Source organism: Sporolituus thermophilus DSM 23256 (assembly GCF_900102435.1).
Lineage (GTDB): Bacteria > Bacillota > Negativicutes > Sporomusales > Thermosinaceae > Thermosinus > Thermosinus thermophilus.
Genome location: NZ_FNBU01000011.1, coordinates 1 through 57,671, shown reverse-complemented (window position 1 = coordinate 57,671; position 57,671 = coordinate 1). Strand labels below are relative to the sequence as shown.

Genomic DNA, 57,671 nt, shown 5'->3' with positions numbered 1-57,671 from the left:
AGAGTATTAGGGGTAATGTTTGCTTACTTGACCGTAAATGGATGGACCTCTGGAGAGTCCCTTTCAATAGGGCGCCGAAGGTGCAAGTCGGGATGCAAATAGACCGATGAAACTCTCAGGCAAAAGGACAGAGTGGTTAGTTTTACTGCATGCAATTTTATTTCGCAGTATTGCTATCTTTGGTCATGCTTGAGAGTCAAATCTAATGATTTGGCTCTTTTGTTTTATCGGTAAAATGGCGCCGGGTGCTTTACTTGGGCTGCTGGCTTGGGTACAGCTTCATAGGTTTCAAGGCACATTAAAAAATTTAAATTCACATGCGTAAAGGAAAGGAGAAGTGTCTGATGAAAAAAGCAGGGTTTACCCGAGTAGCGGTATTGCTGGCGGTGGTTTGGCTGACAGTTACTCTGGCAGGTTGCGGTGGCAATCCGGCTGCTAAGGACATTAAGATTGGTCTGCTTAATGAAATGACCGGCGGCAATGCGACTTTTGGCACTTCGGCGGCAAATGGCGCCAAGCTGGCCATTAAGGAGGCAAATGCCAAAGGCGGAGTACTAGGCAAACAAATTCAGGCCGTTATCGCAGATAATAAAAGTGAACCGGCGGAAGCGGCAAATGCTATGACCAAACTTGCAACCCAGGATAAAGTTGTGGCCGTAACCGGCGTGTTTGCCAGTTCAAATGCGATCGCCGCTTCAAATGTAGCAGAGGCGAACAAGTTGCCGTTTTTAGCGGTAGGCGCTACCAACCCTAAAGTAACCGTGGATGAAAAGACCGGTAAAGTGAAGGACTATACTTTCCGCGTTTGCTTTATCGACCCATTTCAAGGGACAGTTGGTGCAAACTTCGTACTAAATAATTTAAAACTCAAAAAGGCGGCAATATTGGTTGATAATAGCAGCGACTACAGCAAGGGGCTGTCCGCCTTTTTCAAAGATGCCTTTACTAAAGGCGGCGGCAGCGTTGTGGCGGAAGAAGCGTATTTGCAAAAAGACCAAGATTTTAAGACAATCTTGACAAAGGTTAAAGCGCTCAATCCTGAAATTCTTTATGTGCCGGGCTATTATGAAGAAGTCGGCAAAATTGTCAAGCAGGCGCGCGAACTCGGCATTACGGTGCCGATTGTCGGCGGGGATGGTTGGGATTCGCCGAAATTGGTTGAAATTGCCGGTGCCGCGGCGCTTAATAATACCTACTTTACCAATCATTACTCGGTTGAGGATACCAGTCCGGCATCAAAAGCATTTGTCGAAGCCTACCAGAAAGAGTATGGACAAATGCCGGATGCGATGGCTGTACTGGCTTATGACGCGGCCAATTTGTTGATTGATGCGATTAAACGCGCAAATAGCGCCGAGCCGGACAAAATTCGCCAAGCCTTGGCGGCGACCAAAGATTTCCCGGCGATAACGGGGGCAACCACTTTAAATGCTACACATGACGCGGTTAAAAGCGCCGTGATAATTGAAATGAAAGACGGCAAACAAGTCTTTAAAGCGAAAATCAATCCTTAGACAAGGGGAAATTGAGGCCTGAACGCTGGGGCCAATTTTGTTCGTTTTGAACTTAGGCAATGGCTAATTTTCGTCAGCGGCAATATTCCCCACAGCAAACAGGGTGTGCTAATGATGCACACCCTGTTATGCTTTTTAGGGCGTCGCTGATGAATTGCCGCGCCTGGCGCGTGACAGCGGCACTGATCTAAGACCATTGGTACAAGCCATTGCGCCGGCCTAACTATGCGCCATAACCGTCACGCGGTAATAATATTGGCGCGACCAATGATGCAATCTTTTGCAGAATCAATCATGAAATGAAATCTCGCAGTAAAAAAGAAAAACGCCTTTCATGTAGAAATTCAAGATAAATAAAACATAAAAGTGATCATGCCGTCATAATGGAGGCATCTGCCAGGGGTAACGCGCATCAGACCTTAAACCAAGCAAAAAATAGCGACCAGCAATAAGTGAAGCGAGGGAAGATGTATTGATAAGCGGCCAACGCTGATGCTGGCAATTTGGCCGGCAGTGCAGGAAGTTTCTGGGCGAGTTGTCTGCAAATTCCGTGAAAACGAAAAAAGGAGCTGTTGCGGAATGAACTGGACCTGTAAAAACGCGGTCATTCGGCACGCTAAAGGCATCCATGCCAGGGTTGCCGCGATGGTTGTGCAAAAGGCGCATGAACTGGAGAAGTTATACAAAACGGAACTATTGCTTATTTCTGCTGCTGGCAAACAGGCACCGGCTACTAACATTATGGCTGTTATTGCGCTTAAAATCAGACAGGGTGAAGAAGTTCGCGTAGCCGCCTGTGGCCAGCATGCCGACAAGGCGGCCAGTATTTTGGCGCAGCTGTTGGAAAGCGATTTTATGCTGGTCGATGCGGCAATAATGCAGCAAGTTGACGATGTTTTGCAAGACAACGCCTTTACTGCCAGCGAAATTTTTAACAGCATGGCCAATGGTCTTATTGCCATTAATGAAAAAAATATTATCACCATATTCAATCCGGCTGCCGAACGCATCACCGGCATTGCGGCAGAAGCGGCGCTTGGTCGGCATATTTGCGAGATTATTCCCAATTCTCGCCTGCCGGCCGTCAACCAGTCCATGGTCGCCGAACTGGGGCAGCGCCAGGAAATTGGCAATTCAGTGGTTATTACCAACCGTACGCCAATCATCGTCAATGGGCAAAGCAGGGGCGCCGTGGCAATTTTTGAAGACATTTCCATAATTGAAAAACTAAGTTTTGAACTCAAACAGGTCAAAGAACTGCAGCAGCAACTGCAGCTTGTTTTGGAAACAGTACAGGATGGAATTTGCGTAACCGACCACCAGGGCACTATAACTTATGTAAATCCGGCCTATACTCATATTATTGGCCAAAAAGCGGCTGAACTAGTCGGAATAAACGTCAACCAGCTGTCGCCGCAGGGAGCGCGCAGCCGTGTACTGTCTTCCGGCCAGCCCGTAGTCGGCAGTATTTCCGTTAAGCCTAACGGGGCCATGGTCGTCGCCAATGTAAATCCTATTATTGTCGACAATGAAGTCGTCGGCACGGTATCGGTTGTCAAAAACATGTCGGAAATTCAGGAAATCATGCATAAACTTAGTATGGCAACGGAAAAGGCAGAATACCTTGAACACGAGCTGCGCCGCGTAAAAAATGCCGGTTCCTTGTTTAAGCGCTTTATCGGCAAGAGCGGCCTGGTGCGGGATGTGCTGGCGCTAGCTGCTAAGGCTGCTTCATCCAATGCTACGGTGCTGATCCGCGGCGAAAGCGGCACTGGCAAAGAGTTGATCGCCGAAGGTATTCATTATGCCAGCCAGCGTGCTGGTGGCCCATTTATCAGGGTAAACTGCGCTGCCATTCCGGTCACCCTGCTGGAAAGCGAGCTGTTTGGTTATGAAAAAGGTGCGTTTACCGGTGCTGTCAGGCGCAAACTGGGGAAGTTCGAACTAGCGCACAAAGGGACCATTTTTTTGGATGAAATTGGCGACATGGATAAAGCTATGCAGGTTAAGCTGCTTCGCGTCTTGCAGCATAAAGAATTTGAGCGCGTCGGCGGTGAACGCACTATTAAGGCTGATGTGCGCATTATCGCTGCCACAAACTGCGATCTGGAAAAAAAGGTAGCTGCCGGCGAATTTCGTGAAGATCTTTATTACCGGCTTAATGTAATTCCGATTTTTTTGCCGCCGCTGCGCGAGCGGCGCGAAGACATTCCCCTGCTGGTTGAGCATTTTTTGCATAAGTTTGCTGCCCAGCTGGATAAACCGCTAAAAACCGTTGCTCCCAATGCGATGGAGGCGCTTATGCGCTATCGGTGGCCCGGCAATGTACGCGAGCTGGAAAACATCATAGAACGGCTGTGCTCATTGTCCGACAATGTTTTAATTGGCCTTGCCGACCTGCCGCCATATATTTCCCAACAGCAAACGGCGATAATATCGGCTACTGGCAATGCAGAAGACGTTCCGCCGCTGCTCACCTGGGCGGAATACGAAAAAGCAATTATCACCAAAGCACTAACAAAATACGGCAGTTACAATGCGGCCGGCAAAGCGCTTGGGCTGACGCACAGAACGGTAGCCGCTAAAGCGCGCAAATACGGTTTGACGCATCTTCATATTGATAAAAAGTATCATGATTGATAAAAAATACCAGACCTTACTTTAATACTTGATATTTTATAACAATTTTAGTTGTTGTTTCAGAATATTAGTACTTTTTGTGCTTGATTTATTCCGCTTTGGCAGCTTGGCACGCTTTTTGCTTGGTAAGGATATTAGCACATTGCAATAATCTTTTTACGCAAGGAGCGTGATATTGTGAAGAAAATTATTAACTCGCCCGATCAGGTTGTAGACGAAATGCTGCAAGGCATGGTCTGTGCCCACCCACAATATGTGCGTCGCCTGCCAGGCTTGAGCGTGCTTGTGCGGGCCAACGCGCCCCAGCCTAAGGTTGCCTTGGTTAGCGGCGGTGGCAGCGGGCATGAACCTTCTCATGGCGGCTATGTCGGCCGCGGTATGCTGGATGCCGCGGTTGCCGGTGCGGTGTTTACCTCGCCCACACCAGATCAGGTGTATGAGGCGATCAAGGCCGTAAATGGCGGCAAAGGTGTGCTGTTGGTTATCAAAAACTATACCGGCGACCTCCTTAACTTTGAAATGGCAGCGGAAATGGCGGCTGCTGACGGCATTGAAGTGGAAAAAGTAATTGTCAACGACGACGTGGCGGTGGAAAACAGCACCTGGACAACAGGCCGCCGCGGCATTGCCGGTACGGTGTTTGTGCACAAGATTGCCGGCGCTAAAGCGGAAAGCGGCGCGCAATTAGCCGAAGTTAAACAGATAGCGGAAAAAGTTATTGCCAATGCCCGCTCAATGGGTATAGCACTGTCGCCCTGCACAGTGCCGGCTGCTGGCAAACCCAGCTTTACTCTGGCTGAAAACGAAATGGAAATAGGCATGGGCATTCACGGCGAACCAGGAACGCACCGTGCCCCCATTGAGCCGGCGGATAAAATAGTCGAACACCTGCTGGATAAGGTGTTAGCCGATTTAAATCCTGCCAGCGGTGATGAAGTAGCGGTTATGGTTAACGGTTTGGGCGGCACGCCGCTGATGGAGCTGTATATTGTCAGCCGCAAAGTCTTTAACGTGCTGCAGGCGCACGGCTTGAACATTGTTAAAACATATGTCGGCAACTATATGACTTCGTTGGAAATGGCCGGCTTCTCGGTAACGCTGCTTAAGCTTGACGGCGAACTTAAAACGCTACTATTGGCCCCGGCGGACACGCCTGCGCTTGTGCAGTTTTAAAAGGAGGACAAAGTTATGACGCAAGCAACAGTTGTAGCCGCCATTCAGGCAGTCGGCGAAGCAATAATTGCCCAAAAACAGTTTTTGACCGACCTTGATGCCGCCATTGGTGATGCTGATCATGGCATCAATATGGCGCGCGGTTTTGAACAGGTCATTGCCAAATTGTCCGCTGCGACTAATGAAATAGGCGCTACGCTGAAATTGGTTGGCATGACGCTGATTTCTACTGTCGGCGGCGCATCAGGCCCTTTGTACGGTACGGCTTTTTTGCGTGCTGCCGCCGCCAGCCAAGGGAAAACAAACCTTGATCGGCACACGGCGCAGGCCATGTTCGCTGCCGCCGTCAACGGCATTAAAGAACGCGGCAAGGCAACCAGCGGCGATAAAACCATGCTTGATGCGCTTGAACCGGCGCTTGCGGCATTTGCCGACGCCATTGCTGCAGGCAAGTCTTTGCCTGCTTGCCTTGATGCGGCATGTACGGCTGCTTATGGCGGCGTGGAATATACTAAAACCATCCCCGCGGCCAAAGGGCGAGCCAGCTATCTGGGCGAACGCAGCATCGGGCATCAGGATCCGGGGGCGACGTCATCTTACTTGATGCTGAAAGCGCTGGCTGATTTTTGCCGGCAGACTAAACTGGACTGGGAGTAAAGAATGGTTGGCATTGTGATTGTATCTCATAGCGCCAAAGTTGCAGAAGGTATTGCCGAACTTGCCCGGCAGATGGCCGGCCCCTCGCTTAGTATAATTGCTGCTGGCGGATTGGCAAACGGCGAAATAGGGACTGATGCTGTAAAAATTGTTGATGCTGTTAAAGCTGCTCAGACCGGCGAGGGTGTCGCTGTCTTAGTCGACTTAGGCAGTGCCGTGCTCAGCAGCCAGACGGCGCTGGAACTTTTAGACGAACAGTTTAAGGCAAATGTCAGAATTATCGACGCTCCCATTCTGGAAGGCGCCATTGCCGCCGCTGTGCAAGCAGCTATCGGCGGGACGATTGATGAAGTCGCTGCTACGGCTGAAGGCGCGCGGGCAATGCGCAAACTTTAGCACCGCCCAAAAACCAACTTTTTCCTAAACTTAACGCATAAATATAACCAGCAGTAGGAGGTCAAAGTCAGTGCAGCGAATACAGCTTACCATCAATAATCCGGCAGGTCTTCACGCCAGGCCGGCAGCCGCTCTTGTCCAGCTGGCTGCCAAATTTAAAAGCAGAGTTACCATCAGTGCGCGCGATAAAACAGCTGATGCCAAAAGCATATTGTCCGTTATGGGCCTGGGCCTTAAGCAGGGCGACAGCTTCGTTCTTGCCGCGGACGGTCCGGACGAGGACGAATGCTTGCAAGCGCTTAACGAACTTGTCGCACAAGGTTTTAATAACTAACCAGGACGTGATATAAATGTGCGCAATGTTTGTCGGGCGGCCGGTTTCACCAGGCATATCCGCGCCGGCGCGGCTAAAAAGCGCTCCGGCCAATTTTGAACAGTATTTACGACAGTATCAAAGCGAACCGCCAGAAGGCGAGAAGTGCCGATTGGAGCAAGCGTTGTCTGAGGCGGCGGCAGAGCTTAGAGCTATGGCGAATGCGGCGCGCGGCGCCGGCAAGGCCGACCTAGCGGCTGTCCTTGACGTGCAGCTGGAAATCTTAAGCGACCCGGTTGTAAAAGATGAGATTATCGCCAAGATTCGGGCGCAATTGCCTGCGCCGCAGGCGGTGCTCGACACTTATGAACATTACGCCGCCGAGTTTGCCGCAATGGATGACGAGTATTTCCGCGCCCGCGCTGCCGATATCCGCGATGCAGGACGGCGCGTCGCCCGCCGCCTGCTCAATGCGCCTGCCGTTGCGCTAGAGGATAGTGCAGTGGTGCTGTTTGGCGGCGAAATCGAACCGTCGCTTTTGGCCGAAGCTGATAACGGTCAGCTGGCCGGGCTGATTCTTGGGCAGGCCGGTATCACTTCCCATGCGGCGATTATTGCTAAGTCCCGGTCTATCCCTGCCGTCGCCGTCGCTAAAGAAGTTTTTCCGGAGCTGGCTGACGGGCTGGAAGTCATTGTCGATGGCAATGCCGGCGCGATAATTATCAATCCGGACAAGCAGGAACGCGACCACTATCAGCGCCTGGCTAGCGATTATGCGCGGCGACAGCGCGAAGTGCAGGCCGCAGCAATGTTGCCGGCAACGACTGTCGACGGGGCAAAAATAACGGTTGCCGCTAATATTGCCCGCCCCCAAGATATGACTGTCGCGTTGAAGGCCGGCTGCGAAGGCGTTGGTCTGTTCCGTACCGAGTTTGTGTTTGCCGGACGGGCAACGCCGCCAACGGAGGAAGAACAATTTAAGCAGTACAGCCAGACAGTAAAACAATGCGGCGAGCATCTTTGCGTTATTCGTACGCTTGATGTCGGCGGCGACAAACCATTGCCTTACATAAATCACGAGCGGGAGCAAAATCCGTTTTTGGGCTGGCGGGGCATACGCATAAGTCTTTCCCTGCCCGAACTGTTTCTTGCGCAGTTGAAAGCAATCTTGCGGGCTGGCTGTTACGGCAAAGTAGCAGTTATGCTGCCTATGGTAGCCTGCATTGACGAGCTGCACCAAGCGAAGCAATTCATGGCAGAGGCTAAGCGGCAGCTGGCTGAGCAGGGACAGCCGTTTGCCAAAGATGTTCCGCTGGGCATAATGGTGGAAACGCCGGCATCAGCCCTTATGGCCGATGTTTGGGCCCAGGAGTGCGATTTTTTCAGCATTGGCACCAATGACCTTATTCAGTACACACTGGCGGCTGATCGCGGCAATCCGCGGGTCAGCAGCCTTTACTCCTGCTATCATCCTGCCGTGCTGCGTTTAATCAAAGCAGCAGCCGACGCTGCCCGCAAGCAGGGCATATGGGTCAGCGTATGCGGCGAAATGGCGGCCGACCCGCTCGCGGCAGCGCTGTTGGTCGGTTTCGGCGTTGACAAGCTGAGCGTAAATCCGGCGTCAGCGCCGGAAATCAAGGCGGCAATTCGGCGACTGTCAGTTGCTCAGGCAAAAGAAGTGGCCAATGAGGTTTTGGCCATGACTAGCGCTGATGAGGTTAAACAGCATGCTGCCGCCAAAATTTTCCCGGCTGCTTTGGCTTAACCGTTTTCGAAGCAGGCGGTGATGCCAAACCTTCTTGTAAGGCGCTACGTTACTAAAGAAACGGGACGGGTTATGCCTCCTATTAGGTCATAACCCGTCCCGTTTGCTATGGCGGGCTAGCTTTATTTTGCCGCGGCAGCTATAGCAACAATTGGTAGTTTAAGGGCTTTTCGCCGCTAATGCCGTGCCGGTTTTTCGACCTGGCGGCGCTAAGAGGCTAACCGGCGTGGGCAGGCAGGTCGCGGCTGGCGATAATGTCTACACCGAGACCGAGAATGTTGGCGCAGACAACATCGCCTGCACGGATAGGTGCTTTTACGGTTATATTTGTCAAACAGCGCACACAGTCGATAATTTTGTCTTTTGGCAGCGGCTGGCGGGAGACTACTGGAAGAAGCGGGAGTAGGCCGCCGCTGACCTGTACGGTGGTTGTTAACATACGTTTGGGCGCTGTTACCTCTTCGCGCGCATACTGTTGGCCGCGCAGACAGGTAAACCCAGTTACGGAGGTTATGTTACCACCTTCAAGTTCTATTTCCCCTACACAGCTCATAGGGCAAACTATGCAGCTTATTTGGCGTTTAGTTTTGCGCATGATGATTTCACCGCCTTGATTTCTATTTGTTCACAAATGGTTTGCAGTTTATCAGCAGGAAGCTCGATGACAATCATCTCGCTGGGTTTGGCGACTGGCAACCGGCGCTCTAGGAGGATTTTGCCGGCAGATATCATTTGGAGGGTGATTTCCTTAGCCGGTTTGGCGACGCGCAGAAATAAGCGCACAGGGTCGCTGGCAGTTTCCAATGTAAGGCGCTGCGGGACAACCGAGCGTATGCCGTCGCCGGGGAGCACACTTACCTGTTGCGCCGATGCGGCAAGCTCGCCACGGGCGTACCGCGCCGCATATTTGCCGGCGATGTCGCCTTCCTCGGATACAAAGTCCACTAAGTCATGAACATGTACAACATTACCGGCGGCAAAAAAGCCGCTTAATGATGTGTGGCGGAACTGGTCGACGATCGGACCGCCGGTGATGTTGTCGATGGCCACGCCGGCAGCGCGGGACAGCTCGTTTTCCGGGATGAGGCCAACTGACAAAAGGATGCAGTCGCAGGCAATGTCAAACTCGCTGCCGGGAATGGGGCTTAGCTGTTTGTCGACTTTAGCTACCGTTACACCAGTTACACGTTCGCGCCCGTGAATAAAGGTGATGGTATGGGACAAGTACAGCGGAATGCCATAATCTTCAAGACACTGGACAATGTTGCGCGTAAGGCCGTTAGAATAAGGCATGATCTCAATGACGGCTTCGACTTTGGCGCCCTCGAGCGTCATGCGGCGGGCCATAATTAGGCCAATATCGCCTGATCCTAAGATGACAACCCGTTTGCCTGGCAAGTACCCTTCCATATTTACCATGCGTTGGGCGGCACCGGCAGTAAACACGCCCGCTGGACGGTAGCCTGGGATGCGGATGGCACCCCGGGTGCGCTCCCGACAGCCCATGGCAAAAACAACCGCTTTGGCGTGGATAGCTACCAGTCCGGCCTGGGGGTTTACGGCCCAGACCGTTTTGTCCGGACTAACCTCAAGCGCCATGGTGTCGAGCATAACCGTGATTTTGGGGTCGTCAGCCACCATTTTTATAAACCGGTGGGCATAACCTGGGCCGGTAAGTTCTTCGTGAAACCGGTGGAGGCCAAAACCGTTGTGGATGCACTGCTGGAGGATGCCGCCAGGCTCGCGGTCACGTTCAATGATCAACACTTTTTCAGCGCCGGTTTGGCGTGCGCTTAAGGCTGCCGCCAGGCCGGCCGGGCCGCCGCCGATGATCGCCACGTCGTAACAAAGGGTGCTGCTACTTTTAGTCATGGTTGGTCACCTCGCAAGAGCTGCAATATCTATCAGCGGGCAGTTTAGCGTAAAACAGATAAGAGTGGGCGGTGTCCTTGCGTACCGCGGTCACGGGAATACCCAGCTCGCGGGCTAAAATGGCGACAACGCGCGGCCCGCAAAAACCTCCCTGGCACCGGCCCATACCCGCGCGGGTGCGCCGTTTTACGGCGTCAACTGTCCTGGCACCGCATGGCGCCTGAATAGCGTCAACAATCTCACCTTCAGTGATTGACTCGCAGCGACAGATAATCCGGCCGTAGAGTGGGTTTTGCGCGACCAGTCGGCGCTGCTCGTCACGCGGCAGCTGGTGAAATTTGGGCCGCCGTCGGCGGATAGGGTTAAAGTCAGCTTTGGGGCGCAGGTCAAGCCCCTGCTCGTGTAAGATGCCTGCTACCATTTCGGCGATGGCCGGTGCCGCCGTCAGGCCGGGAGACTGGATACCGGCCGCATGGATAAGCCCCTTGACAGTAGCTGACGCCCTGATGACAAAGTCGCCGTCGTCGGCGGCTGCGCGCAGGCCGGCAAACTGGGTAATGGTAGCGTGCAAGGGGAGGTTGGGCACCATCTTGCGGGCGCCGCTAATAATCTCTTCCATGCCCGCGGGCGTACTGGCCAAGTCAGTGCGGTCGTCAACTTCGTAAGCATTGGGGCCGATGAACAGGTTGCCATGGACGGTGGGGCTGACGAGAATGCCTTTCGAAACTTTGGTCGGTGTCGGAAAAATGACGGTGTTTACTAAATTGCCTGCTGTTTTGTCAAACAAGATGTATTCGCCTTTGCGCGCTCTTATGGCAAAACTACTGTCGCCGGCCGTCCGGCTAAGTTCGTCGGCGTGCACGCCGGCAGCATTGATGACAAAGGGCGCACTGATAAAACCCTTGTTAGTTTGCGCGCCGCATATGCGATGACTTGCGGTGACGATTTTTTCGACCGCGCACTCGGTCAAAACGCGCACGCCATTGTGCACGGCGTTTTCTATCATAGCGATGGCCGCGCCGAACGGACAAATCACGCCTGCTGTTGGCGCCCAGAGCGCACCGGTAATGTCCTTGTTTAAGTTGGGCTCGCGCGCTAGCGTCGCCTCGCGGTCTAACATGACCAAACCTGTTACACCGTTGGCCTTGCCGCGGGCCAATAGCTCTTCCAGTGTTTTCAGATCGCTCGTGTCGCGGGCGACGACCAGCGAGCCAGTCCACTTAATTTCTAGGTCAAGTTCACTGTGCAGCTGGCGATACAGCTCATTGCCGCGCACGTTCAGCCTGGTTTTGAGCGAACCGGTCGGCGCATCAAAACCGGCGTGCAATATGCCGCTGTTGGCCTTGGTAGTTTCCATGGCAACATCCGGATGGCGTTCGACAAGGATGACGTCAAGTGCATATTTGGCTAGCTCGCGGGCAATTGCTGCGCCGACGATGCCGCCGCCGACGATGACTACGTCTGCTTTCATGTCCAGCATCTCCCTTTGAAAAAATGTAAATATTCAGAAAAAGAGATGATCCATCTCTGCCCCGCTTTAACCGAGCAAAGTTTGGACCATCTCTTTATCTCCAAGTCCGAAGGCTATGATATATGCCGCTAATTTGCTAATCTTCCCAATCCATCGCGCGCTTTACGGCTTTTTGCCAGCCGCTGTACAGCTTCGCCCGCTTGGTATCATCCATGGCGGGGGTGAAGCGGCGATCAAGCTTCCAATTATTAATCAGATCCTCTTTGCTGCGCCAAACGCCTGCCGCTAGGCCGGCAAGATATGCGGCTCCCAGAGCGGTAGTCTCGGTAACTTGCGGGCGGTCAACAGGCACGTTGAGGATGTCGGCCTGAAACTGCATAAGCAAATTGTTGGCAACTGCGCCGCCGTCTACTTTAAGCGCTTGCAGTTTTATCCCCGAGTCGGCTTCCATGGCGCCGAGCACGTCTTTGGTCTGATAGGCAAGCGAATCGAGAGTGGCCCGGATGATATGCGCCTTGGTTGTGCCGCGGGTAAGGCCGAGGATGGCGCCGCGTGCCTTCATATCCCAGTAAGGTGCGCCTAGGCCGACAAACGCCGGTACGACATAGACGCCGTCGGTGCTTGCTACTTTGCGGGCAAAATATTCGGAGTCAGGTGCAGTTTCGATGATTTTCAGTCCGTCCCTTAGCCATTGAATTGCAGCGCCGGCAATAAAGATGCTGCCTTCCAGGGCATATTCGACTTTGCCGCCTAGCCCCCAAGCGATAGTGGTTAAGAGACCATTCTGCGAGTCGTACAATTTTTCGCCGGTGTTCATTAGCATGAAGCAACCGGTACCGTAAGTGTTTTTCGCCATACCGGGAGCAAAGCACGTCTGTCCGAATAGCGCTGCTTGCTGGTCGCCGGCGATGCCGGCAATAGGTACGGCCGCACCGAAGAAGACCTCCGGGGCGGTTTGGCCGTATATTTCGCTGGACGGGCGCACAGCTGGCAGCATGGCTTTGGGCACGTTGAGGATGGATAAGAGTTCGTCATCCCACTTGAGCTCGCGGATATTATACATAAGGGTGCGTGATGCGTTGGAGTAGTCGGTGACATGCACTTTGCCGCCGGTGAGCTTCCAAACAAGCCAGGTGTCGATAGTGCCGAAAAGAAGCTCGCCGCGGGCAGCGCGTTCTCTGGCGCCTTCCACGTTATCGAGGATCCATTTTACCTTGGTGCCGGAAAAATACGCGTCGACTACCAGGCCGGTTTTTTGGCGGAAGGTCGCTGCCAGCCCCTGGGCTTTTATTTCGTCGCAGATAGATGTAGTGCGGCGACATTGCCAGACGATGGCGTTATACACCGGCTTGCCAGTGGCTTTGTCCCACACGACGGTGGTTTCGCGCTGGTTGGTAATGCCGATGGCGGCGATATTCTCGGGTTTAAGGTCAGCTTTGGCCAGCGCTTCTGCCACTACGCCAATCTGGGTGCTCCAGATTTCTTCCGGGTTGTGTTCTACCCAGCCCGGTGCGGGATAGATTTGGGTAAACTCTTTTTGGGCAACAGCAACGATGTTAGCTTGGTCGTCAAAAATAATCGCCCGTGAGCTAGTTGTGCCTTGGTCAAGCGCCAATATATATTTTTTCGTCATGCCAATCACTCCCTAATAAAAATAGTACCTTAAATTAATCCGAACGTTTTGCCTATGAAGTAAGCAATGATTGCGCCGATAAACGGACCGACGATCGGTACCCAGGCGTAGCTCCAGTCAGAGCCGCCTTTACCGGGAATAGGCAGTACGGCATGAGCGAGGCGCGGGCCGAGGTCGCGGGCGGGGTTGATGGCGTAGCCTGTCGGTCCGCCGAGGCTAAGGCCGATACCCCACACCAATATGCCGACCAGGTAGGGGCCAAGGCCTTGGGCGATGCCGCCGACCGCTTTAGAGAAAATGGCAAAAATGGGGACAATGAGGATGACTGTGCCGATAATTTCGCATAGCAGGTTGGCAGAGTAATTTCTGATCGCTGGGCCGGTGCAGAAAATACCCAGTTTTGCTCCCTGATCTTCGGTAATTTCCCAGTGGGGTAAAAAGGCCAGCCATACGATTACGGCGCCGGTAAACGCGCCGGCAAGCTCGGCCAGCATGGTGGCTACGGCGTGGGGTACGGTATAGACGCCCATTAGCGTTTTGGCTAAAGTGACCGCAGGATTAAGATCAGCCTGCGGCGCGCCGGCGGCAATGGCGCAGAATACCCCCATAATAACACCGAAGGCCCAGCCGGCAGTAATGACAATCCACCCGGCGCCCTCGGCTTTGGATTTTTTCAACAGGACGTTGGCCACTACGCCACTGCCGAAAACAATGAGCACCGCTGTGCCAAAAAATTCTCCTAACAGATTTGTCATACCTAAACCCTCCTTTGCATTTGAAATTTTTTACAGAATTAGGGATTTTGGTTATAAATGCTAGAAATTGATACCGGCAAACCCTCCTTTTGTAAAAAAATAAGAGAAGTCCTATTGCACTTTACAGTTAAATAAAGTGCGTTAGGACTTCTCCTCATCTCCAGTCCAGCAGCGGTATTAAATTGTGGCCATATTACATTATATGAATATTCGATAAATTTCTTCTTATTACTTTTATTTTCTTTTCTCGGTTCTTTGGCCAATTCCTGCTATCCGAAAAAAATTATTTTTTTCACAAACTTCCAGGTAAAATGTGCTTGGCGGTAAATGGCAAACAGCAATGCAGCATGGAGCTATTGGCAAAACGAATAATGGATGGCTCCGGCTGACAAGCCGGAGCGGCAGCTACAATAAAAGGTCCTAACGGCATGAACTTTAGGACCAAAATGACCAAAAAGAGGCCGTGCCGGCATATTTATTTAATATTGAAAATATAAAAACGAATAGCGCAATTTTGCCAAAATCGCCAAGCCCCCACCGGGCAGCGCGCGAGGCAGGGAGGTGACAGTCAGCGGCAGGATGAAAGCTCCGGTTTTTGCTACAACTTACATAAAAAGGAGTGAAAGTCATGAGGATCAGAATGACCAGCCTGGTAGCCCTGTTACTCGTCTTGGTAATGGTCGTGGCCGGCTGTGGCAGCAGCAAGGAAAGCGCCAAACAGCAGCCCAAATATCCTAACGGGCCGATTACCATTATCGCGCCTGCCGGCCCGGGCAGCGGCTGGGACTTAACGGCCCGCAGCGTGGCCCAGGTGCTGACCGAGAAGAAGATCGTGCCGGTGGCCATGCCGGTGGAAAACCGTGCCGGTGGCGGCGGAGTGGTAGCCTCAAGCCACATCATCGAGAACAAAAAAGGCGACGCCCACACCCTTGTCGTCTATTCACCGCCGCTGCTCCTTACCAACCTGAACGGTCAGACCAAGAACAGCTATAAAGACCTGACGCCCATTGCCCGCCTGTTCTCCGACTATGAGTTTTTCGGAGTAAAGAAAGACTCTAAGTATAAGAGCCTGAAAGAAGTACTCGAAGCGCTGAAAGCCGACCCCAAGAGCGTTAAGGTCGGCGGCGCCTCCGCTCCCGGCAGCATGGACCACCTGGCCTTTATGATGGCCGCCAGCAAAGCGGGCGTAAATATAAAAGAAGTGCCGTATATCAGCTTCCAGGGCGGCGGCGAACTAATCGCGGCGCTGCTCGGCGGGTCGATCGACGTTATTTCAACCAGTGTGGGCGACGTCCTCGGCCAGGTTGAGGCCGGCAATATCCGCGGCCTGGCCGTCACTTCGCCCGAACGGTTGAAAGACCCCCGGGTGGCCAATATCCCGACGTTAAAAGAGCAGGGCATCGACGCTACTTTTGAGGTCTGGCGCGGTATTTTCGGTCCGCCTAACATGCCTGAACATGCGAAGAAGTACATGGTGGAAGCTATCGAGAAGATGAGCAAGACGGAAGAATGGGCCAATACCTGCAAGAAGTATAGCTGGGTGCCCACCTACGCGCCAGCTGATGAGTTTACCAAGTTCCTGGATGAGCAAAACAAAATGCTGGGTGACCTGCTGAGAAGCATGAACCTGATTAAGTAACCAAAGCCAGGCTAGCGGCCCCGTCAGGGGCCGTTCGGCCTGATAAGGAGGCGACAAAAGTGAAGCAATGGACGAGCGACCGCTGGATTGCCACCGGTTCAATCATCGTATCGGTCTTATACATGCTCGCGGCGTGGAAATTGCCGCGCTTTACCATGGCGGCCGTCGTGGACGCCCATGTTTTCCCTTTATTTATCGGCGTCTGTCAGCTGTTGTTATCGCTCTGGTTATGGATGATTTCCTCCTCGGATAAAAAACAGGACTCGCCCTGGCAGGGACTCGAGCTAAAGGGCGGCGCTTTTCTCCTGCTGCTGGCTGCCATGTATATTGAGGCGTTGGAAATGCTTGGCTTTATCATTACTACTTTTTTGTTCCTGGCCTTAGCCCCCCGCTGTCTGGGCTGGCAGAAATGGCGCGTCAGCGTGCCGTTGGCCGCAATCGTTGCCTTAGGCGTCTTTTATCTGTTCAACAACATTCTGATGGTGCCGCTGCCGGAAGGCATCTTTGCGCTCTAGGAGGTGAATGGCATGGATAGTACATTATCAATGTTTCTGGCCGGTTTGCAGTTGGCCTGCCAGCCGGAAAATTTGCTGGCGGTGGCCGTGGGCTGCATTGTAGGCACGATGATCGGCGTGCTGCCTGGCGTCGGCCCGGTCAGCGCCGTTGCCCTGCTGGTGCCGCTGTCGTTCGGTTTGCCGCCGGCCACCGCGCTGATTATGATGGCCGGCGTGTATTACGGCGCCATGTATGGAGGCTCCACTACATCCATTTTGCTCAACGCCCCGGGCGAATCGGCGTCGGTCGTAACCTGCATCGACGGCCATAAGCTGGCCTTAAAAGGCCGGGCCGGCAGCGCCCTCGGTGTCGCCGCCATCGGCTCGTTCATCGCCGGGACGCTGGGCGTTATTGTCCTCATGTTTCTGGCGCCGCCGCTTAGCCAACTGGCCATTGCCTTCCAGCCGCCCGAGTATTTCGCCCTGATGGTTTTAGCCCTGGTCGCATCGACCTCGCTGGGCGAAGGTTCGCTGGTCAAGGCGCTTATCAGCATGTGCGTCGGCCTGGCCATCGGCACTATCGGTCAGGACGTGCAGACCGGCACCCTCCGTTTTACCTTTGGCAGTTCCGAATTAGTCGACGGCATCGATTTCCTCGTCGCCGCCCTCGGCCTGTTTGCCCTTTCCGAAGTCCTGTCGGAAAGCGTGGAACCCCATGCCCTTGCCAAACGCATTCCCTTCAAAAGCCCCTATCCTACCTGGCAGGACCTTAAGCGGTCGTTCGGCGCCATGCTGCGTGGCAGCGGCCTGGGGATTTTCTTTGGCCTACTACCCGGGGCGGGCCTGATAACTTCGCCGTTTGTGTCGTACAGCGTGGAGAAGCAGCTGTCCAAACATCCGGAAGAGTTTGGCGAGGGTGCCATCGAAGGGGTCGCCGGCCCTGAGTCGGCCAATAACGGCGCTGCCGCCGCCGGCTTTGTGCCCCTTCTTACCCTGGGTCTGCCCGGCTCGGCGACAATGGCCCTCCTGCTCGGCATTTTCATGATGTGGGGTATCCAGCCGGGCCCGCTACTCATCCCGCAGCACCCGGAAATGTTCTGGAGTCTGGTAGCCAGTATGTATGTCGGCAATGTCATGCTGCTCATCCTCAATCTGCCGATGGTGCCGCTTTTCGCCAAAATCATTGACATCCCCAAACCGCTGCTGTTACCCATGATTTTGGTCTTCGCCTTTATCGGCGTTTACTCGGTCAACAGCAGTACCTTCGACCTGTGGCTGGTACTGGCCTTTGGCGTCATGGGCTTTTTGATGCGGCTGTACCGCTTCCCGGCGGCGCCGCTGGTTATGTCGCTCGTGCTCGGGCCGCTAATGGAAAAGGCTTTGCGGCAGGGGCTGACGATGTCCAACGGCAACCCGCTGATTTTCTTTGAACGGCCCATCGCGCTGGGCGTATTCATCCTCGCGGCCATTTTTCTCTGTATTCCCTTGGTGAAAGCCAGAAGGCGTGCAAAAGCGGCGGCTGCTGGCTAATTGCCGCCTGGCAGGGAGGTGGCGCTAATGGAGCGAATATTCCGGGCAGGGTGATTTATTTGTTCAAGTTGCCAAAACGCATGCCCCTCCAACTTAAGATCATGCTGCTCACTATATCGGTGGTGTTTTTAACACTGCTGACAGCTGGCATTTTGGTCATTAAAAATGTCGCCGAAGACGAGCAGGCCGACATCAGCAAGCGGGCGCTGGACATCGGCCGGATGGTGGCGACGGTGCCGGCGGTGCAGCGGGCCATTTTGTCCGATAACCCGTCGGCCGTGCTGCAGCCCTTTGCCGAGCGGTGGCGTGTTGCCACCGGCGCGGCCTTCATTGTCATCGCCAACATGGACCAGATCCGTCTGTCTCACCCCATAACCGCCAACGTGGGTACGCCGATGGCCGATTTGTACCGGGAGCCGGTGCTGCATGGCCAGGAGTACGTCTATGTGGGTAAGGGCAGTCTGGCGCCGTCGCTTAGGGCCAATGTGCCGATTTATGCGCCGGACGATCCGGCGCGCCAGATTGGTTTTGTGTCGGTAGGTTTTTATCTTGACGACCTCAATAAAACCATTGCCGCCGGGACCAAACAGGTGCTGTACGCCCTGCTGATCGCACTGGCCTTCAGCGTGGGCGGCGCCGTGTACGTGGCGCGGGATGTGAAGAAGGCCATTTTCGGGCTGGAGCCCCATGAGATTGCCGCCCTGCTGCGGGAGCGCACCGCCACGCTTGAGGCCATCCGCGAAGGGGTGGTAGCCGTCGACAAACAGGGCTGCATCCGCATGCTCAACAGCGAGGCCGCCAAGCTGCTTGGCCTCAGGCCGGACGAGGCGGTAGGCCGGCCGATCGACGCCGTTCTGCCGGAAAACCGGCTGGGGCAGGTTATTCAAACCGGCCAGGCGGTGTACGACCAGGAACAGCGGGTTGGCGACATCATCATTTTCGCCAATAGTGTCCCGATTGTCGTCGATGGGGAAGTGACGGGAGTGGTCATCAGTTTCCGCGACCGGACCGAGGTGTACCGCCTTGCCGAGGAGATTACCGGCGTCCACCGGTTCGTTGAGGTTATGCGGGCCCAGGCGCATGAATACAAAAATAAGTTGCATGCTATCGGCGGCTTGGTGCAGCTTGGCCGGTATGAGCAGGCGGTAGACTTCATTACCGAAAACAGCTCGCCGCACCAGGGCTTGTTTGACCAGCTGCGCGGCACGGTAAAAGAAACGGTGACCTTTGCCCTGCTGTTAGGCAAGAGCAGCCGGGCGCGGGAGCTGGGCGCCGAACTGACGGTGACGCCGGACAGCGCCCTTACCGCCCTGCCGCGCCATTTCAGCGGCGGCGACATGGTGCTGGTGCTCGGCAACTTGATCGAAAATGCGCTTGAAGCGGTGCGGGCGGCCCCGGTCAGGCAGGTGACGGTGCGGCTGAGCGAAACGGCGGAGGGGCTGACGATCGCGGTGCGCAACAGCGGCCCCTGGATTGACGATGCTTTGGGTAGCCGGATTTACCAGCGCGGCGTGACGACCAAAGGCAGCGGCCGCGGCTACGGGCTGGCCCTGGTGGCGGAAAAGGTGAAGGTCAGCGGCGGCTCGGTCAGTCACCGCAACCTGCCGGAAGGCGGGGTTGAGTTTACCGTTTTCATTCCAAACCGATAGAAGGTGAAGGTTATGGACCCGCTCAAAGTGTTGATTGTCGATGATGACCCCATGGTCGCCGAGATCAATAAGAGTTTTACCGAGGCGGTCGCGGGGTTCACGGTTGTAGGCGTGGCCAAGAACGGCCGGGAGGCGCTGGAGCTGTGCGCCGCCAGGAAGCCCGATCTGGTTATTTTGGATATTTACATGCCAGAGACGGACGGGCTGGAAGTGCTCGCCAGCCTGCGCCAGGGCAGCGCCCCGGTAGACGTCATCATGATTACGGCGGCCAATGACAGCGCCACCATCAGCAAAGTGCTCAGATGCGGCATCGCCGGTTATATCATCAAGCCCTTCAAGTTTGAACGCTACCGGGCCGTGCTGGAAGCTTACCGCGATTTCCGCTACAAGGCGGCGGTGCAGCCCAGCCTCTCGCAGGCTGACCTGGATGCCATCCTGGCCGTCAAGCTGGGCCATGATCCCAAGGATATACCCAAGAACTTCCATGTCAATACCTTTAACGCGATTATCGATTACCTCAGTCGCCAGACCGTTCCCCGGTCGGCGGAGGAGGTGGCCCAGGGCACCGGCGTGTCCCGCGTTACCGCCCGCCGCTACCTGGAATACCTTGTTACCCAGGGCCAGCTCCAGATGGTGCTGGAATACCTTTCCGTGGGACGGCCGCTCCACCGGTTCAAGCTAAAGACACGGGACGGTTTATGACTTAAGTTTAAGTCATAAACCGTCCCGTTTGACTATGGCGGCGCAGACGTATTTGACAGCGGTTGCGCTATATCTTTTCAAACAGACGCTGCAGCCGTGCGTTCAAATCGTGCCGGTTATTAAAGCAATCCTTTTTGCAGCGGTCGACGCCGGCAGCGATGTTGTCGGCTTCGTAGACGATGTAGGCGGGGTGAGCTTTGTCGGCCAGGCCACGCAGGTCGGTGGCGTGGTGTCTGGCGACGCATTCGAGCAGCAGCCGCCCAACGTCGCTATCGGCGAAGTCGCCCAGGCAGGTCGCTAAAAACGCGCGACCGCGCTGGCTGTGGCTGCCTTCGCCCAGCCCTGAGCGGTAGCAGATCTTGCCAGTGTCGTGCAGCAGTTCTGCCAGCGAAATAATGCGTAACCATCGCTCTATCTGCCAGTCCTCCTATTGGATTGCAGCCCACGGCTGCAGGAATATTTTGATTTTTATTTTAACAAGTGCTTCGCGCTGGTTTTGTTGGTTTATGTCGCTGATTAAATAAAACGGCAAAATTTTTGACTTGCTGGCGATAATTTTTTTGAAAATGCTGGCGCCGTTCAGAAACTAAATAATACTTTGTCGCCACGATTACATGTGGTGGCTCTTTTTTTGGGTCAGCCATTTTGCCAGATCTTGCGCCTTCCTTTCTTCCCGCCTAGCTGAAAGCTTGTCACCAATTGAATCATAATATTTGGCTAGTGTTATGCGGGCCTGAACAGAGTTAGGGTTGAGGGTAATTGCTTTTTTGGCAAGCTCGGCTGCTTCGCAAATTCGATCTAAATCCTCCGCTATAATGGAGTCCGTCCCCTTACGGGGATTTTGTTTTTAAACTTTCTACGATGCACTGGAGAATTTCCAAAATTCCCGGCGGGATACGTTTCCGTCCCCTTACGGGGTTTTTGTTTTTAAACCCTGCGCCCGCGAGGCCGCGCCGCTGCTGGGCTGAATCGGCAGTTTGCGGGAACTTCGTCAATTTTTACGTGAAAATTGTAGCAATCACCGTCCAAATGCCCGCCAAGCCTTGCTGCGCCTATAGCGGGAGGTTTTGTCAGTTTTTGTTAATTTTGGCTACATCTTCATGATATAACTGGCGCGGGAAGTTGTCAATATTTTTAGAATATGAGGTGTGAGGTATGAAGTATGAAGCGGAAAGCGGCAGAAAATAGAAAATTGTACGAATTGCATTCGCTTGTGCAGGAATGTTCTAGCTTTTATAGAAGTAAAGTCGTAGCTCAGATAAAATAATTTGGTTGTATTTGGCAATCCAAAAATGCAGATTTCGGCAATTAAGTAATTATTCATCCATCCGCATAAACTTGACAAGGAGCCTCTGCGGGTATGATATTTAGGCTGCGCGGCGTTGCTTAGGCAACACCGCTAGAACAGCCAATCATACCCGCCCCTCCATGCAAAGTTTATGCAAACTTTGTTCAATTTCGGCATTTTATACGTGCAGATTTCGGCAGCCAAACTATGCAAAATAAGTCTGCCATAAACATTTGGTAATGCGATAATTATTTTGATACCAACATGCATAATTATCTAAACATGGGGAAACAACTTAATGGCAAGAGCGTTTATTGGGTATCACGGAACATCCCAAAGAAGAGCGGCAAAAATCATAAGAGAGAGACGTTACAAGCTTTCCGTTGATACGGAAAAGCGTCCTCAGTGGTTAGGTGATGGTGTTTATTTCTTTGAAAAGCTTTCATGGGCGAATCGGTGGGCAAAGTACAGATATCGAGACGATTGTGCGGTAGTTAAAAGCCGGATTATCGCTCACTCTGTTTTCGATCTTGAAGAACCAGACGATTACGATGAATTTATGTATGTGGCGAAGCTTATCATCGATACGTGCAAGGAGCATGGTGAGGAATGTCGTTTAAAAAATGGCGTTGTATTGAATTTTATATATAATAAGATTAGAAAATTCGATGTAGCGCGGGGTATTTTTACCTGGGAAATAGATAATGCCCTGGAAGAATGGATAAATGTACCTGAAGCTCATATACAGCTATGTGTTAGAAATCCCGAATGTATAAAATCATTTAAATTACTGTAGGTGATAAATTGTGTTAAGAGCCGATCGCAAGAAAGAAATTGATATGATATTTGCCGCAATGTCATATGAAGAATTACGGGCGGAGTTAATAGTCGCTGGAGCCGAGTTTACCGCTACTAAAAACAAGATTGTAGAAAGTAGTAATGCATATTTTGAAATAAAATATTCAACGAGCTCTCTTAAGTACCAAATTGAGTTTAATGAAACAGACTTTGTTTTCGATCAGGGAGTTGCTGCCTAATGGACAAGCAGTCTTCTTGTATTTTAAAATTTCATGATTATATCATTCGCAAAATGAGTTTTCAAGTTCATCCAACATATTTCACGCCCGATCCAGACCAAGCATCTCTTGCCACTAGCGTTCGACATGATGTTAGTATCGATGAAAAAAACCAACAGGCATCGGTTACTCTTGAATTAAGTATTGGTTTACCAAACGAAGAAAAACCAAACCCGCCATTCACTATTCATGTAGTTTTGGAAGGCTTCTTTTCCTATCACGCAGACGGAAATGTAACACCTACCTTTGACCGTGTTTGTAACGTTAACGCTACTGCAATATTGTTCCCTTACTTACGAAGTATTGTAACAGATATAACAAAAATTGCTAATGTCAACCCACCATTAATAATACCTCCAGTTAATATTAACAAACTATTAAAACATGATGACAAAACCGCCGGTTGAGCGAACAACATTGGCGGTTAGCCGGTTGTAAATGGCGTTAAGCAGGTCGAGCGTGGGAAGTTATCCTGCGGCGGGTTGACCATAAGAATTAATTATGTGCTGGATGTCGGCATAAGTGAGATAACCGTCTTGGCGGCTGGCGATTGCTAATAAGGCGGATAAAATAGTGGAGAGCAAGGCTATATCCTTGCTTGGTATTACGAAAAGGCAGTCCTTGGAGTACAGGGATGCCTTTTGTGATTTTCCGTCCCCTTACGGGGTGAGGAGGTTAAAACCCAGTTGTCTATGGTTTTGGAGTATGCGGTATGAGTTGTAAAGTCGATTAAAAGAATGTTGCTCTTTTAGGTTTTAGGCAAATAGGCATAGAGTTCCGTGGTATCATATTTTAAATTGATTATTTCTTGATTATTTTTTGACTCAAAAGTTATAATAATTATAACAATCTGCGAAAAAAGGTGGTGCCGATATGAGGGTTAAAATTCGCCCGATGACCGACTTGGCAAAAAAAATGGATGAAATTGAGGACCTTTGCATTAATAAAAACCTACCGGTTTACATCACTAAAAAAGGTTCTGAGCGGTTAGTTGTTCTTAGTCATGAAAAATATGAAAGCCTGGTTGCGGATCTGGAGCGGTTAAAAGAGGAAAACGAGCTTTATCAGTCATTGATACAAGCTGCTGGAGAGAGCCGTAGAGGAGAGGGACGTGAAATTAACGATTTCATGAATGAACTGGATAACGAAATCAGGGAGTTGGCAGATGACGCAAAAAACACCCGGAAAATATCAAGTTAAAATCTTGCCCACAGCGCAAAAAGACCAATATACTTTAGCAAGTTTGCGCAAAAGCAAAAAGCTGTCGCAACCTGAGTTGGCACGGCTGCTAAAAATTTCAAATAATCATAAGTTGGCAATAACTGTTATATTATGGTATAATAAAATAAAAAACGAGGAGGGTTCTTATGAAGAGCCTCAAAGGGACCAAAACCGCCGAAAATCTTTTAAAGGCATTTGCCGGGGAGTCGCAGGCCCGCAACCGTTATACCTACTATGCCTCGGTGGCCGATAAGGAAGGTTATAAGCAGATTAAAAATATATTTATTGAAACAGCCGAGAATGAAAAAGAGCACGCCAAAAGGTTTTATAAGTTTCTACTCGAGGGTTTCCAAGGCGAACTGCCAACGATGATAGAAATTAATGCTGCTTACCCAGTTGCACAGGGAACCACCCTTGATAATCTGAAGGCAGCGGCAAGCGGTGAAAATGAGGAGTGGGCCGACCTTTATCCAGCATTTGCCAAGACCGCCGAAGAGGAAGGTTATCCGGAAATTGCTGCAGCCTTTAAAATGATTGCTTCCGCTGAAAAAAGGCATGAAACGAGATTTAACAAACTAGCCGCCAATATCGAAAATGGCAAGGTTTTCAAAAGAGATGAAAAGGTCTTGTGGAAATGCGGCAATTGCGGCTATGTCCACGAAGGGACAGAGGCGCCCGAAATATGTCCGGCCTGTGTTCATCCCCGAGCATATTTTGAACTGTTTGTAGAAACCTACTAAAGAACAATTTAAAACTTGATACAAATTAAACCCAGCGTGCAGTAATGCATCGCTGGGTTTTTCCGTCTCACGATAAAAATGCCTGCAAGACCTTGAGATTACTGCCGCGGGGCTGATTTTGCCGCAACCGCAAAAGATCGACAAAGGCTTCCAGCCGCGTTACTATGCCCGCTTCGCCCGACTGCTCGTCAAAGGCGAGGGACAGGACCGGGATGGCGGCGTCGCTCGCAGCCTTGGGGAGGATGTTTTTCGCCACTACCTCGGGCATGCAGGTAAAGGGAAAGACGTGGATGAGGCCGTCATAGCCGCTTTGTCCCATATGGAGGGTGTAGGCGACGCTTTTGAGGCCGTGACCGCCCACATAGTGGCCTAAATAGGGCTGGGCAAGAGTGGCCAGGCGGTGAAAAAGGTCGAGATATTCCCGGCGGCGGAAAAGGTGGCCATTAACATAATCGCTCAGGTACATGGTCTGGTGGACTTCCACATCCATGCTTCCCAGCCGCCGCACCAAGTCAAGGTTGACAAACGGCTCCAGCATGACGTAAATCTCGCCGACAATGCCGATGCGCAGCGGCGCCGGCCCGGCCCGGACGGAGACAGCCGCTAGGCGGGCGGTGCTATCTTGCCATATCCGCCTTACCGTGGCGAGGTCAGCCGCGGCATCGATTGCCTGCCGGGCATCCTGCCAAACGGCGTCGGCGCTGCCTGGGGCCGCTTCCCGGGCGCGGAGGCAAGAGACCTGCCGCTCAAGGTCGTCAAGGGCGTTCACCTTCGCCAGACCTAGGCGAAAGGCCTGGTAAACCTGCCGCAGGCCCAAGCGGGGGGCGAGCCGGCGGATGCTATGCAAGACATCGGGCAAATTGGGCTCAAATACCACCATGGTGAAGTCATAGCCAAGGGCACGCAGGATGCCTTGCTGCACTTCGGCATAGTAACCTAGCCGGCAGGGGCCGACGCCGCCGCAGGTGACGAGCGTGTCGGCGCCCAGTTCGAGGGCTTCGATAAAATTGCCGAGCGTAACTTTGAACGGCAAACATACCGTTTCCGGCGCGTGCTTGACGCCCAGCGCGAGCGTCCGCTTGGAAACGGGCGGCGGTGTAAGAACGGTACAGCCCAGGCCGGTAAAGATGGCCTTAAGGGCAATGCTTAAATGGCCCATATGGGGAAAAGTGACGATCATGACTGGTTCCTCCGTAGCAGCATATCGGTAAACGCCTCCAGCCGGGTGACAAAGCCCGCTTCGGCCGTGTGCTCGTCCAGGGTAAGCAGCATGCAGGGGACGCCCCGGTGGTAGGCCCGCTGGCTGATGAGCTCGCCGATTAAAGCGTCGGGGCCGCAGGCAAAGGAGCTCATGAAAATGATGCCGTCCACCGGTGGCGCCTCGTGCATCAGGCTAAGCGCGGCGCCGGCCATATGGGCGCTGCTTGACCAAAAAATCTTTTTGCCCAGCGTTTTGGCGGCGGCCGCCGCCCGGCAGGAAGTGACCGTTTCTGCGGTGACAACCGTCACGCCCAGGCGCTGGAGCCGTTCCACCACGCGCATACTGATTTGCCGGTCATGGATGAGGTAGGGATGGGCGATGAGGCCGACGCGTCGCGCCGCAGCCGGCAGGGTAGCAGCGGGAACGTTGAGGCGGGTATGCCGCCAGGCCCGGTACCAGGCGGCGAGGGTTGGCAGCGAACCCTTGCCCAGCAGGCGGCCTACGCCGGTAATGGCTTGATACAGGCTGTGGACGCCGCGCCGCAGACTGACCGAAAAGTCAATGAGCGGCGGAAGGTTGGGCAGGTTACTGCGTAACAGGTCGGGCATACCGATGATTTTGGGGCAGGTATATTGGCCGGCGGCCACGCTCACCAGCCTGGGGGTAAACAGGACGTCGACGCCCTGGCGGCACAGCTCGTAGACGTGGCCGAAATATACTTTAACCGGTAGGCATACCTCATCAAGGGCGCTGCCGTAATCAAGGGTGGCTTTGGTGGTCTCGCCGGTAACGATTACCTCGGCCCCCAGTTCGCTCAAAAAGCGCTCCCACAGGCTGCCGTACTGGTAGTAGAGCAGGGCGCGCGGGATGCCAATGCGCATGGCCATCAGTCCTTTCATCCTTGCTTGTTCACGCTGTTTGCCCATTTGCCGCACTGGTCGCCCCAGCGGGCCACTACCTGGCCGTTAAGGCCGATTTCGATTACTTCGCACAAATTTGGACAGCCGCCGCACTCGAAACTGCGCGGCTGGTAGACGAAATCGGCGACGCCGAAGCCGCGGAAGGCGGTATTTTTATTATCGGTCATGTGTTCCCTGGCCAGCAGCGCGGCGCCAATGGCCCCCATGACGCCAAAATGGGGCGGCACGATGACCTCAAGGCCCAGCGCCTCTTCAAAGGCCCGCTTCATGCCTTTGTTGGCCGCGACGCCGCCCTGGAACAGCACCGGCCCGAGAATTTGCTTGCCTTTGCCGACATTGTTTAAGTAGTTGCGCACCAACGCCTGGCACAGGCCGTTTAAGATATCGCTCATGAGGTGCCCGGTCTGCTGTTTGTGAATCATGTCCGACTCGGCGAACACGGCGCAGCGGCCGGCGATGCGCACCGGCGTATGGGACGAAAGGGCGATGTCGCCAAATTCTTCGATGGGGATGCTGAGCCGCGCGGCCTGCTGATCAAGAAACGAGCCGGTACCGGCCGCGCAGACTGTATTCATGGCGAAATCGGTAACCACCCCGTTGCGGATAATAATAATTTTCGAGTCCTGGCCGCCGATTTCCAGGACGGTCTGCACCTCCGGAACGATGTGCATGGCGGCGACGGCGTGCGCGGTGATTTCATTTTTGATGATGTCGGCCCCCACGACCACACCGGCAAGGTGGCGGCCGCTGCCGGTCGCGCCGACCCCTTTTACCTTCAGGTCGGGCCGCCGCGCGTAAATCTCGCGCAGCCCCCGCTGGACGGCGTCAATCGGCCGGCCCTGCGTGCGGATGTACAGCGTGTCCATCACCTCGCCCGCTTCGTTAAGAACGGCAATATTGGTACTGACCGAACCAACGTCAATTCCAAGATAGGCGTTCACTGGCATGCCTCCTTATTAAAACCGTTAACTTGCTTAGTTTGTCCCAAATATTCTCTTACCATTATTCCCAAATATGGCGGATATCAAGCGCGGGCGCCATGCGACATGCGTCGCGTTCGGTATACCTTTTGCGGTCTTAGTGCCGTTGCGCTTTTGTTCAAAAAATACAGAAAAAAGGCAAGGGAATATGGTTAATATAGAGAAATATGGAATAAATTCAGCGAGGCAGGGGGAGATAACCATGGCCGAACTGGCCCATCCGTCGCTTCTGGCCGCCCTCGACGCTTTCTGCGCCGACTGGCCGGGGTGTTGTGTCATCCTCGCGGACGACGCGGGCCGCGTTATTCATCTTGCCGGAAAAGTGCAACTGGCGCGGGAGCGGCCGGAGCCGGCCGCTGTGATGCCCATCGCAACCGCTAATAGATCCATTGGGCGGCTGAACCTTTTGACCGGTAGCGCCGCTTGCGGACCTGGACTGGAAAGCTCTTTCCGCCTGCTGGCCGCCCATGTGGCCCTGCTCGCCGGCGAGCATGAGCTCCGCCATGAACTGGCCAGGCAGCGGCAATATCAGGACGCTATCGCCGACTCGGTTTCCGACGGGCTGCTGCTGGTTGACCGGGACGGCCATATCCGGTTTATCAACAGTGTCGGCGCCCGGATCTTAGGCATTAACCGCGACTGGGCCATCGGCCGGCATGTGAGTGAAATCGTCGACTTTCGGCCGGTAGTGCTGGACGTTATCGCCAGCGGCCAGGGCTATACCGATAAGGAATTTTTGCTTAAAGGCAAGAGTGGCAAGATGTACCACTTCCTAAAGACGGCCGTGCCCATCCGCGATGAGTGCGGCGAGCTTGCCGCGGTCGTAGATACTTTCCGTGAAATCCGCAAGGTGCAGAAGATTGTCACGGCCATGAGCGGCTTGGCGGCCCGGTTTACCTTTGACGACATCGTCGGCCCGTCGCCGGCGATGCGCGAATGTATCCGTATGGCTCGCATTGCCGCGCAAAGCTCGTCGACCGTGCTCCTCCAGGGCGAGAGCGGTACCGGCAAGGAGTTGTTCGCCCAGGCCATTCACAACGCCAGCAGTTTTCGTAGCGGCCCGTTTGTGGCCGTCAACTGCGGCGCCATTCCCCGTGAGCTTATTGAAAGCGAACTGTTTGGCTACGAGGAAGGGGCGTTTACCGGTGCGGCGCGGGGCGGCCGGCCGGGCAAGTTTGAACTGGCTAACGACGGTACCATCTTTCTTGACGAAATCGGCGACATGCCGCTGGATATGCAGGTTAAACTGCTCAGGGTTATTCAGGAGCGCAAGGTAATGCGCATTGGCGGAACTCACCTGTTTAACTTCAACGGCCGCATCATCGCCGCTTCCAACCATGACCTGCAGCGGAAAGTGACTGAGGGTAGCTTCCGCCGGGACCTTTTTTACCGGCTCAACGTGTTGACCGTCCACATTCCACCGCTCCGTGAGCGTAAAGAGGACGTGCTGCCGACCGCTGAGCGCGTCCTGGCCAAAATCTGCAGTCGGCTGGGGCGCAGTGCGCCGATTATCGGCGAGGAAGTGGCAGCGCTCTTTCTGCGCTATGACTGGCCGGGCAATGTGCGGGAACTGGAGAATGTACTGGAACGGGCCGTCAATGTGGCACCCGGCGAGACTATCACCGCCCGCGACCTGCCGCGCCATTTCGCTGAACTGGGGCGGCGGGAGACGGCAACGCCAATCCGGACCCTGGAAGAAGTAGAGAAGGAGGCAATTGCGGCGGCGCTGGCCAGCGTGGAGCGCAATATTACCCGGGCGGCAGAGCTGCTCGGTATTTCCCGTAATACGCTGTACAATAAAATTAAAAAATATCAGCTGGACTAATGTGCAAAAAATGTGCAATGTTCAAAGATTGAGCACTTGCCCCAAACAGTGATACAAGCTGTCTGCCGGGCCAGGTGCTCATTTTTTGCGCGTACCGCAAATAAGAGGGCGTAGTTATTATTTTCACAATATTCATTCTATTTTACAGAAATATTACGCTTGTTGTTGACGATTTTAGTCCTGAAGGGAAATGCCCTGCATTATGTAAAACAATTCGTAATATTCCCACGATATGGCATTTATCTTGCTAAGGTATTTGGCTGACGGTTATCGTGCAGCAGGGCGGCGAAGCATTGCGTTGGGAGGTGTTTGGACTGCCATTCGAAACGTCAAGCGCTTTTTAATACCGGAAAGCAAGCTAAGCACAAAAGGAGGTGAAGCACCCGGACAAGGGTGCGCAGAGCATGAAAAAAAGTTGGCTTACCGTGCTGGCGGTGGCGCTGGTAATTACCCTAGTTGCCCTCATGGCGGGCTGCGGCGGCAAGCAGGCCCAGTCGGACAAAGGCAAGGCCGGCGATGTCAAGCTCAAGGAAGAGTACAAACTGACCATGAACGTGACCAAGGAAACCAAATGGGGCCAGGGCGCCGTGAAATTCGCCGAATTGGCGAAAGAGTATACCAATGGGAAGGTTAACATCAAGGTTTACCCTAGCGCCATGCTGACCGGCGGTGACCAAATGCGCCAGGTGGAAATGGTGCAGAACGGTTCTATCGACTTTATGGTGAATTCAACGATTAATATCGCACCGACCATACCGGAATTCGACGTATGGGGCCTGCCGTTCATGTTCCCTGATTATAAAGCCGTCGATGCGGCGATGAATTCGCCAGCGGCTGATAAGCTGTTCAAAGCGTTGGACAAATATAATATGGTTGGTTTGGCGTGGGGCGAAAACGGCTTCCGCGAAGTTACCAACAACAAGCGGCCAATTACGTCGCCGGACGATATGAAAGGCCTGAAGATGCGGGTTGTTACGCCGATGTATATCGATATCATGCGGGCGCTGGGCGCCAATGCTGTGTCGATGAACTGGGGCGAAGTGTTTACGTCGCTGCAGCAGGGCGTTATTGACGGCCAGGAGAACCCAATCGTCGGCGTGATTATTCCCACCAAAATTTATGAGGTGCAAAAATTTATTACTAACTGGCACTATTCATATGATGCCTTGGCCGTTGTCGTTAACAAAAATACCTGGAACAGTTTTCCGCCGGAAATCAGAGAACAGCTGAAAAAAGCCGCCGTGGACGCCATGAAGTGGCAAGTCGCCGAAAGCCGTAAGGGCCTTGGCGAAGGGATCGAGTTTCTCAAGTCCAAAGGCATGACCGTGACCGACTTGACGCCGCAGCAGCTGGCGGCCTTCAAACAGGCGACCAAACCGGTGTATGACAAATACGCGCAAAAAGTCGGGCCGGAAATCGTAAAGGCGTTTGAAGAAGCAGTAGCCAAGGCGGCGAAAAACTAATGCGAAAGGCGCCGCGGATTGGCTCGCGGCGCCCTCTTCCTTACATTACGAGGGGGAATGGAATATGCGATGGCTCGATAAAGTCGAAGAATATCTCTGCGCCGCTTTGATTTTTTTCATGGCCATCCTGGCCTTCGCCAATGTAATTGCCCGCTATCTAACCGAGCAGTCGTTGGCCTTTACCGAGGAGCTGGTCATCAACCTGTTTGTTTTCGCCACGCTGCTTGGTGCGTCGATCGCCTTCCGCAAAGGCGCCCATCTGGGGATGACGGTGTTGACCGATTTTCTGCCAAACAGGTATAAAAAAGGGATTGCCGTGCTGTCTGCGGTGTGCGGGGTGGCGCTGTTTGTAATGCTGCTATTTCATGGGGTCAACATGGTTATCCAGGAATATGAGAGCGAAATGACGACCTATTCTATGGGCCTGCCCATGTGGTGGTTCGGGATGGCCGTGCCGCTCGGCTCAGTGCTGGTCATCGGCCGCATCATTCAGGCGGCGCTTGCGGAACTGCGCGCTTTAGCCGGCAAATAACAAACAACTTTCGACGGAGGTGAGCACCGTGTTGTCTTTCATCGATCCGGGAGCGCTGCTATTAGGACTGTTTTTAATTTTAATCTGCCTGCGCGTCCCCATCGCCGTGGCGCTGGGGCTTACCGGGATGATCGTCATTTACCTGACCGACCTTGGCGCCCAAATGTTCGCCCCCGTGTTTTTCGCGAACATCTCTAAGTTCTCACTGCTGGCCATTCCGTTCTTTATCCTAGCCGGTGTGATCATGGGCCGGGCCGGCATATCCGACCGGATTATCCGGCTGGTGTCGCTTATTGCCGGCCCGTTCCGGGGCGGTCTGGCCATTGTTACCGTTATTACCGCCATTTTCTGGGGCGCCGTGTCCGGGTCGGGACCGGCGACGGTGGCTGCCCTTGGCACTATTCTCATTCCCGGCATGATTAGGGCCGGCTACGATAAAGGCTTCGCCGCCGCGCTTATGCCGGCGGCCAGCGGTATTGCCATTATTATTCCGCCCAGTATTGCCTTCATCGTCTATGGCGTCATTACCGGCGCGTCTATCAGCAAGCTGTTTGCTGCCGGCGTTATCCCGGGGATTTTGGTCGGTGTCGCGCTTATCGTCCCGACCTATATCATTTCCGTCATGCGCCATTATGGTGGCGAGCGCTGGGGGACGCTGCGGGAAGTGTGGGCGGCGTTCAAGGATGCTATTTGGGGACTATTGGCGCCGGTCATTATTCTTGGCGGCATCTACGGCGGCATTTTTACGCCCACGGAAGCGGCGGCGGTCGGCGTTTTTTACGGCCTGCTGGTAGGCGCCTTTATTTATAAGACGCTAAAATTTCAGGACCTGGTTGACCTGTTGGTCGAAACCGGGATTGCTTCGGCGGTGGTCATGCTGGTAGTTGCCTTTGCCGGGATTTTCGGCTGGGCGATGACCACGCTCGGCGTAGTGGAAAAAGTCTCCGCGCTGGCGTTAGCCCTAACTTCCAATGAAATGGTGCTGCTGCTGATTATCAACATTTTGCTTTTAATTGCCGGCATGCTGCTTGATGCCATTTCCATCATGTATCTTATTCTGCCGCTCTTAATGCCAGTGATGGCCTACTATCACTGGGATCCCGTTTGGTTTGGCGTCGTGATGACGGTCAACCTGGCGATTGGCCAGATTACACCGCCGGTGGCGGTCAATCTCTATGTGGGCGCCAATATTGCCAGAATTTCCATGGATACCATCAGCCGGGCGGTATGGCCCTTTGTGGCGGCGGCAATCGTAGCCTTGCTAGTCATCACCTATATTCCGGAGCTGTCGCTGTGGCTGCCGAGGCTGGTTTTGAAGTAGCGGGCGCGCCCGTTTGTTAAAGGGGGGATAAATATGCGGCTGCGCGTGGCCGCGGTACAAACCGGCGCGTATAAAGGTGATTATGACGCCCAGCTGGCTAATATCGCGCGGCTGGTACGGTCGGTCGCAGCGTCCGGGTTGGTTGATGTGATTTGCCTGCCGGAACTGATGACTACGCCTTATTTTGCCCGCTGCCGGGACGCTGCGTGGCGGGACAAGGCCGAACCGCTCGCCGACGGACCAACCTACCGCTATATTGCCGCCTTGGCGCGCGAGGTGCGGTGCGCCATCGTCGCCACCTGCTATGAGCGGTGCGGCGAGCGGCGGTATAATACGGCGTTTATCGTCAGGCCGGACGGCAGTCTCGCTGGCCGGTATGCCAAAACCCATATCCCGTACATCGAAGGTGTTTTGGCCTATGAGACGCTCTATTTTGACCCCGGCCCCGACCTTCCCGTCTTCGACGTGATGGGCATACCAATAGGCATCCTTATCTGCTATGACCGCTCCTTCCCCGAAGCGTGGCGCACGCTGGCGCTCAAAGGGGCGCAGGTGATTTTTGTGCCTACTTCGTCATCGGGGTACCGCGGCGAGCTGTATGCCGATGAGCTGAAAGTGGCCGCCGCCCAGCACCAGGTATTTGTCGTCGCGGCCAACAAGGCGGGCGCGGAGGTTATGGCCGGCGCCCCCGGAGCGATTACCTTTTACGGCAAATCGCGCATCATCAGTCCGTACGGGCAGATTATCGCGGCGCTGGAGAGGGAAGAAGACACGTTTATCGTGGCCAAGCTGGACCTCGCGCAGGTGGCGGCGGCCCGGCAGGCGCTTAATTACTATCGGGACCGCCGGCAAGATTTATACATGCTGTGAGAACAAAACAGGGGGGATACACCTTGCCATACGACGCCGAATTTTTGCGTCAGCTTTATCGCCGGATGATGACCATCCGGCTGTTTGAGGAAAAGGTAGGGGAACTCTTTTTGGCCGGAGAGCTGCCAGGATTTGTGCATTTGTACGTGGGTGAGGAGGCCATTGCCGTAGGGGTGTGCGCTAACTTGACCGATGCCGACTATATAACCAGCACGCACCGCGGCCACGGCCACTGCATCGCCAAAGGGGCGAAGATCAGGCCGATGATGGCCGAAATTTACGGCAAAAAAACCGGTTACTGCAAAGGCAAGGGCGGGTCGATGCATATCGCCGATTTCTCTATTGGTATGCTGGGGGCCAACGGGGTGGTCGGCGGTGGCTACACTCTGGCCGTAGGGGCGGCGTTGGCGGCCAAAATGAAAAAATCCGGTCAGGTGGCGGTCTGTTTCTTCGGTGACGGCGCGTCCAACCGCGGCACCTTCCATGAGGCGCTGAACATGGCCGCCGTGTGGAAACTGCCGGTCGTGTTTGTCTGCGAAAACAACCAGTGGGCTTCTACTACGCCGTACCGCACGACGACGGCGGTGGATAATATCGCCGACCGGGCAGTAGGCTACGGCATTCCCGGCCTGGTCGTCAACGGCAACGACGTGCTGGCCGTGTACGAGGCGGCCAGAGGGGCAATCGAACGGGCCCGCGAGGGCGGCGGACCTACGTTGCTTGAAGCTAAGACCTACCGGATTAAGGGGCATTTTGTCGGCGATCCTGAGCTATACCGGACCAAGGCGGAAGTGCAGGAACGGTTTGACAAGGACGATCCGCTCAAGAATTTTGCCATCCAGCTGCTGGCCGGGGGCGTGGTTACCGAACGCGACCTTGACGCTATCAAGGCCGAAGTGGCGGCTGAGATTGACGATGCCGTCGCCGCGGCCCGCGGTGACTCCTACCCGGACGAGTCCGAGCTGTATGACGATTTATATGTGGAAAACGAGGTGACCCAGCGTGCGTGAAATCACTTTTTCCGAGGCCACGCTTGAGGCGATGGCCGAAGAGATGAGCCGGGACGAACGCGTCTTTGTCATGGGCGAGGATATCGCCAGGCAGGGCGGCATTTTTGGGCAGTTCAAAGGCTTGCCGCAAAAGTTCGGCCTGGAGCGGGTGATTGATACCCCCATATCGGAAACGGCGATTGTCGGGGCCGGCGTCGGTGCCGCGCTGGCCGGGATGCGTCCGGTGGTGGATATGCACTTCGTCGATTTTATCGGTGTCTGCATGGACGAAGTCTTTAATCAGATGGCGAAAATCCGCTATATGTTCGGCGGGCAGTGCACCATTCCGCTGGTGCTCAGGGCGCCGGACGGCATTATCCGCTCGGCGGCGGCCCAGCATTCGCAGTCGCTTGAGGCCTGGTTCCTGCATGTACCGGGCCTCAAGGTGGTCATCCCGTCCAATCCGGCCGACGCCAAAGGTCTTTTAAAAGCGGCCATCCGCGACGACAACCCGGTACTGTATTTTGAGCATAAAGCCTTGTTCCCCATGAAAGGGCCGGTGCCGGACGGCGAGCACCTCACGCCGATCGGCAAGGCCAATGTGTCCCGGCCAGGGCGGGACGTGACGATCGTATCCTACTCCCTGATGCTGCACCGGGCGCTGGAGGCGGCGGAAAAATTGGCCGCCGACGGCATTGACGCCGAGGTGATTGATTTGCGCACCATTTCGCCGCTGGATAAAGAAACGATATTTAATTCTGTCGCCAAGACCAAGCGGCTGGTGATTGTCCATGAGGCGGTAAAAACCGGCGGCGTCGGCGCCGAGGTGGCCGCGCTGGTCGCGGAAGAGATGATTGATTATCTTGACGCGCCCATCCGGCGGCTGGGGGCGCCGTTTGTTCCCATTCCGTTCAGCCCGGCATTGGAGAAGCTGGTCAAGATTACCGCTGAGGACATTGCCCGCGCCGTGCGGGACGTGTGCCGGTAGGCGACCGTCAGGGGGGAAGACAATGGCGACCCAGTTTACGATGCCGCAGCTTGGGCTGACGATGACGGAAGGGACGGTTACCAAGTGGTATAAAAGGGTCGGCGAGACTGTTCGCGCCGGTGAAGTGCTGGCCGAGATTTCCACCGATAAAATTACCAACCAAATGGAAGCGCCGGTCGACGGCGTGCTGTTGTCCATTGTCGTGCCGGAAGGCCAGACCGTGCCGGTGCGCACGCTACTGGCCGTTATCGGCGCGCCGGGCGAGCAGGTGGCGGAAGAACCGCCGGCCGGCGGTTCGGCGGCGAAGGCGGCTGCTGCCAGTGAACCGGTACCAGGTGCCAGCCCGGCGGCAAGAATGACCGGGACCTGGGTAAAAGCGTCACCTCTGGCCCGAAAAATCGCCCGCCAAAACGGGATCGACCTGGCGCTCGTTACCGGGACCGGACCGGGCGGACGGGTGGTGGCGCGGGATGTTGTGAACTTTTTAGCGCAGCGCCGGCTGCCGGTCAAAGCGACGCCCCTGGCGGTCAAAGTGGCGGCCGAACATGGCATTGACCTCGCTGCCATGGCCAAGCCGTCCCGCCTTACCAAGGCAGACGTATTGGCGGCCCTGCCGGTGACTGAGCCGCGGCCGCCGGCTGCTCCGGCCGGGCAGCCGCTGGCCGGGATGCGCAAAATCATCGCCGAGCGCATGAGCCTGAGTTGGCAGACGGCGCCCCACGTCCACCTCACCGTAGAAGTGGATATGACGGCGGTGCTCGCGCTAAAAGCGCAGCTGGCCAAGGTTACGGGGGAAAAATTCTCGGTCACCGAATTTGTGATTAAGGCGGCGGCTCAAGGTTTGGCCGAATTCCCGGCGGTCAACGCCCGCCTTGAAGGCGGATGCGTCGTCATGCCGGCGGACGTCAATATCGGGGTAGCCGTGGCGTTGGACAACGGCCTCATCGTGCCGGTCATCCGGCAGGCCGATAAACAGTCGCTGCGCGCGCTGCGGGCGGCAGTGGCCGCTTTGAGCGATAAAGCGCGGCGGGGGGCGCTCACTGGTGACGAAATCGGCGGCGGCACTTTTACCGTCACTAACTTAGGGATGTACGGTGTCGATCATTTTACGCCCATAATAAACCCGCCGGAAAGCGCTATCCTTGGTGTCTGCCGGGTGGCCGACAGGCCGGTGGCGGCGGACGGCCAGGTCGTTGTACGGCCGATGGCCAATCTGTGCCTGGGTTTTGACCACCGCTTGATTGATGGCGCCGTGGCGGCGAAATTCATGGCCAGATTAAGACAATTGCTGGAACAACCCCTGCTACTATTGGTATGATATAAGTAAAAACAAGAAATAGTGGCGAACGAAGCGCGGAAAGGGGATTGTTTCAATGAATAAACGCATGGTGATTATCGGCGGCGGCCCTGGCGGCTATGTGGCCGCTATCCGGGCCGCCCAGCTGGGCGCCGAGGTGCACCTGGTGGAAGCCGACCGCTTAGGCGGCACGTGCCTGAACGTAGGCTGCATTCCTACGAAATCACTGCTCCACACGGCGCTTTTGTACCGGGAAGTGCAAAAAGGCGGTCTGATCGGGCTGAAAGCCGACAATGTCCGTGTCGACTGGCCGGTGCTGCAGTCGCGCAAACAGGCGACGGTGACGCGCCTGGTCAAAGGCGTGGAGTCGCTGCTTAAGGCGAACAAGGTAACGGTGCATAAAGGGCAGGCGGTGCTCAAGGACGCCCGGACGGTGGTGGTTAGCGGCGAAATGGAACGGCAGCTTGCGGCCGACGCCGTTATTCTGGCCGTCGGTTCCGAGCCGGTGAAACTGAATTTCCCCGGCGCCGAGCTGCCCGGCGTCATCGACAGCACGGCCGCCCTCAGCCTGCCCGGCGTACCAACGTCGCTGGTCATTGTCGGCGGCGGGGTTGTCGGCATCGAGTTTGCTGCTTTGTACAGCGCCCTCGGCGCCCGGGTGACGGTTGTCGAACTGCTAGCAGAAATTTTGCCGACCGTCGACGGCGAGATCGCGGCCAAGGTGCGGCAAGAACTCACCCGGCAGGGGGTAACTTTCCTGACCGGGGCCAGACTGACCGAGGTTCGCCAAGGTGACGGTGGGCTTACGGCATTGGTCGAAGCCGGCGATAAGGTCGAGGAGGTAGCAGGCGAGTATGTGCTGGTGGCGGTAGGACGGCGGCCTCGCACCCAGGATTTGGGCCTGGACGCGGCCGGGGTAGCTTACGACCGGGGCGGGATTAAGGTCGACGACCATTTTGCCACTACCGTGCCGGGCATTTATGCCGTCGGCGACTGCAACGGCCGGATGATGCTGGCCCATGCCGCCTCCGCGCAAGGCATTGCCGCCGTGGAGCACGCGCTCGGTCAGCAGAGCGCATATTATCCCCAGACCATCCCGTCCTGCATCTACATTCAGCCCGAAGTGGCCGGTGTGGGCCTGACGGAAGAAGAGGCCCAAAAACAGGGCATAGCTTATAAAACGGGGCTTTTCCCATTATCCGGCAATGGCAAGGCGGTCATCGACGGCGGCATGAGCGGCCTGATAAAAGTCATCGCCGGCGCCAAATACGGCGAAATTCTCGGGGTCCACATTTTTGGCCCCCGGGCAACCGACCTCATCGGCGAGGCCGCTCTCGCCATCCGCCTGGAGGCGACCGTTGACGAACTGGTGACGACCGTCCACGGCCATCCGACCATCAGCGAGGCCTTGGCCGAAGCGGCGCTGGCGGTAGACGGCAAGGCGATCCATTGGCCGCCGGGGATGAAGGTGCGTTGATGCGGCGCTGCCGCTTAAGCTACGGTGGCGTGGTCAGCTATGCCGGGGGGTTGGCTCTTCAGGCCGCGGCCCGGCAGGCAGTGGCGGCCGGCGAGTGGGACGGCGTTTTACTGCTTGTTGAGCATTTACCGGTCATCACGATCGGCCGGAGCGGCGGGGCGGAAAACCTGCTGGCCGACGCCGCCGTCCTGCGCGAGCGGGGAATTGCGGTGGTCGCCAGCGACCGGGGTGGCAATATCACTTGCCATAATCCCGGCCAATTGGTCGGCTATCCGGTGCTAAACTTGCGCCGGTGGCGGGAAGACGTCCATTGGTATGTCGAGGCGCTGGAAGAGGTCCTTATCCGCACCTTGGCCCGTTTGGGGCTTACGGCTGGCCGGAAAGCGAAATATACCGGGGTGTGGCTGGGCGATGCCAAGGTGGCGGCCATCGGCGTGGCGGTGCGGAGCTGGATTACCGCCCATGGGTTTGCCCTCAACGTGGCCAATGATTTGACTATTTTCGAGTGGGTGGTTCCCTGCGGCATCCGCCAATTTGGCGTTACCAGTCTGGCGGCCGCCGGTTTGGCTGTCAGTATTGACGAGGTGGCAGCCCTTTTGGCTACCGAATTTGCCGCTGTGTTTGAGTGTAAACTGGTGACCGTGCCGCCGAGCGGCGTAATTGACTCTTAGATGGTGGTAAATATGACGAGGCTGAAATTCGACTTGGCGCAGGAGGCAGTTTCCCGCCCGCCGTGGCTAACGCAACACATTGACACCGGGGCCTTTGCTCGGGTGGAAAGGCTGCTGGCCGGACTAAAACTGCACACCGTGTGCCAGAGCGCCAGTTGTCCCAATATCGGCGAGTGCTTCGGCCAGGGGACGGCCACCTTTCTCATTCTTGGCAGCGTCTGCACCCGGCGCTGCGCGTTCTGCGCGGTGCCCAAGGGGGCGCCGGCGGCGCCGGATACCGCCGAGCCTGAAAGGATCGCAAAGGCCGTGCAGGTATTGGGTTTGCGCCATGCCGTGATTACTTCGGTAACCCGCGATGACCTGGCTGATGGCGGGGCGAGCCAGTTTGCCGCCTGTATCGAACGGATCCGGGCCGTCTGTCCGAGCGTAACGGTGGAGGTGCTGACGCCCGACTTTGCGGGCAATTGGCGGGCGGCGGCACAGGTGTTGGCCGCCTGCCCTGATGTGTTTAACCATAACATCGAGACGGTGCCCCGCCTGTATGACAAGGTGCGGCCCAGCGCCGATTACCGGCGCTCGCTGGCTCTCCTCCGGCAGGCGGCGGCCGGCGGTGTCGGCCTGGTTAAGAGCGGCGTCATGGTCGGCCTCGGCGAAACCGAGACGGAAGTGCTCGCCGTTTTTGCCGATTTGGCGGCCGCCGGCGTGACGGCCGTGACAATAGGCCAGTATCTTAGGCCGTCGGCGGCCCACCTGCCCGTCGCTGAGTATATTCATCCCGACAAATTTGCCTGGTATGAGCAGCAGGCCCGGCGGGCCGGCTTTACTGCCGTTGCCGCCGGCCCGCTGGTACGCAGCTCTTATCACGCCGCTGCCATGGCGGGGCACGAAGGTAAATAGGTAATATAAAAAGGGTCTGGATAAAATCCAGGCCCTTTTTGTGCAGGCAGCAGTCCCGTGATCTTGCTCATAAATTATAACAGGAGCGGTTTTCTGGCGGTTTATAGCCGCAGGTTTTACCTACCTGGGCGGCGAAATGGAAAGCAGCAAGGAGGGAGGCAGCATGGACGGCCGCAAGCATAAGGCCAACTTGGCCCTGGGCATTGTGACGCTTGGTTTTTTTGCCGGTTTTCCGTTCCGCCATACCTTTTTCGGCGGCCTTATTACCAGTGCCTGCGAGGCGGCCATGGTGGGCGGACTGGCCGACTGGTTCGCGGTGACGGCGCTGTTTCGGCGGCCGCTGGGCATCCCCTTCCGCACCGAGCTTATTCCCCGCAACCGGGAAAAGATTTTCCGGGCCATCCGTGACCTGGTCGAGCAAGATTTGCTCACGGCGGAAAATGTCAAGACCGTTTTCGACGACTATGACCTGACGGCGGTGCTGCGCAAATACCTGGACGAACATGGCGGTCGGGAAAGCATCCAGGCCATCGCCCGCCGGCTGACGGCCGACGTAATCGCCAAAATGGACCCGCCCGAACTGGCCCGCGCTGCCGAGCTACTGCTAAGAATTGAAGCGGCACGGCTCGAGGTTGCGCCTTTGTTGGCGGAAGCGCTTGTGTGGGCGCTTAGTCATGGCTATGATGATGCGGTGGCCTGCTTTTTGATTGATGAGGGCATTCGCCTGGCCAACGCGGCGCCGGTACCGCGGTTTATTGCCAACCTGTTCTTGGAGGCTAAACATGCCTATGAGCGAGGCTCGCGGCGCCGCAAGCTCTTTCATCGCGCTTTGGAACGGATGGCGCGGCTGTCGCCGCTTAAGTTCGGTCTTACCGGCCAGCGCCGCCTTATAACCGCGCTTGAAGAGATGAAAGATCCCAACCACCCGCTGCGCCAAGAGCTTGCCGCCTGGCTGAGGCGGCTGGCGGAAAGGCTGCGGACCGATGCGGCGCTCAAACGCCAGGTCGAGGCCTGGAAGACGGCTCACGTGGTCGAGCCGCTGGCGGAGCGGGAAAGGCTCGCCCGGTATCTCGACGAATTCCGCCGCACCGGCAGTGCCAGGACCGACGAGTGGCAGGAAGCGGTGACCCGCTGGGTGGCGACCTGGCTTGACCGGTTTTTGGCCAATGCGCAGGTTACGGCGGCAGTCGACCGCCGGTTGAAGCAGGCTATCGTTGAGTGGCTGGAGGTCAATCACCGGGAAATCGGCGATCTGGTGGTAAGTGAGCTTACCCGGTTCAGCACCGAGGAACTGGTGGCCTTTATCGAGGAACGGGTGGGCGACGATCTGCAGGCCATCCGCATCAACGGGTCGCTGGTCGGCGGCGTCATTGGCATGCTGACCTATCTTTTGACGTTTTGGATTAGGTGATGGATATGGACTATCGTAAGCGGGCCGATCGCGTTTTGTTCGCCGTGTTTGTCCTCATGGTGGCAACGGTGGGGCTGAACTTTTATTTTCCGAAAATATTGTGGCTTGAGCTGGCGCAGGCGGCCGCTCAGGCCGCCTTTATCGGCGGACTGGCCGATTGGTTTGCCGTTACGGCGTTGTTTCGCCGGCCGCTGGGTATCCCCTGGCACACGGCCCTTATTCCCCGCAGCCGCGACCGCATCATTCGCGGGCTGGCGGTGGCGGTTGAGCAGGAACTCGTCAGTCTGGACGCCATTACCCGGCGGCTCGCGGGGGTACGGCTAACGCCGCTTCTTATTGCCTGGGCGGACACCAACCAGGGGCGCGCATTTTTTCGCGGCCTGGCGGCCCGGTGCCTACGGGCCGGCCTGGATAACGCCAGCCCTGCGGCCATAGCATGCTACCTGGAAGGCATAATACGCAACTACCTTACGACCAGGCCGCTGGCGCCCGAGCTTCAGAAAATAGCCCGGTGGGCCCTGGTGTCCGGCCATGCCCGGGCAGTAGCCGACATTATTCTGGACGAATTTATCCGGGGTGCACAAAAACCCGCCACCAGGCAGGCGATTTTATCCTTTCTCGAAAAGTATACCCGGCAGGCGACGTCCCCGTGGCAGCGCACCGTTCTTTGGCTGGCCGAGCGAACCGATGCCGTCAACTTGGCTGAACTGGCGGCGGTGCTGCAGCTTGATTTGGTGGAAACGCTGACTAAGGTCCGTCAGGGCGACCACCCGCTGCGGCAGTGGCTGAGGGAGCGGGCCGAAGCCTGGGTGGAGGCCTTAGGCACCGACCCTATCTTCGCGGCCAAGGTTGAGGCCTGGAAAGAGGAAGCGCTGGCGCGGTTGAACCTCAGCGAGCCGCTGCTTAAGATTGCTGCCGCTGCCCTGCAGGCAGTGCGGACCGGTCTGGCCGCCGGCGTCTACCATTCGCCGTTATTGGCGGCCACTCTCAGTCAGGCGGACGGATACTTACGCCGCTTCAAACAAGACCCCCACCTCCAGGCCTGGTTGGAAGGTTATCTGCAGGAGGCGCTCCACCACATTGTCCGGTCGGAACATTCCTTTATTGGCGCCGTGGTGGAAACGGCCCTGGCCCGCTTTGACGCCGAGGGCCTTAACCGGTTCGTGGAGGACAAGGTCGGTGAAGACCTGGCCTGGATCAGGATTAACGGCAGTGTCGTCGGCGCAGCGGTGGGGCTGCTTTTACAACTGTTTGTTCGGTTCATTTATGAGCCCTATGCCGTACCGATCATGCGGGCATGGTTTTCGTAAGGCGTAAAGTTCTTTTCTGAAGGACAAAAATTCGACTACTGTGTATTTATAAGAAGCATTTATGCTGAAATAAGTAAAAACTAATTGCTATATTGTAAACACAATGATAAAATAAAAACAAGAAAGGCAAAGGGGCCTTCGCACTAAAATGTGTGAAGACCCCTTTTCTTATAATTTTTTGTATAGCCGGAAAAGTCGGTCTCATGGGATAAGGCAATTATCACATATAATTGATACACAAGACTGAGGAGAGGAGAGTGGGAAGGGTTGGTATTTGCGGAAGAAGTCTGGCAAGAACTTCAGCAGTTTATGGTGGAAAAACGACGCGATTTTCACCGCTATCCGGAAACAAGCAATCAGGAAAGCCGGACAAGTCAGGCGGTGGCCGAGTATTTGCGCAGCCTGGGCGTAGAAGTGCAGACGTTTAGCGGCCATCACGGCGTCGTAGGCGTTGTCCGCGGCGCGGCGCCGGGCCCGGTTATTGCGCTCAGGGCCGACATGGACGCCCTGCCGGTGACCGAGGAAAACGATGTGCCGTATAGGTCCTTGGTTCCCGGGGTAATGCACGCCTGCGGCCATGACGCCCATACGGCCATGCTGATGGGAGTGGCCAAAATGCTGGCCGCGGCGCGGGAGGAGTTAGCGGGCGCGGTCAAGCTGGTGTTTCAGCCGGCGGAAGAAGCGGCGCCGGTCGGCGGTGCCCAACTCTTAATCGACGACGGCGTGCTGGAAAACCCTAAAGTGGACGCTATTTTTGGCCTCCATGTCTGGCCTGACGTTCCCCTGGGGCAGGTAGCCTTGCGGACCGGTCCGATGATGGCCGCGTCCGACCGTCTGACCATTAAAGTGCTGGGCCGGGGCGCGCATGCCGCCGAACCGCACAAAGGCGTTGACGCCATCGCCGTCGCCGTCGAAGTGTATCAGGGGCTAAGCAAGATCATGCACCGCTATATCAGTCCGCGCGATATGGCTACTATTTCGGTGGGCACCATCCGCGGCGGCGAGCGGTACAATGTCATCCCGCGCGAAGTGGTCATGGAAGGCACGGTGCGTACGCTCAGCGAGAATGTGCGCCAGGCCATCCCCAAGCTGGTGGAGCGCATGGTGCAAGGCGTGACGGCCGCCTACGGCGCCGGCTATGAGCTGGACTATCAGTTCGGCTATCCCGTGCTGGTGAACGATGCCAAAGCTGCCGGCATTGTCGCCGATGCCGCCGCCGAAGTGATCGGCCGTGCGGCGCTGCAGTCGGTAGAGCCCATCCTGGGGGCGGAGGACTTTGCCCGCTATCTTACCAAGGTTCCGGGCGCCTTTTTCCTGCTCGGCTGTCAACAGCCTGGCAACGCTTATCCGCTGCACAGCTCCCGGTTCGATGTGGATGAGCGGGCCCTGCTGCTTGGCGCCCGGATCATGTATAGCGTCGCCCGGAAGGCGCTGGCCGCTTATGCCGCTGACGCCGCGCTGCGGGCGTCATAACTAAAAATTTTAAGCTATTAAGGATAAGGAGGTTTTTGCATGGCGGAAATTTCGCGTCAAACCCCGCATGCACCGCCGCAAGTGGGTGCGTTCCAAAAGTTTCTTGATGTAATTGAATTCATCGGTAACAAGTTTCCCTCGCCTTTTATGCTTTTTGCCATTTTAGGCCTAATTGTTCTGGTATTATCTTGGGTCTTTGACGGGGCAACGGCGTCGTACATAGGCAAGGGCGGCAAGCCGGTAGTCGTAAAGGTGGTAAACCTGCTCAACGCCGACGGCTTCCGCTACATCCTGCAGGACATGGTGAAAAACTTCGTCAACTTCCCGCCCCTGGGGCTGGTCGTCGTTATGATGCTGGCCATGGGCCTGGCCGAAGCCACCGGTTTCGTGAGCGCCTTTGTCCGCCGGATCATGCTCGGCGTCCCGTCCTGGGCCGTTACCAGCACCATCTTTTTCCTTGGCATCAACGGTAACCTGGCCTCTGACGCCGCCACCGTCTTTATCCCCGCGGCGGCGGCCGCCGTATTCGCCAGCATGGGCCGCAACCCGCTGATGGGCATGTCGGTCGCCTTCGCCGCCACGCAGGCGGGCTTTAGCGCTAACGTACTGCCCGCCGGCACCGATGCGCTGCTGGCCGGTATTACCCAGTCGGCCATCGGTACTATTCCGCAGACGGCCAATTCGCCGGCCCACCCGCTGATTAACTATTATCTCATGAGTTCGTCCGTCATTATCCTGACGATTGTCGGGACGCTGATTGCCGAGAAAGTGGTGGGGCCGCGCCTTGACCGGCTACATCCCGTAACCGGTTTTGACATGAAGGCCAGCGACCATGCGCTTACCGCTGAAGAGAAAAAGGGCCTGCGCTACGCCGGTTGGGCCGCGCTGGGGTATGTGGCGCTGCTCCTCATCCTGCTGGTTCCGGAAAACGGCCTCTTGCGCGATCCCAAGACGCACGCCATTTTGCCTAAGTCGCCCTTCCTGGACGGCATTATTCCATTGCTCTTTTTCTTCTTCATGACCGTCGGCATCGCGTTCGGCATTGGCAAAGGCGTTATTAAAAAGGAAAGCGATGTTGCTAAATTTATGGGGCAAGGTCTGTCCGGCATTCTCAGCTTTATCGTCACCGCTTTTTCCGCCGCCCAGTTTATTGCCTGGTTCAATAAAAGCAACCTCGCCACCGTGCTGGCCATCAAGGGCGCCGATTTTCTGAAAGCACTCGACTTTACCGGCATATCCCTTATCCTCGCTTTTATCCTCTTTTCCGCATTCGTTGACCTATTCATTGTCAGCGGCTCGGCCAAATGGCTGATCTTAGCGCCGGTCTTTGTCCCCATGTTCGGCCTGTTAGGCTATGAGCCGGCGCTGACTCAGGCGGCGTACCGCATTGGCGAGAGCTCGGTCAACAGCATTACCCCGCTTAACTATTATTTGCCGGTGATGCTCGGCATTATGGCCAAGTACTCCAGTAACACCAAGGTCGGCATGGGCACTTTGGTCTCGATGCAGCTCCCCTTCGGCATCGGCTTTTTGGTTGCCTGGACCGCCTGGCTGATGGTGTTTATTCTGCTCGACTTGCCGCTCGGGCCGGGCGTTAAGATTTATCTGTAATTAAGTTTATCTGTAATTAAGCTTTTAACCGCCAAGTACGCAAAGGGCGCGAAGCTCTAAAAAGTATCCCTTTTTTGGCGCGACACGTGTCGCGCCCGCTACCCTTTGCGGCCTTGGTGGTTTTGCAGTTTTGTTAAAAATGCATGCGCCGATGCCGCTTATATTTACATAAAATTTTAACTAAAATAAATTATTAAAAAGTTATTGACATTCTGTTTACCAATATTATACAATTAACGCAAAAGTAATATACCGAACGTCCAAAGATAGAGGTGCGGGCAACATGAGTAGCTCCAGGGAGAAGGGCATCGCTGAACTGGAGGGAAAGGGTGACCGCCGAAGCATGGCCGGCTGCCGAACCGGTCATGCTGGTCCTGCGTCGAACAGGCGCCGGACTGTCACCAATTGCGTAATTGGTGGAGCGCTATCTCATCTGGCGTATATTCCAGCAAATATCTGCAGCAGTCTTTTGGCCCGGTGAGTAGCTTGCCGGGCCTTTACTTATGTCCGATCATATCTGGAGCGGTCATTTCATATGGTATATTGACTTTTCGCAGCAGGGAGGGGTTTGGGCGGCATAATAGCGACCCGGACGGAGTTAGGCATTGAAAAAGAGGAGGGGTGTACGTGTCCAAGTATATGAAATTATTATCCTTGGTGGTGGTACTCATTTTCCTGGTGGCGGCGGCCGGGTGCGGCGGCAGTTCCGGCACGTCGGCCGGCAAAGGCAATCTGGTGATTGCCATGGTTAACCCGCTGTCGGGTGACAGCGCTACTTACGGCGTGAGCCATAAGAACGGCATAGAACTGGCCCGGGAGGAGATTAACAAGGCCGGTGGCATTAAGGGGCAGCAAATCGAGATCCTCTTCCACGACGATGCCGGCGATCCCAAGCAGGCGGCGGCAGGGGCGCAGAAATTCGCCGACCAGAAAAACGTCATGGCCATCGTGGGGTCGTGCCTGAGTTCCAATACGCTGGCGATGGTGCCGATTACCGATAAAGCCAAACTGCCGCACTCGGTTGTTTCGTCCAGCACGCCCAAACTGAGCGGCATCAGCAAATACTTTTTCCGCATGGCCGTGCAGGACGCCCAGGTCGGCATCCTGATGGGCGACTTGATCGCCAAGAAGCTGGGGGCCAAAAAGGTCGCCATTTTGTACCCCAATAACGATTATGGCAAGGGTTTGACGGCGGCGATCGAAGACACGCTCAAACAGCATGGCGTAACGGTCGTGTCCAACCAGGCCTATCTGGCTACCGACAAAGATTACTCGGCCCTGCTCACCGGGATCAAGGCCCAGGGGGTTGACGCGCTGGCCGTGGCCGGCACCTATACTGACGGCGGCCTGATTACCAAGCAGGCCCGCGAACTCGGCCTCACCATACCAATCGTCGGCGGCACCGGTTTCTACAGCCCGAAATTCGTGGAAATCGCCGGCAAGGCGGCGGAAGGGGCCATTTTCCTGGGCGCCTTCGTGGCCTCCAATCCTGATCCGGCCGTGCAAAGTTTCGTGAAGAAGTATAAAGAAAAGTATAATATGGAGCCCGATACGTTCGCCGCCCTCGGTTACGACCAGATGTACGTCCTGGCCGAGGCAATGAAGAAGGCGGCGGAGAAAGGCGCCATCACCCGGGAAAACATCCGGGATGCCATGGCCCAGACTAGCTACAAGGGGATTACCGGCACGGTTACCTTTAACGATAAAGGCGACTGGGTCCGCCCGTACTTATATATCACCGTAAAAGACGGCAAGTTTGTTCTGTACCAGTAAAATGCAGCGCGGGAAGCGGTCGATAGCTGCTTCCCGCTTTTTGCTATACAATAATGGGGATCGCGCCTCTGCGCTCTCCGCGGTTAAAAGTTTGGGGGTGACAAGATGCTCTTGCTGCAGCAAATCATCAACGGTCTGGCCCTGGGCGGGATTTATTCCCTTATTGCCATCGGCTGGACGGTAGTATTCGGCATTATCGGTCTTATCAACTGGACCCACGGCGAGGTGTTCATGATTGGCGCCTTTGTGGGCTTTCTGCTCATTACGCACTTTAAGCTGAACCTCTTTGCCGCCCTCATTCTGGCCATGGTCGCCAGCGGCTTTACGGCCTTTCTGATTGACCGGCTGGCGTACCGTCCCCTGCGCAATGGCCCCCGCCTGGCGCTGTTTATTACGGCGCTGGGGGCGTCTACTTTCTTGCGCAATCTGGCGGCCATTATCTGGGAGCCCCATTCCCGGGCCTATCCCCCTACCCTGGACTTTTCCGTCATGACCTTGCAGTTTGGCGGCGCTTCGCTGACGGTTAACAGCCTTCAGGTGTTCATTTTTGTGGTTACCCTCGTGATAATGGCCTTTCTGCAGTGGTTCATCACCCGTACCATGATGGGCAAGGCCATGCTGGCCGCGTCGCAGGACATTGAGACCGTCAGCCTGATGGGGGTTGAGGTCAACCATTTGGTTACCATCACTTTCTGGGTAAGCGGCCTCTTAGGCGGCGCCGCCGGTGTCCTGGTCGGTGTTTTGTACGCAATCGACCCGATGATGGGCGCCATGGCCGGCCTGAAGGGCTGGGCGGTCGCCGTGCTCGGCGGGGTAGGCAGCATCACCGGGGCGATGGTGGCCGGGCTGATGCTCGGTGTGGCCGAAAATATCGCGTCCGTGTATATTTCCTCGGGCTATCGCGACGCCATTGCCTTTATTGTCATGATTTTGGTGCTGGTCATTAAGCCCACCGGCCTGATGGGTTTTAAATTCGAGGAAAAGGTATAGGGAGGTGGCGTCATGACAACTGCTCTCGCACCCGCATGGCGGCAGTCGCTTACAAGGTTTGTTCACAGTCCCCGCGCCGCTGTCGTTTTTAGCGCCGTGATTTTGCTTATCACCTTCCTGGACTCGCTTATTGACGCTCAGGACTATATTTTCAGCCCTTACTTCAAGCACATCGTTTTTGTCAGCCTGATTTACAGTATTGTTACGCTCAGCCTTAATTTTGTTTCCGGCTATGTGGGCCAGACCTCGCTTGGTCATGCCGCGTTCTTCGGCCTGGGCGGCTATGTATCGGCGCTACTTACCCAGCTTTACCACGTTCCCTATTGGCCGGCCTTTCTGGCCGCCGGTGTGGCCGCCGCCCTGGTGGGCATCCCGCTCGGGGCGCCGGCGCTGCGCGTCAAAGGGCCGTTTCTGGTTGTTGTGACTTATGCCTGTGGCGAGGTGTTTCGCTTTATCGCGCTCAACCTGGAAGTAACCGGCGGGCCGGCCGGGTTACCCGGACTGCTCACGCCGAGCATTGCCGGCGTGAGCTTTACCGACGTGGGCGCGACCGGTAAGGAACTTTTTATCGTTACAGCGCTGGTGTTCGCCCTGGCCTTGGCCTTCTTTATGTCCCGCCTGGAAGATTCGCGGATCGGCCATGCCTTTGCCGCCATTCGCGAAGACGAGATTGCCGCGGCGGCGATGGGGATCAATACGGCGTACTATAAGCTGCTCGCTTTCTGCCTGGGCGCGTTTTTCGCCGGTTTGGCGGGCAGCCTGTTCGTCCATTATCTGTCGTTTGTCAGTCCCGATATGCTGAGCTCCACCGAGTCGATCATGATGTTCACCATGGTGGTGGTGGGCGGCGCGCGCAGCATTCCCGGCTCATTTCTGGGGGCCTTTCTCCTTACTTTTATTCCCGAAGGGCTGCGCTACTTTAAAGATTTTGTCCACCTGCCCTTTGACCCCTGGCTGGTCTTCTTCGGCTTTGTGCTCATGGTCATGATGCGCGTGCGGCCCCAGGGCATCCTCGGCGCCGACACCGTGTTTCGCCGCTAAAGAAAGGAGGAAACGCCATGCTGCTGAAAACCGAAAAGCTGTGCAAGACCTTTGGCGGCCTGCGGGCAGTAAACAATGTCGATTTTCACATTGACACCGGCGAGGTGGTGGCCATCATCGGCCCCAATGGCTCGGGTAAAACCACTTTTTTCAATGTTGTCAGCGGCATTATGCCGGCTACGTCGGGGCGCATTATCTTTAAGGACGAAGACGTGACGAAGGTGGAGGCCCATGACATCACGCGGCGCGGCATGGCCCGTACGTTCCAGAATATCCGTTTGTTCCCCAACCTTACGGCCCGGGACAATCTTATTGTCGGCCGGTACAGCCGGGGCCGTTCGGGCCTTTGGGACGGCCTCATCCACTCGGCCCGCCTGAAAGAAGAAGAGCGGCGCAATGAGGAGATGGCCCGGGAGCTACTAGAGTTTGTCGGTCTCACGCCTTACCGCAATCTAATGGCTAAAAATCTGCCCTACGGCGCCCAGCGCCGGCTGGAAATCGCCCGGGCCCTAGCCAGCGAGCCAGAACTTATCCTGCTTGATGAGCCTGCCGCCGGCATGAACCCCAGGGAAGTGGACGAACTTTTAAAGCTAATCGCCCGGCTCAAAGAGCGGGGACTCACCATCCTGCTTATTGAACACCAAATGCGGCTGGTCATGAATATTGCCGAGCGGGTCGTCGTGTTCGACCATGGTGAAAAAATTGCCGAAGGCCGGCCGCACGAAGTGCGTCATAACCCCAAGGTTGTCGAAGCCTACATTGGACCGGAGGTGGATTCGCTTGTTAAGCATCGACGGCATTAATGTTTATTACGGCAATATCCATGCCATCCGCGACATCAGCCTGACGGTCGAAGAAGGCGAAATCGTCACCATTATCGGCGCCAACGGCGCCGGCAAAACCACCATTCTTAAGACCATTGTCGGGCTGCTGCGCAGCCGCACCGGCACCATCCGCTTTCAGGACGACGACATCACGAGTGCGTCCACGGCCGGCATCGTGCGGCGCGGGATCGCCCTCGTGCCTGAGGGGCGGCGGGTCTTTCCCCGCCTCAGCGTGGCCGACAACCTTATTCTCGGCGCGTACTCGCGCCAAGACAAGGATGTGCAGCGGGACCTGGCCAAAGTCTATGAGATGTTTCCCCGGCTGGCCGAGCGGCGGCATCAGGCGGCGGGAACGCTGTCCGGCGGCGAGCAGCAAATGCTGGCCATGGGCCGGGGCCTGATGAGCCGCCCCAAACTGCTGCTGCTAGACGAGCCGTCGATGGGCCTGGCGCCGCTTTTGGTGCGGCAAATTTTCCAGACCATTTTGGACATCAACAGTATGGGTACGACTATTTTACTGGTGGAACAAAACGCGCGGATGGCACTGTCGATAGCCGACCGCGGCTATGTGCTGGAAACCGGGAGCGTCGTTTTGACCGGCAGCGCCGCCGACCTGGCCGATAATGATGAGGTGCGCCGCGCCTATTTGGGGGAATAGCCAATGCGCATAGATCATCATCCGGTACTGGGCGACCGTCAGGCCGGCCGCCTGGTGACAATCACCGTAGACGGCGAGCAGCTGCTGGCGGTGGAAGGCGAGCCCATCGCCGCCGCCCTTTTGGCCCATGGCCGCCGCTTTTTCCGCCGGACGCCGAAACGGCACGAGCCGCGGGGCTTGTTTTGCGGGATCGGCCGCTGCACCGACTGCATCATGACGGTGGACGGGGTGCCGAACGTCCGCACCTGCGTCACACCGGTGCGGGCCGGCATGGTTATTACTTCGAACTGTAGGGAGGAGGGCGGCGATGGCCCAATTTGATGTCGTGGTAGTCGGCGCCGGGCCGGCGGGGCTGGCCGCCGGCATTGAGGCGGCCAAACGGGGCGCCCGCACCTTGGTGATTGATGAAAACAGCCGCCCCGGCGGGCAGCTGTTTAAGCAGATCCACAAATTTTTTGGCTCCCATGAGCATAAAGCCGGTGTACGCGGCTACGTTATCGGCGAAACGCTGCTGGCCGAGGCGGCGGCATGCGGCGTCGAAGTGTGGCTGGACAGCGTGGTCTGGGGCCTGTTTGACCGGCAGGCGGCCGTTTTGCGCCGCGGGGAACGGGTGGTAGTTTCGGCAGCGAAAATCATCCTCGCCACCGGGGCGTCGGAAAACGCCGTGGCCTTTCCCGGCTCGACGCTGCCTGGCGTCATGGGCGCCGGCGCCATTCAGACCATGATCAATGTCCATCGCGTGCTGCCCGGCAGGCGAGTGATCATGCTCGGCTCCGGCAATGTGGGCCTGATTGTCGCCTACCAACTGCTGCAGGCCGGCGCCCAAGTAGTCGCCGTGGTGGAGGCCATGCCCCAGATTGGCGGCTACGGGGTTCATGCCGCCAAAATCCGCCGAGCCGGGGTGCCGATCCTGGTCGGGACGACCATTACCCGCGCCTTTGGGGACGAGGAGGTCGCCGGCGTCGCGCTGGGCCGGCTGGACGAACAAGGCCGCATTATCCCCGGCAGTGAGAGAGTCTTGGCCGTGGACACGGTCGGGCTGGCGGTAGGGCTGACCCCGCTGGCCGAGCTGGCCTGGATGGCCGGCTGTCAATTCCATTTTTCACCCCGCCTGGGCGGACATGTGCCGCTCCATGATGACAACATGCGGACCTCGCTCGACTGGCTCTATGTCGCCGGCGATATTACCGGCGTGGAGGAAGCCAGCACGGCGATGGAGGAAGGGCGCCTGGCCGGCATCGCCGTGGCCCAGGCGCTGGGCCTGACCGACGAAACGGCAGCCGAAGCCGCCAAGGATGCGGTGCGCCGGCGCATTGACGCGCTGCGCTTAGGTCCGTTCGGGCTGGCACGGCGGACGGCGAAAGCCGAGATTATCGCCCGGTGGAAGGAGGCGGCCGTGGCATGGACGGAGTAAAATATACGGGGATGCTGAGCGCCGCGGAGCTGAAGCGGGTGCTGCCTGCCGCCGACCGCCTGGCGCGTGGTCCGGTGGCGGTCATCGAGTGCGTGCAGGAAATTCCCTGCAACCCTTGTGAGAAGGCCTGTCCGTTCGGGGCGATTACCGTCGGCGGCGATATTACCGCTTTGCCGGTCCTCGATCAGGAAAAATGCAAGGGCTGCGGCGTGTGCGTCAGCCGCTGCCCCGGCCTGGCCATCTTTGTCGTCAATGCCGCCTATAGCGCGGACGAGGCGCTGATTACCATGCCTTATGAATATCTGCCCCTGCCGGACGAGGGTGAGTTGGTACGCGGCCTTGACCGGAGCGGCAGACCGGTTTGCCAGGGGCGGGTGGTGAAGGTCGACCGGTCGCCCCGTAATGACGGCACGACGGTGATTACCCTGGCCGTGCCGAAGGCGTATGTGCATGATGTGCGCAATTTGCGCCGGATGGAAAAAGACGAGGTGTTGGTGTGCCGCTGCAACGAGGTGACCGAACAGGAAGTGCGCCAGGCGGTGCGGGACGGCGCCCGCACGGTAGCGGCGGTCAAACTCCGCACGCGCACCGGTATGGGCCTGTGTCAGGGGCGGACGTGCCGGCGGCTGGTCAGCCGCATCATCGCCGAAGAGACGGGGCAAACGGTAGCCGACATTCTGCCGGCTACGACGCGGCCGCCGGTGCGGACGCTGCCGCTCGGCGCGCTCACGGGAGGTGAGGCTGATGACTAGCCGCGCAAATGTTGTCGTGATTGGCGGCGGCGTAATCGGCACGGCCTGCGCTTATTATGCCGCCAAAGCGGGCCACAAGGTGACGCTCCTGGAACGGGAAACGATCGCCGGCGGCACTTCGGGGGCGTGCGACGGCTTTATCATCATGCAGTCGAAAACAGTCGGGCCGCACCTGGCGCTGGCGCTGGAAAGCGCCGCCTTGTACCGCACGTTGAGTGAAGAATTAGAATTTGATTTGGAATATCGGCCCTGCGGCGGCATGATTGTTATTGAGGATGAGATCCAGGCCGGACTGATGGCCGAGGTTGTCGCCAAACAGCGCACCGCCGGCCTGGCCGTGGAGATGTTGCCTATTGGCGAGGCCCGCCGGCGCGAGCCGCTCCTAGCCGCCGATTTGTGGGGGGCGACTTTTTCGCCGGTTGATGCCCAGGTCAATCCCATCCTGGTGGCCCAGGGCTTCAGCCAGGCGGCGCGGCGGTTGGGGGCGGCGATTCATAGCGGCGTGGAAGCGGCCGGGCTTATCGTTGAGCAGGGGCGGGTGCGCGGCGTGATAACGGCCAAGGGAGAACGATTGTCCGCCGATGTGGTGGTTAACGCGGCCGGGGTGTGGGCGCCGGCGCTGGTAAAGCCCTACGGCGTGGATCTGCCCATCACGCCGCGGCGCGGCCAAATCCTGGTCAGCGAGCCGCTGCCGCCCATGCTTAGCCATGTGCTCTTGTGCGCCTGCTACCTCACGGCCAAATACCGGCCCCAGGATCTTGACCAGAGAAGCCGCCACCACCGGCTGGGCGTGGGGCTGGCGGTGGAGCAGGCGGCTACCGGCGGCCTGCTGCTCGGCAGCACGCGCGAGTTTGTCGGCTTTGACCGCCGGACAACGCTTGAGGGCTTAGCAGCGGTGGCCAGCCATGTGACCCGGATTTTGCCCGCGCTTGCGGGGGTTAATATCATCCGCTCCTTTGCCGGTCTTCGTCCCCATACGCCTACCGGGCTGCCGATTTTAGGGCCGCTGCCCGAACTTCCCGGTCTCATCATGGCCGCCGGGCACGAAGGCGACGGCATCGCCCTGGCCCCTGTCACCGGCAAGCGCGTTGCCGAATATATTAAAGCGTCGGGGTAGGGGGAGGGAAAAACCGCGAAGTGCGCGAAGAACGCGAAGGGATACGCGCGCGACTATTGTCGCGGAAGGTTATATATTGAACCGCTGAGGACGCGGAGAAATTATTTAAAAATCTAAAGTGCGATGTATATCGCACGCTCCGTGTTCTCCGCGGTTCAATACCGGTTTTCCTGGGTTTGCGATGCCGATTTATTGGCATGAATATCTCTACGGTTAAACATCAGTGGTTAAACCCAGGTTAAAAAAGCTGTCGTAGGTGGTGAAAACGTGCGGATTGGGTTAGTCGGCGTAGGTAGGATGGGCAAGGTGCTGGCCGCCAGATTGGCCAAGCATGTGGAGCTGCGCCTTTTTGACCATAACACCGAGCGGCTGCAGGCCGTGCGGGCCGAACTCGGCGTCGCGACGGTGGATGAGATGGGCGAACTGGCCGATCTGGGAACGGTTATTTTGGCGGTGCCCGATCGGGAGGTCATCAGCTGCATCAAGGAATTTAACAGCATAAAGAAAGACCTCAACGTCATCAATATAGCCACCAATGTAGCCCAGCACGTGCTGGAGGAAACGGCGGCCAAACACATTCGCTGCATCGGCGTCAAGTTTGTCGGCCATGCCGGTGAAATGGCCCTGGGCCAAGATCCGGTGATCATCATCAATGATCGGCCGCCGGAACTGGTGCCGCTGGCGCGGCAGATTTTTGAACCGGTAGGGACGCTGTTGGTCGGCAAAGCCGATTTGGTGACCTTCATCAATACCGCGGCCGGCGAAAGAGCCCTCGAAGCGGGAGTTATGCTGGAAGAACAGCTCCGCCAGAAAGGCATTACCGATCCAGTGATTATCAAAAGCGCCGTTCGCCAGGTGGCCGCCGGCATTCTCAAGGCCTACGCCGACGATGACCTGGGGCCGTTCGCCCGGGAAATCGTGCGGGCAGTGCGGGCAAGATTGAAAAAGACAGGGGGTCATGCTTGACTTATTTAAAAAATTGACTTATTTAATGTAGGAAAGCGATATTTTTTACAATAACCGTTCTTGTGACGAACTGTGAAAAAAAGGGCACTAAGCCTATGTGGCAACGTGCCCTTTGCATATGTTGGCAAATTAGCCGATGCCTCAGACGGCAAGGTTTTCGATAATCACGGCGCTGCCCTGGCCGCCGGCTATGCACAACGTAGCTAAGCCATAGCGGGCTGCGCGCCGCCGCAACATGATACCGCTAGATTCAGAGCAGAAAGGATAAGGTGATTCATCTGACGAATTAACATTATGTTTAATATTATGTCAAAAATTGACGCATGGCGGCGAGGTCGGCGAGAGTGTACAGGCTTCTTACAACAGTGGTTTTCATATTGGCCGCGACCGATATTGCACTACTCATGGTTCACGAATTTAACGAACATCAGACTCTTCCTTACTTTACCCTGCTGGCGGGCTTGATTTTCCTCCCATGAGAGCCAACAAAAACATTAGCCCTCTATTTTTTTATGCAATTTTTTTACTTCCTTTCTGGCCTTTCAATAAATGAAAGGTCTTTTTTCATCACCCGTTGAAAAATCCGTTATGATTGAATGTTACGTTACGAGATTAGATTTCGGGCGGTGATGAACGTGCGTCATTGGCTGATCCAACTTCGCAAAAAAAGCGGACTGTCGCAGAAACAAGTCGCTATCCAGGCTTCCATTTCTCAAAATCATTATTGCAACATTGAAACTGGTTTTCGCAATCCAAGTATCGCTGTAGCCAAAAGAATTGCTAACGCTTTAAATTTTCATTGGACTGCGTTTTATGACATTAAAGACTAAGGCTAAGGTGTGTTAAGGTGTGTTTATGCTGCCATTTAGTACGCTAAATGGCGGAAATAAGCGCATCTTAAGATGAGCTTATCAGACCACGGCGTTTTCCATGGCGCCTTGAGCGCCCTGTAGGAGGTTGGTGGCTGGGACAAGACGATAACGTCATGTAGTTTTTAGCACGAATGGGAGAGTTGTTCAATATTGTCCCTTTGACAATATTAGTACAGTAATAGGCTTTAGCCGCTATTTTATGTTAGGTGCAGTGCTACGTGGACGGTTTTAATGCTGGATTTGAGTGCACACAAGTTTTGTGTGTATTGAAACCCAGTATTAATCATGCCTAATTTCAGCAGAAAGGTTGGGATATTATGCTGACTGAAAGCATCATTGACAGCGAATGGGGTAACAGAGAACCAATTCAAGCTTTAAAGGATTACGGTGTGGGTATTGACACTCATTCTAAATTTATAGCCGTATGCGTTTTAGTAAAAGAAGGTTATAACGTAATTAAGTACGAACGTGATTTTCCCACATCATGGAAGGCATTAAAAGAGGCCAGAAACTGGGTTGTAGATGTCATCCGCACAAAATCAGTTCCTACTGTCTTAAATATTGAGCCACTGCACTACAGTATCGAAAGTACAGGTACTTATCATCTTCCTGTTCTTAAAGCCTTTGGCGGTACACCTTCGGTAGTTAACCCGCTTCTAGCTAGCCCAAGTCGCCGCAAGACTGACAAGCTTGATGCAAAACTTCTTGCTTATCAAAACATGACAGGACTATGGCCAGAAAGCTTTGTCATCAGCGACAAGATACAGGAATTGCGCATTATAATGCGTCAACGACAGTTTCACCAGCAAATGGCAACATCTATTGCCAATCGCATTAATAACTATATCCTTCGTTTCGGCCATACACTGGGAAGCATCGATAGCGTAACCAGTATCAAAAGCCGAGCGTTAATTGAGGATATGTGCGACGGCCACTTTATCCCCAGTGATTATATCTGCCCTGATGGTTTTCCTGATGAGGTCAAAAGCGTCATCAAGAGCATGTATGCTGACTATGATACCCATAAGGAAAAAGCACACGAATATACCAAACAGGCTTTAAAGCTTGCAAAAGCAATTAACTGGGAAATTGGAAAAGGGCGGACTATTTCCGGCAAAAAGCTGTTTGCACATTTTTTAACCATCCCTGGTATCGGCGAAATAACTACACTTATTTGGCTTTCCCAAATTGTTACGCCTACCAGATTTAAAACTGCCAAACAAGTTGCCGCTTATTGCGGATGTGACCCTTCTTTAAAGGTATCTGCCGGTAAGGTCACAGCCCAAACCAGACGAAAGGGAAATCAAGAAATCCATTATGCCTTGGTTAAATGTGCCAGTGCCCTAATTCAAAAGCACAATGAGCCACTCGGTCAGTGGGGTTACGGCATATATCGTCGCAATTTGAAAGGCGGTTGGAAAAAAGCCTGTTCGGCAGTAGCAAGACGATTAGCCGTGGCAATGTTTTATGTTCACAAACTTGGGGTTGACTTCTCTTACG

General features: G+C 55.7%; 54 protein-coding genes and 2 riboswitches. Of the genes, 46 read left to right on the top strand and 8 right to left on the bottom strand.

Features of this window, described 5'->3' with window-relative positions; all coding sequences use genetic code 11:
* Nucleotides 1–39 precede the first annotated feature (39 nt).
* Nucleotides 40–141, top strand: a riboswitch (glycine riboswitch).
* A 203-nt stretch (nt 142–344) separates the two neighbouring features.
* From BLQ99_RS08110 to ptsP, 7 genes are all read left to right on the top strand, one after another.
* The gene (locus BLQ99_RS08110) at nt 345–1,514 is read left to right on the top strand and encodes an ABC transporter substrate-binding protein (protein WP_093689892.1); all 1,170 of its coding nucleotides are present in this window, start codon (nt 345–347) and stop codon (nt 1,512–1,514) included.
* A gap of 579 nt (nt 1,515–2,093) precedes the next feature.
* Entirely contained in the window at nt 2,094–4,154 is a 2,061-nt protein-coding gene (locus tag BLQ99_RS08105) for a sigma 54-interacting transcriptional regulator (protein ID WP_093689890.1), read from the top strand.
* Nucleotides 4,155–4,331: 177 nt separating this feature from the next.
* Entirely contained in the window at nt 4,332–5,327 is a 996-nt protein-coding gene (gene dhaK, locus BLQ99_RS08100; protein WP_093689888.1) for a dihydroxyacetone kinase subunit DhaK, read from the top strand.
* 15 nt (nt 5,328–5,342) lie between these two features.
* Nucleotides 5,343–5,984: a dihydroxyacetone kinase subunit DhaL gene (gene dhaL, locus BLQ99_RS08095; RefSeq protein WP_093689886.1), complete on the top strand. Its 642-nt coding sequence runs from the start codon at nt 5,343–5,345 to the stop codon at nt 5,982–5,984.
* Between the two features lie 3 nt (nt 5,985–5,987).
* On the top strand, nt 5,988–6,380 hold the full coding sequence (dhaM, locus tag BLQ99_RS08090; protein WP_093689884.1) for a dihydroxyacetone kinase phosphoryl donor subunit DhaM: 393 nt from the start codon (nt 5,988–5,990) through the stop codon (nt 6,378–6,380).
* 70 nt (nt 6,381–6,450) lie between these two features.
* Nucleotides 6,451–6,714 carry an HPr family phosphocarrier protein gene (locus tag BLQ99_RS08085; protein WP_093689882.1) on the top strand — a complete coding sequence of 88 codons (264 nt, stop codon included), beginning with the start codon at nt 6,451–6,453 and terminating at the stop codon, nt 6,712–6,714.
* A 16-nt stretch (nt 6,715–6,730) separates the two neighbouring features.
* Nucleotides 6,731–8,458, top strand: coding sequence for a phosphoenolpyruvate--protein phosphotransferase (gene ptsP / locus BLQ99_RS08080; RefSeq protein WP_216093644.1), 1,728 nt, complete (start codon nt 6,731–6,733; stop codon nt 8,456–8,458).
* A 217-nt stretch (nt 8,459–8,675) separates the two neighbouring features.
* Here the strand turns inward: ptsP and BLQ99_RS08075 are convergent, their stop codons facing one another.
* The 5 genes from BLQ99_RS08075 to BLQ99_RS08055 all read right to left on the bottom strand — a co-directional run bounded on the left by BLQ99_RS08075 (nt 8,676) and on the right by BLQ99_RS08055 (nt 14,189).
* A complete protein-coding gene (locus tag BLQ99_RS08075) occupies nt 8,676–9,053 on the bottom strand; it encodes a DUF1667 domain-containing protein (protein WP_093689880.1) in 378 nt (125 codons plus the stop codon).
* Nucleotides 9,029–10,330 (bottom strand): NAD(P)/FAD-dependent oxidoreductase, encoded by a 1,302-nt coding sequence (locus BLQ99_RS08070; RefSeq protein ID WP_093689878.1) that lies wholly within the window; start codon nt 10,328–10,330, stop codon nt 9,029–9,031. Before BLQ99_RS08070 ends, BLQ99_RS08075 begins: the two co-directional genes overlap by 25 nt.
* On the bottom strand, nt 10,323–11,801 hold the full coding sequence (locus tag BLQ99_RS08065; RefSeq protein WP_245690364.1) for an NAD(P)/FAD-dependent oxidoreductase: 1,479 nt from the start codon (nt 11,799–11,801) through the stop codon (nt 10,323–10,325). The genes BLQ99_RS08070 and BLQ99_RS08065 overlap by 8 nt, the downstream gene beginning before the upstream one ends.
* Before the next feature lie 136 nt (nt 11,802–11,937).
* Nucleotides 11,938–13,434: a glycerol kinase GlpK gene (gene glpK, locus BLQ99_RS08060; protein WP_093689876.1), complete on the bottom strand. Its 1,497-nt coding sequence runs from the start codon at nt 13,432–13,434 to the stop codon at nt 11,938–11,940.
* Between the two features lie 29 nt (nt 13,435–13,463).
* On the bottom strand, nt 13,464–14,189 hold the full coding sequence (locus BLQ99_RS08055; RefSeq protein ID WP_093689874.1) for an MIP/aquaporin family protein: 726 nt from the start codon (nt 14,187–14,189) through the stop codon (nt 13,464–13,466).
* 628 nt (nt 14,190–14,817) lie between these two features.
* On the opposite strand from BLQ99_RS08055, the gene BLQ99_RS08050 reads away from it, so the two are divergent.
* The 12 genes from BLQ99_RS08050 (at nt 14,818) to rbr (ending at nt 24,528) form a co-directional block, all read left to right on the top strand.
* On the top strand, nt 14,818–15,828 hold the full coding sequence (locus BLQ99_RS08050; RefSeq protein ID WP_093689872.1) for a tripartite tricarboxylate transporter substrate binding protein: 1,011 nt from the start codon (nt 14,818–14,820) through the stop codon (nt 15,826–15,828).
* Between the two features lie 59 nt (nt 15,829–15,887).
* Nucleotides 15,888–16,343, top strand: coding sequence for a tripartite tricarboxylate transporter TctB family protein (locus BLQ99_RS08045; protein WP_093689870.1), 456 nt, complete (start codon nt 15,888–15,890; stop codon nt 16,341–16,343).
* Nucleotides 16,344–16,355: 12 nt separating this feature from the next.
* Nucleotides 16,356–17,852: a tripartite tricarboxylate transporter permease gene (locus BLQ99_RS08040; protein WP_093689868.1), complete on the top strand. Its 1,497-nt coding sequence runs from the start codon at nt 16,356–16,358 to the stop codon at nt 17,850–17,852.
* Between the two features lie 59 nt (nt 17,853–17,911).
* Entirely contained in the window at nt 17,912–19,501 is a 1,590-nt protein-coding gene (locus BLQ99_RS08035) for an ATP-binding protein (RefSeq protein WP_425440874.1), read from the top strand.
* 12 nt (nt 19,502–19,513) lie between these two features.
* The gene (locus BLQ99_RS08030; protein WP_093689866.1) at nt 19,514–20,203 is read left to right on the top strand and encodes a response regulator; all 690 of its coding nucleotides are present in this window, start codon (nt 19,514–19,516) and stop codon (nt 20,201–20,203) included.
* Between the two features lie 52 nt (nt 20,204–20,255).
* Nucleotides 20,256–20,504 carry a hypothetical protein gene (locus BLQ99_RS08025; protein WP_093689864.1) on the top strand — a complete coding sequence of 83 codons (249 nt, stop codon included), beginning with the start codon at nt 20,256–20,258 and terminating at the stop codon, nt 20,502–20,504.
* A 1,285-nt stretch (nt 20,505–21,789) separates the two neighbouring features.
* On the top strand, nt 21,790–22,287 hold the full coding sequence (locus tag BLQ99_RS08020; RefSeq protein ID WP_093689862.1) for a hypothetical protein: 498 nt from the start codon (nt 21,790–21,792) through the stop codon (nt 22,285–22,287).
* A 10-nt stretch (nt 22,288–22,297) separates the two neighbouring features.
* Complete coding sequence (locus BLQ99_RS08015; RefSeq protein WP_093689860.1) at nt 22,298–22,528, top strand: hypothetical protein; 231 nt, start codon at nt 22,298–22,300, stop codon at nt 22,526–22,528.
* Nucleotides 22,528–22,974: a protein-export chaperone SecB gene (locus tag BLQ99_RS08010; protein ID WP_093689858.1), complete on the top strand. Its 447-nt coding sequence runs from the start codon at nt 22,528–22,530 to the stop codon at nt 22,972–22,974. Before BLQ99_RS08015 ends, BLQ99_RS08010 begins: the two co-directional genes overlap by 1 nt.
* A 466-nt stretch (nt 22,975–23,440) precedes the next feature.
* Nucleotides 23,441–23,767, top strand: a complete 327-nt coding sequence (locus BLQ99_RS08005) for a type II toxin-antitoxin system Phd/YefM family antitoxin (RefSeq protein ID WP_093689856.1) — start codon at nt 23,441–23,443, stop codon at nt 23,765–23,767.
* Nucleotides 23,733–24,041: a hypothetical protein gene (locus tag BLQ99_RS14930; RefSeq protein WP_171904630.1), complete on the top strand. Its 309-nt coding sequence runs from the start codon at nt 23,733–23,735 to the stop codon at nt 24,039–24,041. Before BLQ99_RS08005 ends, BLQ99_RS14930 begins: the two co-directional genes overlap by 35 nt.
* Complete coding sequence (rbr, locus tag BLQ99_RS08000) at nt 23,935–24,528, top strand: rubrerythrin (protein ID WP_093689854.1); 594 nt, start codon at nt 23,935–23,937, stop codon at nt 24,526–24,528. The genes BLQ99_RS14930 and rbr overlap by 107 nt, the downstream gene beginning before the upstream one ends.
* 67 nt (nt 24,529–24,595) lie before the next feature.
* Here rbr and BLQ99_RS07995 read toward each other — a convergent pair whose 3' ends face one another.
* The 3 genes from BLQ99_RS07995 to BLQ99_RS07985 are packed head-to-tail and all read right to left on the bottom strand — an operon-like array spanning nt 24,596 to nt 27,596.
* Nucleotides 24,596–25,708: a hypothetical protein gene (locus BLQ99_RS07995; RefSeq protein WP_093689852.1), complete on the bottom strand. Its 1,113-nt coding sequence runs from the start codon at nt 25,706–25,708 to the stop codon at nt 24,596–24,598.
* On the bottom strand, nt 25,705–26,655 hold the full coding sequence (locus BLQ99_RS07990; protein WP_245690360.1) for an acyl-CoA dehydratase activase-related protein: 951 nt from the start codon (nt 26,653–26,655) through the stop codon (nt 25,705–25,707). The genes BLQ99_RS07995 and BLQ99_RS07990 overlap by 4 nt, the downstream gene beginning before the upstream one ends.
* A complete protein-coding gene (locus BLQ99_RS07985) occupies nt 26,625–27,596 on the bottom strand; it encodes an acyl-CoA dehydratase activase (protein ID WP_245690358.1) in 972 nt (323 codons plus the stop codon). Before BLQ99_RS07985 ends, BLQ99_RS07990 begins: the two co-directional genes overlap by 31 nt.
* Nucleotides 27,597–27,831: 235 nt before the next feature.
* Between BLQ99_RS07985 and BLQ99_RS07980 the strand changes: the two genes are divergently transcribed.
* From BLQ99_RS07980 to BLQ99_RS07845, 27 genes are all read left to right on the top strand, one after another.
* Nucleotides 27,832–29,454 (top strand): sigma-54 interaction domain-containing protein, encoded by a 1,623-nt coding sequence (locus BLQ99_RS07980; protein WP_171904634.1) that lies wholly within the window; start codon nt 27,832–27,834, stop codon nt 29,452–29,454.
* A 404-nt stretch (nt 29,455–29,858) separates the two neighbouring features.
* Nucleotides 29,859–30,917, top strand: coding sequence for a DctP family TRAP transporter solute-binding subunit (locus tag BLQ99_RS07975; protein ID WP_093689844.1), 1,059 nt, complete (start codon nt 29,859–29,861; stop codon nt 30,915–30,917).
* 64 nt (nt 30,918–30,981) lie between these two features.
* Complete coding sequence (locus BLQ99_RS07970; RefSeq protein WP_093689842.1) at nt 30,982–31,449, top strand: TRAP transporter small permease; 468 nt, start codon at nt 30,982–30,984, stop codon at nt 31,447–31,449.
* Nucleotides 31,450–31,477: 28 nt separating this feature from the next.
* Nucleotides 31,478–32,770: a TRAP transporter large permease gene (locus BLQ99_RS07965; protein WP_216093643.1), complete on the top strand. Its 1,293-nt coding sequence runs from the start codon at nt 31,478–31,480 to the stop codon at nt 32,768–32,770.
* A 33-nt stretch (nt 32,771–32,803) separates the two neighbouring features.
* Entirely contained in the window at nt 32,804–33,640 is an 837-nt protein-coding gene (locus tag BLQ99_RS07960) for a carbon-nitrogen hydrolase family protein (RefSeq protein ID WP_093689840.1), read from the top strand.
* A 23-nt stretch (nt 33,641–33,663) separates the two neighbouring features.
* Nucleotides 33,664–34,650, top strand: coding sequence for a thiamine pyrophosphate-dependent dehydrogenase E1 component subunit alpha (locus BLQ99_RS07955; RefSeq protein WP_281240878.1), 987 nt, complete (start codon nt 33,664–33,666; stop codon nt 34,648–34,650).
* Nucleotides 34,643–35,617, top strand: coding sequence for an alpha-ketoacid dehydrogenase subunit beta (locus BLQ99_RS07950; RefSeq protein ID WP_093689838.1), 975 nt, complete (start codon nt 34,643–34,645; stop codon nt 35,615–35,617). The genes BLQ99_RS07955 and BLQ99_RS07950 overlap by 8 nt, the downstream gene beginning before the upstream one ends.
* A 22-nt stretch (nt 35,618–35,639) precedes the next feature.
* Complete coding sequence (locus BLQ99_RS07945; protein WP_093689836.1) at nt 35,640–36,935, top strand: dihydrolipoamide acetyltransferase family protein; 1,296 nt, start codon at nt 35,640–35,642, stop codon at nt 36,933–36,935.
* Nucleotides 36,936–36,990: 55 nt separating this feature from the next.
* Nucleotides 36,991–38,391: a dihydrolipoyl dehydrogenase gene (lpdA, locus tag BLQ99_RS07940; RefSeq protein WP_093689835.1), complete on the top strand. Its 1,401-nt coding sequence runs from the start codon at nt 36,991–36,993 to the stop codon at nt 38,389–38,391.
* Nucleotides 38,391–39,062, top strand: a complete 672-nt coding sequence (gene lipB / locus BLQ99_RS07935; RefSeq protein ID WP_245690372.1) for a lipoyl(octanoyl) transferase LipB — start codon at nt 38,391–38,393, stop codon at nt 39,060–39,062. The genes lpdA and lipB overlap by 1 nt, the downstream gene beginning before the upstream one ends.
* Nucleotides 39,063–39,074: 12 nt before the next feature.
* Nucleotides 39,075–39,959 carry a lipoyl synthase gene (gene lipA / locus BLQ99_RS07930; RefSeq protein WP_093689831.1) on the top strand — a complete coding sequence of 295 codons (885 nt, stop codon included), beginning with the start codon at nt 39,075–39,077 and terminating at the stop codon, nt 39,957–39,959.
* 163 nt (nt 39,960–40,122) lie between these two features.
* Nucleotides 40,123–41,370 (top strand): DUF445 domain-containing protein, encoded by a 1,248-nt coding sequence (locus BLQ99_RS07925; RefSeq protein ID WP_171904633.1) that lies wholly within the window; start codon nt 40,123–40,125, stop codon nt 41,368–41,370.
* 5 nt (nt 41,371–41,375) lie between these two features.
* The gene (locus BLQ99_RS07920) at nt 41,376–42,680 is read left to right on the top strand and encodes a DUF445 domain-containing protein (RefSeq protein WP_171904632.1); all 1,305 of its coding nucleotides are present in this window, start codon (nt 41,376–41,378) and stop codon (nt 42,678–42,680) included.
* A 267-nt stretch (nt 42,681–42,947) separates the two neighbouring features.
* Nucleotides 42,948–44,153 carry a M20 metallopeptidase family protein gene (locus BLQ99_RS07915; RefSeq protein WP_093689825.1) on the top strand — a complete coding sequence of 402 codons (1,206 nt, stop codon included), beginning with the start codon at nt 42,948–42,950 and terminating at the stop codon, nt 44,151–44,153.
* Between the two features lie 39 nt (nt 44,154–44,192).
* Nucleotides 44,193–45,764, top strand: coding sequence for an AbgT family transporter (locus tag BLQ99_RS07910; RefSeq protein ID WP_093689824.1), 1,572 nt, complete (start codon nt 44,193–44,195; stop codon nt 45,762–45,764).
* 259 nt (nt 45,765–46,023) lie between these two features.
* Nucleotides 46,024–46,199, top strand: a riboswitch (Lysine riboswitch).
* Between the two features lie 192 nt (nt 46,200–46,391).
* Nucleotides 46,392–47,537 (top strand): ABC transporter substrate-binding protein, encoded by a 1,146-nt coding sequence (locus BLQ99_RS07905; RefSeq protein ID WP_093689823.1) that lies wholly within the window; start codon nt 46,392–46,394, stop codon nt 47,535–47,537.
* A gap of 105 nt (nt 47,538–47,642) precedes the next feature.
* Entirely contained in the window at nt 47,643–48,527 is an 885-nt protein-coding gene (locus tag BLQ99_RS07900; RefSeq protein WP_093689821.1) for a branched-chain amino acid ABC transporter permease, read from the top strand.
* Between the two features lie 12 nt (nt 48,528–48,539).
* On the top strand, nt 48,540–49,568 hold the full coding sequence (locus BLQ99_RS07895) for a branched-chain amino acid ABC transporter permease (protein ID WP_093689819.1): 1,029 nt from the start codon (nt 48,540–48,542) through the stop codon (nt 49,566–49,568).
* Between the two features lie 17 nt (nt 49,569–49,585).
* Nucleotides 49,586–50,371 (top strand): ABC transporter ATP-binding protein, encoded by a 786-nt coding sequence (locus tag BLQ99_RS07890; RefSeq protein WP_093689817.1) that lies wholly within the window; start codon nt 49,586–49,588, stop codon nt 50,369–50,371.
* Entirely contained in the window at nt 50,349–51,050 is a 702-nt protein-coding gene (locus BLQ99_RS07885; protein WP_093689815.1) for an ABC transporter ATP-binding protein, read from the top strand. Before BLQ99_RS07890 ends, BLQ99_RS07885 begins: the two co-directional genes overlap by 23 nt.
* 3 nt (nt 51,051–51,053) lie before the next feature.
* Entirely contained in the window at nt 51,054–51,371 is a 318-nt protein-coding gene (locus tag BLQ99_RS07880) for a (2Fe-2S)-binding protein (RefSeq protein ID WP_093689813.1), read from the top strand.
* Nucleotides 51,358–52,464 carry an NAD(P)/FAD-dependent oxidoreductase gene (locus BLQ99_RS07875; protein ID WP_093689811.1) on the top strand — a complete coding sequence of 369 codons (1,107 nt, stop codon included), beginning with the start codon at nt 51,358–51,360 and terminating at the stop codon, nt 52,462–52,464. The genes BLQ99_RS07880 and BLQ99_RS07875 overlap by 14 nt, the downstream gene beginning before the upstream one ends.
* Entirely contained in the window at nt 52,452–53,216 is a 765-nt protein-coding gene (locus tag BLQ99_RS07870; protein ID WP_093689809.1) for a (2Fe-2S)-binding protein, read from the top strand. The genes BLQ99_RS07875 and BLQ99_RS07870 overlap by 13 nt, the downstream gene beginning before the upstream one ends.
* Nucleotides 53,209–54,333, top strand: a complete 1,125-nt coding sequence (locus BLQ99_RS07865) for an NAD(P)/FAD-dependent oxidoreductase (RefSeq protein WP_093689807.1) — start codon at nt 53,209–53,211, stop codon at nt 54,331–54,333. Before BLQ99_RS07870 ends, BLQ99_RS07865 begins: the two co-directional genes overlap by 8 nt.
* A 267-nt stretch (nt 54,334–54,600) precedes the next feature.
* Nucleotides 54,601–55,299: an NAD(P)-binding domain-containing protein gene (locus BLQ99_RS07860; RefSeq protein WP_093689805.1), complete on the top strand. Its 699-nt coding sequence runs from the start codon at nt 54,601–54,603 to the stop codon at nt 55,297–55,299.
* Nucleotides 55,300–55,934: 635 nt separating this feature from the next.
* A complete protein-coding gene (locus tag BLQ99_RS07850) occupies nt 55,935–56,129 on the top strand; it encodes a helix-turn-helix transcriptional regulator (protein ID WP_093689801.1) in 195 nt (64 codons plus the stop codon).
* A 359-nt stretch (nt 56,130–56,488) separates the two neighbouring features.
* On the top strand, nt 56,489–57,671 hold a 1,183-nt coding region (locus tag BLQ99_RS07845; protein ID WP_093689799.1), incomplete at its 3' end, for an IS110 family RNA-guided transposase.

What these genes read in the sequence shown, in the direction of transcription:
- BLQ99_RS08110 (WP_093689892.1), top strand. Translation starts at nt 345, where the DNA reads ATGAAAAAAGCAGGGTTTACCCGAGTAGCGGTATTGCTGGCGGTGGTT.
- BLQ99_RS08105 (WP_093689890.1), top strand. Translation starts at nt 2,094, where the DNA reads ATGAACTGGACCTGTAAAAACGCGGTCATTCGGCACGCTAAAGGCATC.
- dhaL (WP_093689886.1), top strand. Translation starts at nt 5,343, where the DNA reads ATGACGCAAGCAACAGTTGTAGCCGCCATTCAGGCAGTCGGCGAAGCA.
- dhaM (WP_093689884.1), top strand. Translation starts at nt 5,988, where the DNA reads ATGGTTGGCATTGTGATTGTATCTCATAGCGCCAAAGTTGCAGAAGGT.
- ptsP (WP_216093644.1), top strand. Translation starts at nt 6,731, where the DNA reads ATGTGCGCAATGTTTGTCGGGCGGCCGGTTTCACCAGGCATATCCGCG.
- BLQ99_RS08075 (WP_093689880.1), bottom strand. Translation starts at nt 9,053, where the DNA reads ATGCGCAAAACTAAACGCCAAATAAGCTGCATAGTTTGCCCTATGAGC.
- BLQ99_RS08070 (WP_093689878.1), bottom strand. Translation starts at nt 10,330, where the DNA reads ATGACTAAAAGTAGCAGCACCCTTTGTTACGACGTGGCGATCATCGGC.
- BLQ99_RS08065 (WP_245690364.1), bottom strand. Translation starts at nt 11,801, where the DNA reads ATGAAAGCAGACGTAGTCATCGTCGGCGGCGGCATCGTCGGCGCAGCA.
- glpK (WP_093689876.1), bottom strand. Translation starts at nt 13,434, where the DNA reads ATGACGAAAAAATATATATTGGCGCTTGACCAAGGCACAACTAGCTCA.
- BLQ99_RS08055 (WP_093689874.1), bottom strand. Translation starts at nt 14,189, where the DNA reads ATGACAAATCTGTTAGGAGAATTTTTTGGCACAGCGGTGCTCATTGTT.
- BLQ99_RS08050 (WP_093689872.1), top strand. Translation starts at nt 14,818, where the DNA reads ATGAGGATCAGAATGACCAGCCTGGTAGCCCTGTTACTCGTCTTGGTA.
- BLQ99_RS08040 (WP_093689868.1), top strand. Translation starts at nt 16,356, where the DNA reads ATGGATAGTACATTATCAATGTTTCTGGCCGGTTTGCAGTTGGCCTGC.
- BLQ99_RS08030 (WP_093689866.1), top strand. Translation starts at nt 19,514, where the DNA reads ATGGACCCGCTCAAAGTGTTGATTGTCGATGATGACCCCATGGTCGCC.
- BLQ99_RS08020 (WP_093689862.1), top strand. Translation starts at nt 21,790, where the DNA reads ATGGCAAGAGCGTTTATTGGGTATCACGGAACATCCCAAAGAAGAGCG.
- BLQ99_RS08010 (WP_093689858.1), top strand. Translation starts at nt 22,528, where the DNA reads ATGGACAAGCAGTCTTCTTGTATTTTAAAATTTCATGATTATATCATT.
- BLQ99_RS08005 (WP_093689856.1), top strand. Translation starts at nt 23,441, where the DNA reads ATGAGGGTTAAAATTCGCCCGATGACCGACTTGGCAAAAAAAATGGAT.
- BLQ99_RS14930 (WP_171904630.1), top strand. Translation starts at nt 23,733, where the DNA reads ATGACGCAAAAAACACCCGGAAAATATCAAGTTAAAATCTTGCCCACA.
- rbr (WP_093689854.1), top strand. Translation starts at nt 23,935, where the DNA reads ATGAAGAGCCTCAAAGGGACCAAAACCGCCGAAAATCTTTTAAAGGCA.
- BLQ99_RS07995 (WP_093689852.1), bottom strand. Translation starts at nt 25,708, where the DNA reads ATGATCGTCACTTTTCCCCATATGGGCCATTTAAGCATTGCCCTTAAG.
- BLQ99_RS07990 (WP_245690360.1), bottom strand. Translation starts at nt 26,655, where the DNA reads ATGGGCAAACAGCGTGAACAAGCAAGGATGAAAGGACTGATGGCCATG.
- BLQ99_RS07985 (WP_245690358.1), bottom strand. Translation starts at nt 27,596, where the DNA reads ATGCCAGTGAACGCCTATCTTGGAATTGACGTTGGTTCGGTCAGTACC.
- BLQ99_RS07980 (WP_171904634.1), top strand. Translation starts at nt 27,832, where the DNA reads ATGGCCGAACTGGCCCATCCGTCGCTTCTGGCCGCCCTCGACGCTTTC.
- BLQ99_RS07975 (WP_093689844.1), top strand. Translation starts at nt 29,859, where the DNA reads ATGAAAAAAAGTTGGCTTACCGTGCTGGCGGTGGCGCTGGTAATTACC.
- BLQ99_RS07970 (WP_093689842.1), top strand. Translation starts at nt 30,982, where the DNA reads ATGCGATGGCTCGATAAAGTCGAAGAATATCTCTGCGCCGCTTTGATT.
- BLQ99_RS07960 (WP_093689840.1), top strand. Translation starts at nt 32,804, where the DNA reads ATGCGGCTGCGCGTGGCCGCGGTACAAACCGGCGCGTATAAAGGTGAT.
- BLQ99_RS07945 (WP_093689836.1), top strand. Translation starts at nt 35,640, where the DNA reads ATGGCGACCCAGTTTACGATGCCGCAGCTTGGGCTGACGATGACGGAA.
- lpdA (WP_093689835.1), top strand. Translation starts at nt 36,991, where the DNA reads ATGAATAAACGCATGGTGATTATCGGCGGCGGCCCTGGCGGCTATGTG.
- lipB (WP_245690372.1), top strand. Translation starts at nt 38,391, where the DNA reads ATGCGGCGCTGCCGCTTAAGCTACGGTGGCGTGGTCAGCTATGCCGGG.
- lipA (WP_093689831.1), top strand. Translation starts at nt 39,075, where the DNA reads ATGACGAGGCTGAAATTCGACTTGGCGCAGGAGGCAGTTTCCCGCCCG.
- BLQ99_RS07925 (WP_171904633.1), top strand. Translation starts at nt 40,123, where the DNA reads ATGGACGGCCGCAAGCATAAGGCCAACTTGGCCCTGGGCATTGTGACG.
- BLQ99_RS07920 (WP_171904632.1), top strand. Translation starts at nt 41,376, where the DNA reads ATGGACTATCGTAAGCGGGCCGATCGCGTTTTGTTCGCCGTGTTTGTC.
- BLQ99_RS07910 (WP_093689824.1), top strand. Translation starts at nt 44,193, where the DNA reads ATGGCGGAAATTTCGCGTCAAACCCCGCATGCACCGCCGCAAGTGGGT.
- BLQ99_RS07900 (WP_093689821.1), top strand. Translation starts at nt 47,643, where the DNA reads ATGCTCTTGCTGCAGCAAATCATCAACGGTCTGGCCCTGGGCGGGATT.
- BLQ99_RS07895 (WP_093689819.1), top strand. Translation starts at nt 48,540, where the DNA reads ATGACAACTGCTCTCGCACCCGCATGGCGGCAGTCGCTTACAAGGTTT.
- BLQ99_RS07890 (WP_093689817.1), top strand. Translation starts at nt 49,586, where the DNA reads ATGCTGCTGAAAACCGAAAAGCTGTGCAAGACCTTTGGCGGCCTGCGG.
- BLQ99_RS07880 (WP_093689813.1), top strand. Translation starts at nt 51,054, where the DNA reads ATGCGCATAGATCATCATCCGGTACTGGGCGACCGTCAGGCCGGCCGC.
- BLQ99_RS07875 (WP_093689811.1), top strand. Translation starts at nt 51,358, where the DNA reads ATGGCCCAATTTGATGTCGTGGTAGTCGGCGCCGGGCCGGCGGGGCTG.
- BLQ99_RS07870 (WP_093689809.1), top strand. Translation starts at nt 52,452, where the DNA reads ATGGACGGAGTAAAATATACGGGGATGCTGAGCGCCGCGGAGCTGAAG.
- BLQ99_RS07865 (WP_093689807.1), top strand. Translation starts at nt 53,209, where the DNA reads ATGACTAGCCGCGCAAATGTTGTCGTGATTGGCGGCGGCGTAATCGGC.